The sequence below is a fragment of the Kitasatospora kazusensis genome (genome assembly GCF_039529945.1).
GTDB classification, from domain to species: domain Bacteria; phylum Actinomycetota; class Actinomycetes; order Streptomycetales; family Streptomycetaceae; genus Kitasatospora; species Kitasatospora kazusensis.
In genome coordinates this window covers 1-56,487 of record NZ_BAAANT010000034.1, presented here as the reverse complement: position 1 = coordinate 56,487, position 56,487 = coordinate 1, and the positions used below count along the sequence as shown (strand labels likewise).

General features: G+C 72.9%; 51 protein-coding genes and 1 riboswitch (1 of these 52 only partly in view). Of the genes, 28 read left to right on the top strand and 23 right to left on the bottom strand.

Going from position 1 to position 56,487, the window contains the following annotated elements; all coding sequences use genetic code 11:
- Positions 1-2 carry a 2-nt sliver of a cobalamin biosynthesis protein gene (locus tag ABD330_RS24265; protein ID WP_425555626.1) on the bottom strand. It extends 1,018 nt beyond the left edge of the window, so a 2-nt sliver of its 1,020-nt coding sequence is all that appears in the window; the start codon is cut by the window's left edge — 2 of its three bases fall inside, at positions 1-2; the stop codon falls past the left edge of the window.
- A 94-nt stretch (positions 3-96) separates the two neighbouring features.
- Positions 97-248: riboswitch (cobalamin riboswitch) on the bottom strand.
- 251 nt (positions 249-499) lie between these two features.
- On the opposite strand from ABD330_RS24265, the gene ABD330_RS24260 reads away from it, so the two are divergent.
- From ABD330_RS24260 to ABD330_RS24250, 3 genes are all read left to right on the top strand, one after another.
- The gene (locus tag ABD330_RS24260; protein ID WP_344468090.1) at positions 500-1,189 is read left to right on the top strand and encodes a helix-turn-helix domain-containing protein; all 690 of its coding nucleotides are present in this window, start codon (positions 500-502) and stop codon (positions 1,187-1,189) included.
- A 109-nt stretch (positions 1,190-1,298) separates the two neighbouring features.
- A complete protein-coding gene (locus ABD330_RS24255) occupies positions 1,299-2,414 on the top strand; it encodes an alpha/beta fold hydrolase (RefSeq protein ID WP_344468089.1) in 1,116 nt (371 codons plus the stop codon).
- Between the two features lie 167 nt (positions 2,415-2,581).
- A complete protein-coding gene (locus tag ABD330_RS24250; RefSeq protein ID WP_344468088.1) occupies positions 2,582-4,093 on the top strand; it encodes a hypothetical protein in 1,512 nt (503 codons plus the stop codon).
- A 188-nt stretch (positions 4,094-4,281) separates the two neighbouring features.
- Here the strand turns inward: ABD330_RS24250 and pssA are convergent, their stop codons facing one another.
- The 11 genes from pssA to ABD330_RS24195 all read right to left on the bottom strand — a co-directional run bounded on the left by pssA (position 4,282) and on the right by ABD330_RS24195 (position 18,539).
- Positions 4,282-5,160, bottom strand: coding sequence for a CDP-diacylglycerol--serine O-phosphatidyltransferase (pssA, locus tag ABD330_RS24245; protein WP_425555623.1), 879 nt, complete (start codon positions 5,158-5,160; stop codon positions 4,282-4,284).
- Entirely contained in the window at positions 5,147-5,839 is a 693-nt protein-coding gene (locus tag ABD330_RS24240) for a phosphatidylserine decarboxylase (RefSeq protein ID WP_344468087.1), read from the bottom strand. The genes pssA and ABD330_RS24240 overlap by 14 nt, the downstream gene beginning before the upstream one ends.
- A 502-nt stretch (positions 5,840-6,341) precedes the next feature.
- Positions 6,342-7,544 (bottom strand): acyl-CoA dehydrogenase family protein, encoded by a 1,203-nt coding sequence (locus ABD330_RS24235; protein WP_344468086.1) that lies wholly within the window; start codon positions 7,542-7,544, stop codon positions 6,342-6,344.
- 139 nt (positions 7,545-7,683) lie between these two features.
- Positions 7,684-8,187 carry a MaoC family dehydratase gene (locus ABD330_RS24230; protein WP_344468085.1) on the bottom strand — a complete coding sequence of 168 codons (504 nt, stop codon included), beginning with the start codon at positions 8,185-8,187 and terminating at the stop codon, positions 7,684-7,686.
- 18 nt (positions 8,188-8,205) lie between these two features.
- Positions 8,206-9,168 (bottom strand): HpcH/HpaI aldolase/citrate lyase family protein, encoded by a 963-nt coding sequence (locus ABD330_RS24225; RefSeq protein ID WP_344468084.1) that lies wholly within the window; start codon positions 9,166-9,168, stop codon positions 8,206-8,208.
- Between the two features lie 22 nt (positions 9,169-9,190).
- Positions 9,191-11,221: a protein meaA gene (locus tag ABD330_RS24220; RefSeq protein WP_344468083.1), complete on the bottom strand. Its 2,031-nt coding sequence runs from the start codon at positions 11,219-11,221 to the stop codon at positions 9,191-9,193.
- 10 nt (positions 11,222-11,231) lie between these two features.
- Positions 11,232-12,569 carry a crotonyl-CoA carboxylase/reductase gene (ccrA, locus tag ABD330_RS24215; protein WP_344468082.1) on the bottom strand — a complete coding sequence of 446 codons (1,338 nt, stop codon included), beginning with the start codon at positions 12,567-12,569 and terminating at the stop codon, positions 11,232-11,234.
- Between the two features lie 377 nt (positions 12,570-12,946).
- Positions 12,947-13,855: a TetR family transcriptional regulator gene (locus tag ABD330_RS24210; protein WP_344468081.1), complete on the bottom strand. Its 909-nt coding sequence runs from the start codon at positions 13,853-13,855 to the stop codon at positions 12,947-12,949.
- A gap of 203 nt (positions 13,856-14,058) precedes the next feature.
- Positions 14,059-15,834 carry a 3-hydroxyacyl-CoA dehydrogenase family protein gene (locus ABD330_RS24205; RefSeq protein WP_344468080.1) on the bottom strand — a complete coding sequence of 592 codons (1,776 nt, stop codon included), beginning with the start codon at positions 15,832-15,834 and terminating at the stop codon, positions 14,059-14,061.
- A 449-nt stretch (positions 15,835-16,283) separates the two neighbouring features.
- Positions 16,284-17,795, bottom strand: a complete 1,512-nt coding sequence (locus tag ABD330_RS24200; RefSeq protein WP_344468079.1) for an MFS transporter — start codon at positions 17,793-17,795, stop codon at positions 16,284-16,286.
- A 102-nt stretch (positions 17,796-17,897) separates the two neighbouring features.
- On the bottom strand, positions 17,898-18,539 hold the full coding sequence (locus ABD330_RS24195; protein WP_344468078.1) for a TetR/AcrR family transcriptional regulator: 642 nt from the start codon (positions 18,537-18,539) through the stop codon (positions 17,898-17,900).
- Positions 18,540-18,782: 243 nt separating this feature from the next.
- Here ABD330_RS24195 and ABD330_RS24190 point away from each other — a divergent pair, with 243 nt between their 5' ends.
- Positions 18,783-20,114 carry a type I glutamate--ammonia ligase gene (locus ABD330_RS24190; protein WP_425555625.1) on the top strand — a complete coding sequence of 444 codons (1,332 nt, stop codon included), beginning with the start codon at positions 18,783-18,785 and terminating at the stop codon, positions 20,112-20,114.
- Positions 20,115-20,126: 12 nt separating this feature from the next.
- On the opposite strand, the gene ABD330_RS24185 is transcribed toward ABD330_RS24190, so the two are convergent.
- Positions 20,127-21,020 (bottom strand): HipA family kinase, encoded by an 894-nt coding sequence (locus tag ABD330_RS24185; RefSeq protein ID WP_344468076.1) that lies wholly within the window; start codon positions 21,018-21,020, stop codon positions 20,127-20,129.
- Between the two features lie 97 nt (positions 21,021-21,117).
- Between ABD330_RS24185 and ABD330_RS24180 the strand changes: the two genes are divergently transcribed.
- The 9 genes from ABD330_RS24180 (at position 21,118) to ABD330_RS24140 (ending at position 32,238) form a co-directional block, all read left to right on the top strand.
- Entirely contained in the window at positions 21,118-21,558 is a 441-nt protein-coding gene (locus tag ABD330_RS24180; protein WP_344468075.1) for an SRPBCC family protein, read from the top strand.
- A gap of 272 nt (positions 21,559-21,830) precedes the next feature.
- Positions 21,831-23,111 carry a glycosyltransferase gene (locus ABD330_RS24175; RefSeq protein WP_425555624.1) on the top strand — a complete coding sequence of 427 codons (1,281 nt, stop codon included), beginning with the start codon at positions 21,831-21,833 and terminating at the stop codon, positions 23,109-23,111.
- A gap of 349 nt (positions 23,112-23,460) precedes the next feature.
- Positions 23,461-24,966, top strand: a complete 1,506-nt coding sequence (locus ABD330_RS24170; RefSeq protein WP_344468073.1) for an exopolysaccharide biosynthesis polyprenyl glycosylphosphotransferase — start codon at positions 23,461-23,463, stop codon at positions 24,964-24,966.
- A gap of 8 nt (positions 24,967-24,974) precedes the next feature.
- Complete coding sequence (locus ABD330_RS24165; protein WP_344468072.1) at positions 24,975-26,396, top strand: O-antigen ligase family protein; 1,422 nt, start codon at positions 24,975-24,977, stop codon at positions 26,394-26,396.
- A complete protein-coding gene (locus ABD330_RS24160; protein WP_344468071.1) occupies positions 26,393-28,195 on the top strand; it encodes a lipid II flippase MurJ in 1,803 nt (600 codons plus the stop codon). The genes ABD330_RS24165 and ABD330_RS24160 overlap by 4 nt, the downstream gene beginning before the upstream one ends.
- A complete protein-coding gene (locus ABD330_RS24155; protein ID WP_344468070.1) occupies positions 28,185-28,985 on the top strand; it encodes a polysaccharide deacetylase family protein in 801 nt (266 codons plus the stop codon). Before ABD330_RS24160 ends, ABD330_RS24155 begins: the two co-directional genes overlap by 11 nt.
- A gap of 99 nt (positions 28,986-29,084) precedes the next feature.
- Complete coding sequence (locus ABD330_RS24150) at positions 29,085-30,284, top strand: glycosyltransferase (protein WP_344468069.1); 1,200 nt, start codon at positions 29,085-29,087, stop codon at positions 30,282-30,284.
- Positions 30,285-30,319: 35 nt separating this feature from the next.
- Positions 30,320-31,075, top strand: coding sequence for a YveK family protein (locus tag ABD330_RS24145; protein WP_344468068.1), 756 nt, complete (start codon positions 30,320-30,322; stop codon positions 31,073-31,075).
- Positions 31,072-32,238, top strand: coding sequence for a GNAT family N-acetyltransferase (locus ABD330_RS24140; RefSeq protein ID WP_344468067.1), 1,167 nt, complete (start codon positions 31,072-31,074; stop codon positions 32,236-32,238). The genes ABD330_RS24145 and ABD330_RS24140 overlap by 4 nt, the downstream gene beginning before the upstream one ends.
- Here ABD330_RS24140 and ABD330_RS24135 read toward each other — a convergent pair.
- A complete protein-coding gene (locus ABD330_RS24135) occupies positions 32,215-33,318 on the bottom strand; it encodes a glycoside hydrolase family 26 protein (RefSeq protein ID WP_344468066.1) in 1,104 nt (367 codons plus the stop codon). The genes ABD330_RS24140 and ABD330_RS24135 overlap by 24 nt on opposite strands.
- Positions 33,319-33,640: 322 nt before the next feature.
- Between ABD330_RS24135 and ABD330_RS24130 the strand changes: the two genes are divergently transcribed.
- From ABD330_RS24130 to ABD330_RS24090, 9 genes are all read left to right on the top strand, one after another.
- Complete coding sequence (locus tag ABD330_RS24130; RefSeq protein ID WP_344468065.1) at positions 33,641-34,558, top strand: PQQ-binding-like beta-propeller repeat protein; 918 nt, start codon at positions 33,641-33,643, stop codon at positions 34,556-34,558.
- A 451-nt stretch (positions 34,559-35,009) separates the two neighbouring features.
- The gene (locus ABD330_RS24125; protein ID WP_344468064.1) at positions 35,010-36,608 is read left to right on the top strand and encodes an ABC-F family ATP-binding cassette domain-containing protein; all 1,599 of its coding nucleotides are present in this window, start codon (positions 35,010-35,012) and stop codon (positions 36,606-36,608) included.
- A 444-nt stretch (positions 36,609-37,052) separates the two neighbouring features.
- Positions 37,053-37,286 carry a helix-turn-helix domain-containing protein gene (locus tag ABD330_RS24120; RefSeq protein WP_344468063.1) on the top strand — a complete coding sequence of 78 codons (234 nt, stop codon included), beginning with the start codon at positions 37,053-37,055 and terminating at the stop codon, positions 37,284-37,286.
- A gap of 360 nt (positions 37,287-37,646) precedes the next feature.
- A complete protein-coding gene (locus ABD330_RS24115; RefSeq protein ID WP_344468062.1) occupies positions 37,647-38,447 on the top strand; it encodes an enoyl-CoA hydratase/isomerase family protein in 801 nt (266 codons plus the stop codon).
- Between the two features lie 193 nt (positions 38,448-38,640).
- Entirely contained in the window at positions 38,641-39,168 is a 528-nt protein-coding gene (locus ABD330_RS24110) for an Asp23/Gls24 family envelope stress response protein (RefSeq protein ID WP_344468109.1), read from the top strand.
- A gap of 82 nt (positions 39,169-39,250) precedes the next feature.
- On the top strand, positions 39,251-39,442 hold the full coding sequence (locus tag ABD330_RS24105) for a hypothetical protein (RefSeq protein WP_344468061.1): 192 nt from the start codon (positions 39,251-39,253) through the stop codon (positions 39,440-39,442).
- Positions 39,442-39,807 (top strand): hypothetical protein, encoded by a 366-nt coding sequence (locus tag ABD330_RS24100; protein WP_344468060.1) that lies wholly within the window; start codon positions 39,442-39,444, stop codon positions 39,805-39,807. Before ABD330_RS24105 ends, ABD330_RS24100 begins: the two co-directional genes overlap by 1 nt.
- On the top strand, positions 39,797-40,363 hold the full coding sequence (locus ABD330_RS24095; protein ID WP_344468059.1) for a DUF6286 domain-containing protein: 567 nt from the start codon (positions 39,797-39,799) through the stop codon (positions 40,361-40,363). The genes ABD330_RS24100 and ABD330_RS24095 overlap by 11 nt, the downstream gene beginning before the upstream one ends.
- Complete coding sequence (locus ABD330_RS24090) at positions 40,360-40,983, top strand: Asp23/Gls24 family envelope stress response protein (RefSeq protein ID WP_344468058.1); 624 nt, start codon at positions 40,360-40,362, stop codon at positions 40,981-40,983. Before ABD330_RS24095 ends, ABD330_RS24090 begins: the two co-directional genes overlap by 4 nt.
- Positions 40,984-41,156: 173 nt before the next feature.
- On the opposite strand, the gene ABD330_RS24085 is transcribed toward ABD330_RS24090, so the two are convergent.
- Genes ABD330_RS24085 through ABD330_RS24075 form a run of 3 tightly spaced genes read right to left on the bottom strand, consistent with a single transcriptional unit; the run spans position 41,157 to position 43,770 of the window.
- Positions 41,157-41,918, bottom strand: coding sequence for an SDR family oxidoreductase (locus ABD330_RS24085; protein ID WP_344468057.1), 762 nt, complete (start codon positions 41,916-41,918; stop codon positions 41,157-41,159).
- A 33-nt stretch (positions 41,919-41,951) separates the two neighbouring features.
- Positions 41,952-42,743, bottom strand: a complete 792-nt coding sequence (locus ABD330_RS24080; RefSeq protein ID WP_344468056.1) for an SURF1 family cytochrome oxidase biogenesis protein — start codon at positions 42,741-42,743, stop codon at positions 41,952-41,954.
- 31 nt (positions 42,744-42,774) lie between these two features.
- Entirely contained in the window at positions 42,775-43,770 is a 996-nt protein-coding gene (locus tag ABD330_RS24075; protein ID WP_344468055.1) for a DEDDh family exonuclease, read from the bottom strand.
- Between the two features lie 193 nt (positions 43,771-43,963).
- Between ABD330_RS24075 and ABD330_RS24070 the strand changes: the two genes are divergently transcribed.
- The 4 genes from ABD330_RS24070 (at position 43,964) to moaA (ending at position 48,332) form a co-directional block, all read left to right on the top strand.
- Entirely contained in the window at positions 43,964-45,007 is a 1,044-nt protein-coding gene (locus ABD330_RS24070) for a zinc-dependent alcohol dehydrogenase family protein (protein ID WP_344468054.1), read from the top strand.
- A gap of 223 nt (positions 45,008-45,230) precedes the next feature.
- The gene (locus tag ABD330_RS24065) at positions 45,231-45,593 is read left to right on the top strand and encodes a DUF485 domain-containing protein (protein ID WP_344468053.1); all 363 of its coding nucleotides are present in this window, start codon (positions 45,231-45,233) and stop codon (positions 45,591-45,593) included.
- The gene (locus tag ABD330_RS24060; RefSeq protein WP_344468052.1) at positions 45,590-47,212 is read left to right on the top strand and encodes a solute symporter family protein; all 1,623 of its coding nucleotides are present in this window, start codon (positions 45,590-45,592) and stop codon (positions 47,210-47,212) included. Before ABD330_RS24065 ends, ABD330_RS24060 begins: the two co-directional genes overlap by 4 nt.
- A gap of 130 nt (positions 47,213-47,342) precedes the next feature.
- Positions 47,343-48,332 (top strand): GTP 3',8-cyclase MoaA, encoded by a 990-nt coding sequence (gene moaA / locus ABD330_RS24055; RefSeq protein ID WP_344468051.1) that lies wholly within the window; start codon positions 47,343-47,345, stop codon positions 48,330-48,332.
- A 38-nt stretch (positions 48,333-48,370) separates the two neighbouring features.
- Here the strand turns inward: moaA and ABD330_RS24050 are convergent, their stop codons facing one another.
- The 6 genes from ABD330_RS24050 to ABD330_RS24025 all read right to left on the bottom strand — a co-directional run bounded on the left by ABD330_RS24050 (position 48,371) and on the right by ABD330_RS24025 (position 54,456).
- Entirely contained in the window at positions 48,371-48,604 is a 234-nt protein-coding gene (locus tag ABD330_RS24050; protein ID WP_344468050.1) for a hypothetical protein, read from the bottom strand.
- A gap of 280 nt (positions 48,605-48,884) precedes the next feature.
- The gene (locus tag ABD330_RS24045; RefSeq protein WP_344468049.1) at positions 48,885-49,226 is read right to left on the bottom strand and encodes a DUF3099 domain-containing protein; all 342 of its coding nucleotides are present in this window, start codon (positions 49,224-49,226) and stop codon (positions 48,885-48,887) included.
- 360 nt (positions 49,227-49,586) lie between these two features.
- Positions 49,587-50,117: an RNA 2'-phosphotransferase gene (locus ABD330_RS24040; RefSeq protein WP_344468048.1), complete on the bottom strand. Its 531-nt coding sequence runs from the start codon at positions 50,115-50,117 to the stop codon at positions 49,587-49,589.
- 16 nt (positions 50,118-50,133) lie between these two features.
- The gene (locus tag ABD330_RS24035) at positions 50,134-51,528 is read right to left on the bottom strand and encodes a metallopeptidase TldD-related protein (RefSeq protein ID WP_344468047.1); all 1,395 of its coding nucleotides are present in this window, start codon (positions 51,526-51,528) and stop codon (positions 50,134-50,136) included.
- On the bottom strand, positions 51,528-53,060 hold the full coding sequence (locus ABD330_RS24030) for a TldD/PmbA family protein (protein WP_344468046.1): 1,533 nt from the start codon (positions 53,058-53,060) through the stop codon (positions 51,528-51,530). Before ABD330_RS24030 ends, ABD330_RS24035 begins: the two co-directional genes overlap by 1 nt.
- Before the next feature lie 250 nt (positions 53,061-53,310).
- Positions 53,311-54,456, bottom strand: coding sequence for an MBL fold metallo-hydrolase (locus ABD330_RS24025; protein WP_344468045.1), 1,146 nt, complete (start codon positions 54,454-54,456; stop codon positions 53,311-53,313).
- A 372-nt stretch (positions 54,457-54,828) separates the two neighbouring features.
- Between ABD330_RS24025 and fabG the strand changes: the two genes are divergently transcribed.
- Positions 54,829-55,548 (top strand): 3-oxoacyl-[acyl-carrier-protein] reductase, encoded by a 720-nt coding sequence (gene fabG / locus ABD330_RS24020; protein ID WP_344468044.1) that lies wholly within the window; start codon positions 54,829-54,831, stop codon positions 55,546-55,548.
- Positions 55,549-55,550: 2 nt separating this feature from the next.
- Positions 55,551-56,318 carry an enoyl-ACP reductase FabI gene (gene fabI, locus ABD330_RS24015; RefSeq protein WP_344468043.1) on the top strand — a complete coding sequence of 256 codons (768 nt, stop codon included), beginning with the start codon at positions 55,551-55,553 and terminating at the stop codon, positions 56,316-56,318.
- Positions 56,319-56,487: the final 169 nt, after the last annotated feature.

Sequence of the window (56,487 nt, the reverse complement as noted above, 5' to 3'; positions counted from 1 at the left end):
AAGGCGCGCACGGCGCGACGAAGACAGGGGGGGTTCGGGGCCCGACCGGGGCAACCTGCATGGCGTGGGTGTCCTCACTCAGGGTCCGCGCCCTGGATCGACGTACCGGGGGGTGAGAGTCTCCTGGCTTCCGGGCCGGCACGCCTGGGGCGTGCTCCCGGTGACAGTGGCGGGACCGCGCCGGATTCCCACCGGCTTCCTCTGCATGCCTCCGTTTGGCTGAAGGATCCCATCACGGGGCTCGACCGGGAGTCAACAAGGTCTCCGGAGGGCTTGGTCACACGCCGTGTCCGCTGACGTGCCGACAGAACGGGAGGTGGGGTGGGTGCTACCCGCGTAGCCTGGCAGCCTGTCGATGATCCGTCACTACCTCCGAGTAGGGCCCGGATTCGGCGCCACCTCCTTGGAGGATCATCTAGTGCCCGTTGGGGGGCGCCACCCGGGCTTCGTGCAATCAGCGGGTATGGACGGGCCGGGGCCACCCGTACGGTCACTTGACATGCGACGCAGACAGCCCGGCAGCACACCCGTGCCCTTCTCCCCGGCGGCCGCCCGGGCGCACCGGGCGGGGCTCGGCCTGACGCCGGAACAGGTCGCCGAGGGGATGGCCGCCCACGGGGTCCGCCTGCTGCCCGGGCACGTCATCGGCTGGGAGAGCGGCGAGATCCGCCCGTCCGAGGAGGAGTTCATCGCCCTCTCCCGCGCGCTCTGGTGCCCGCCGGCCCAGCTGATGGGCGCCCGCCCCGCCACCCTGCGGGACTTCCGGGTCGCCCGGGAACTCGGCGTCGAACAGGCGGCCCGCAGGATCGGCATCTCCGTCCCGGCGTACGAGAAGGTCGAGACGACCGGCAAGTGGACCGGCGACGCCGAGCAGTCGTACGCGCTCGCGCACGCCCTCGGCCTCGGCCTGCGCGCGCTGCTGCACGTCACCAACCGTCAGGAGGAGCTCGACGCACGGCTGCGCCGCTGCGTCGACGGGCGCTGGCAGGCCCAGCTGAAGGTGATCGCCCGCCTGGTGCCGGTGCCGGACGAGGTGCTCTCGGCGACCCTGGCGGCCCTGCAGAACGAGTACCGGGTGCCGATGCACTGGGGCGCCTCCACGCCCGTCGCCGAGCAGCCGCCCGCCGAGCCGCTCGCCGAGCGCTTCTGGAAGCTGCTCTCCGGGCACCGCACCGACATCCCGGTCTGACGGCCCGGCCGGACGGGCTCCCCGGACGGACGCCCCCCGCTGGCACGGCGGCCCCGCAGCCGGTGCACTGGGACGGTAACCGTCCGCCACAGCACACCCGGGGAGCGCCATGCGTTGGGGAACCGCCGCGATCGTCGCGGCCGCCACCGTCGGGACCGGAGCGGCGGTCCTGCTGCTCGGTCGCAGGGTCTCCGAGCGGGTGGTCGGCCCGGACGGGCTCGAAGCGGCCGCCCCCGCGACCCTGCGGGTGCACGACCTGGCCGCCGGGCGGGTCACGCTCACCCGGACCCCGGAGGCGGCCCGGCCCGGGCGCTACGCGCTGGAGTGGGGCCGAGACGGGCACGCGGTGGTCGGCGAGGTCCTGCGGACCGACATCCGGACGGTCACCCGCCGGCTGGTACGCGCCGACGGCGGCACCCTCGACATCGGCACCGAGGTCCGGCTGACCCCCCGGGTCCTGCGCGGCGACCCGGAGTCCGCACTCGGCCTGGAGTACATCGAGACCGGCGCCGAGGGCGAGCTGGGCCTGCTGCCCGCCTGGTACACCGCAGGGGTGCGCGGCACCTGGGTGATCCTGGTGCACGGGCCGGGCGCCGACCGCTCGCAGGCGCTGCCGGTGCTGCCGCTGCTGAACTCGCTGCGGCTCCCCACCCTGACCGTCACCTACCGGGGCGACGAGGGCGCGCCGCCCTCACCGGACGGGCTCGGGCACTTCGGCGAGACCGAGTGGCGCGACATCGAGGCCGCCGTCCGGCTCGCGCTCGGCAGCGGCGCGGGGAAGGTGATCCTCTACGGCTGGTCGCTCGGCGCCACCATCGCGCTGCAGACGGCCGCCCGCTCGGACTGGCGCGACTCGGTCGCCGGGCTGGTGCTGGACTCCCCGGTGCTCGACTGGCCCGCCACCGCGCGGCAGGGGGCCGTCCGGTCCGGCGTCCCGGCGCCGCTCGCCGAACTCGGCGCGCTGGCCGCCCAGGGGCGCGCCGGGGTGGACCTGGCGGGCTTCGCCCGGCTCGCCGAGGGGACGGACCTCCAGGTGCCCACCCTGCTGCTGCACAGCCCCGCGGACGACCTCGCCCCCTGGGCGGCCGCCCAGCGCCTCGCGCAGCTGCGCCCGGACGTGGTGAGCCTGCACCCGGTCGCGAACGCGGAACACGCCGCCCTCTGGAACGCGGACCCGGCCGGCTACGCCGAGACCCTGCGCCGCTGGCTCACCCCGCTGCTCTGAGGGCGGGCCGGCCCGCCTTCCTGTGTTGTGGACATGCCATAAAGGGGCTGGTGGGAGCCCGGTTTGCGGCGGGTTGCCCGATCTCTACCCGCCTTGGGAGTCGGACTCCCGAAGATGCACTGAAGTCGATGTGACAGATGGCCTGTGCACGGGGAAGACTGCACGGCGTGACGTCTCGGAACCCGCGCGACCGTGATGCCCCGCCCCCGCCGACGATCGGTGCCGGTGCGACGGTGACCCGTCTGCCCGGTACGGCCCGCCGTGCCGACGGCGCCCGCCCGGCCGATCCCCTCGCCGCCCGCCGCCGCACCCCCGCTCCCAAGCCGGGGCGCGGGCGCGTACCCATGCCCGAGGGCTTCCCCGCCCCCGCCGAGCTCGCACCGCCCGCCCGGCGGATGCTCGCCGACGCCGTGCGGATCGCGCGCTGGGCGGGCGAGCTGGAGACGGTCGACAAGCGCGGCGAACTCCTCCCCGAGGACGCCCGCGCGGCCGGCCGCGCCCTCGCCATGACCGTCGGCGCCGCCGCCAAGGCCTGGGGCCAGGCCCTGCTGGTCGGCCTGGTCGAGGCCCGCGACGGCGGCGCCGCGCCCGGCTGGCGCCTGCACGCCTGGGAGCACGACGACGAGGCCGTCGTCCGGGGCTGGTCCGCGCTCTTCGACGCCTGGACGCTGCTCGCCCCCGTACCGCCCGCCGCACTGCGCGGCGTCTTCGCGGTGCTGGCCGGGCAGGCCGTCGACCAGGCACCCCAGCTGCTCTCCTTCCTGCACCTGGTGGACGGCCCGGTCCCCGACAGCGAGCTGCTCGAACTGCTCCGCCGGGGCCTGGACGAGCGCCGCCACGGCGCGGGCACCGGAGCCGGGGCGCTCTCCCCGATCCCGCACGCGGCCTCCGCCGTCTCCGCCGTGCGCGGCACCTGCCGCGAGCCGCAGATCGACACCCCGCACGCGATCTCCGACGTCGCCGCCGTCCTGGACTGGATGCTGGACGGGCTGGCCGCCGTCGGCGCCGTCATCCGCGAGGGCGAGGCCGCCGAACTCTCCTCCCTCGGCCACTGGGCCGTGCGCGCCAAGCTGGAGGAGATCTGCACGGTCGCCCAGACCGCCGCCGGGCACATCGAGCAGAGCGCCCTGGAACTCCTGGACGCCTGCGCCAACTACTCGCCCGGTCCGGCCCGCGCCGAGTACCGCGCCTGGGTCGCCGCCCGGCCGGTCGACCGGGCCGTCGCCGAGCTCCTCGACGCCGCCCAGGGCGAGGACGCCCTGCTGCGCGGCCTCGCCTTCGAGGCCCTCCGGGTCGCTGGGGGCACCGCCGAGCAGGCCGTCCGGGCCGCGGTGGACGAGCCGGTGCTGCGGCCGTACGCGCTGCTGTGGCTGGCCGAGCAGTCGGACGAGGGCGGCTGCGCGCCGGCCGACGTGCTGACGGCGGAGGACGCCGCCTGGCTCTGGGTGGACACCGCCGCCGCGGTCCTGGACCACGGCGAGACGGAGCTGCTGGTCGGTCACGTCGAAGGCGCCTCGGCGGGCGAGCCCGTCCGCCTCTTCAACCGCGCCCGGCAGTCCGGCCACCCCCGTGCGGCCTCCGTCCTCACGGCCGTCGCAGGGGTCCACCCCGACCCGGCGGTCGCCCGCGCGGCCCGCCGCAGCGCCTTCAGCGTGCACCGGGGCGGCAACGGCGCGTAGCGCGGGTTTTCCAGGGGCGCGGGGAACTGCGCGAACCGGGAGCGCAGATGGTGCCACGTTCGCACGGTGAGTCAGTTGCAGGTCGGAGTCTTCCGGTTTCGCGCAGTTCCCCGCGCCCCTGGGGAGCTACCCCGAACATGTAGAAGGGCCCGAATCCAGAGGATTCGGGCCCTTCTACGTGAGCAACGTCAGTTGCGGGACTCCGCGCGGCGGGCGCGGACGTCGCCGACCTTCTGGCCCACCTTGCGGCGGATGACCAGCAGGGGCGCCATCGCGGCCAGCGTGATCTGGGCGATCGCGCCGATGTGCATCAGGGTGTCGCCGCCGGGCAGGCCGGCCGCCCAGGCCGCCAGGCAGCCGATGCTGACCACGATCCAGCAGAGCGTGGCGGTGGCGAGCAGGCCCTGCGGCTTCGGGTACTCGATCCGGCTGACCATGAGGTAGGCCACGCCGAAGATCATCGCGAGCCCGAGCAGCTGCGGCGGGTCCAGCAGCACGATGGCGATCACCGTCATGGCGCCCATCGGGCACGGCATGCCCTGGAAGACCCCCGGCCGCATCTTCACGGCCGAGAACCGGGCCAGCCGCAGGACGACCGCCAGCAGGACCGTCAGCGCGATGAGCGCCGAGAGCTGCTGCTTGCTGTCCGGCGAGACGATGCCCCAGACCGCGACGAAGTAGGCCGGCGCGATGCCGAAGCTGATCAGGTCGGCCAGGTTGTCGAGCTCGGCGCCCAGCGCCGAGGAGCGGAGCTTGCGGGCCACCAGGCCGTCGAAGAGGTCGCACATCGCACCGATCAGCAGCAGCGTCACGGCGGTGGCCGCGCTGTGCCGGTTCGGCGAGTGGGACTCCCCGGTGATGTGCGGCATCAGGACCCCGGTGGTGATCGAGTAGATCGCCAGGAAGCCGCAGACGGCGTTCCCCAGGGTCAGGAAGTCGGCGGTGGAGAGCTGCTGCGGCGAGCGCGGAGCGCGGAGCTCGCGGTCACGCGCCCAGCGGCGGTGGCGCAGCTCCGTCTCGTCGTCGTCGCCGAGACCGACCAGCGTCTCAGGATCAGTCACGGTCAAGGCGCGTCACCCCGGCAGTGGTCTTCTGGCCGACCTCGACGCCGACCTCGACGCCGGCCGGCAGGTAGGTGTCGACGCGGGAACCGAAGCGGATCAGCCCGACCCGCTCGCCCTGCTCGACCTTGGTACCGGCGTTCATGTACGGCACGATGCGACGGGCCACGGCCCCCGCGATCTGCACCATCTCGATGTCGCCGAGCTCGGTGTCGAAGTGCCACACGACCCGCTCGTTGCGGTCGCTGTCCTTGTTGAACGCGGGGACGAAGCCGCCGGCGATGTGCTCGACGGACGTCACGGTGCCGGGCAGCGGCGCGCGGTTGACGTGCACGTTGAGCGGGCTCATGAAGATCGCCACGCGGGTCCGGCCGTCCGGCCAGGCGTCGATGCTCTGCACCACGCCGTCGGCGGGTGAGATCACCCTGCCCCGGCCGATCTCACGCTCGGGGTCGCGGAAGAACCACAGCATGCCCGCGCTCAGCGCACAGGCCGGTACGGCCGCCACGGCCCACTTGCCGCTCCGCCTGGTGAGGGCGGTGGTGAGCGCGGCGGTGGCCAGCGTGGGGACGAACCAGGGGGTTGCTCCGCGAGCGATGGTCACGCGCGGGCGCCGACCGGCCACCGGGGCGGCGAGGGCATCGCCATCCGGAACGGAGGTGTGAGGGGACGGGCTGATGGGCATCGAAGACCTTAGTCGCGGGGGATCATGGCCGCTGGACGGGGGCCACCGCGGGGATCGAGTGAGAAGAGACGGCTGCTGTCCCGGTGGATGCTATCGGGACCAGGCGGTAGGTGGGCAAGCCGCCTGCATGTTCAGGTGTCCTGCGCGGTGCCGATCTGTGCCTGCTATGTATACGACCGTAGCTCGGGTGCTGCGGTTCCCCAAGGGGTCCGGCCGACCGCGTGAGCCATGTCTCAAAACGAACACGGTCGGCCGCGGTGCACAGGCGGGTGCCGCCTGGCCAGGGTCGACCGAAACTTTGGCCGAAAAAGAGCGTACCGGGGTGGCCGTAGGGCGCACACTGGTTGATGCGCGCCCTACGGCTCTCCCCGAGCCCCCGGCACCACTCCCCGCGGCTGACCAGGCCGAGGATCACCGCGGTGACGGAGGCGGTCGGAGGCCGGCCCGCACGCCCGCCTCCAGGCTCGAAATCCGGCGGGCCGGTGACGGCCCGCGCGGGGGTCTACTCCGCGATGCGGTACTCCTCCAGCAGGCGGCGGCCCACGATCATCTTCTGGATCTCCGCAGTACCTTCACCGATCAGCAGCATCGGAGCCTCCCGGTAGAGGCGCTCGATCTCGTACTCCTTGGAGAAGCCGTAGCCGCCGTGGATGCGGAAGGAGTCCTCCACGACCTCCTTGCAGTACTCGGAGGCCAGGTACTTCGCCATCCCGGCCTCAAGGTCGTTGCGCTCGCCGCTGTCCTTCTTGCGGGCGGCCATCACCATCATCTGGTGCGCGGCCTCGACCTTGGTCGCCATCTCGGCCAGCTTGAACTGGATGGCCTGGTGCTCGGCGATCTTCTTGCCGAAGGTGGAGCGCTGCTGGGCGTAGGAGATGCCCAGCTCGAAGGCCCGGCGGGCGACACCGCAGCCACGGGCCGCGACGTTGACCCGGCCGACCTCGACGCCGTCCATCATCTGGTAGAAGCCCTTGCCGGTGACCCCGCCGAGCACACGATTCGCAGGGATGCGGACGTCCTGGAGCACCAGTTCGGTGGTGTCGACGCCCTTGTACCCCATCTTCTCGATCTTGCCGGGCACGGTGAGCCCGGGGACGGTCGGGTTCGGACCGAACCCGGGCGTCTTCTCGATCAGGAAGGTGGTCATGTTCTTGTACGGGGTGCTGCCGCCCTCGTCCGTCTTGCAGAGGACGGCGACCAGGGTGGAGGTGCCACCGTTGGTCAGCCACATCTTCTGGCCGTTGAGGACGTACTCATCGCCGTCCTTGACGCCCTTGGTGGAGATCGCCGCGACGTCGGACCCGAGGCCGGGCTCGGACATCGAGAAGGCGCCGCGGACCTCGCCGGTGGCCATCCGGGGCAGGAAGTACTCCTTCTGCTCCTGGGTGCCGTGCGCGTTGATCATGTGGGCGACGATGAAGTGCGTGTTGACGATGCCGGAGACCGACATCCAGCCGCGGGCGATCTCCTCGACCACCAGCGCGTACGTCAGCAGGGACTCGCCGAGCCCGCCGAACTCCTCGGGGATGGTGAGGCCGAAGAGGCCGAGCTGCTTCATCCCCTCCACGATGGCGGTCGGGTACTCGTCCTTGTGCTCCAGCTCGGTGGCGACCGGGATGATCTCCTTGTCGACGAAGTCCCGCACGGTGGCGAGGATGTCCCGCTGGATCTCGGTGAGGCCGTCGGTCTGTGCGAGGCGTCCCATCGTGCGGCTCCAGGTGTGGCAGAGAGGGTCGGGGAGGGGTTGTGGGGGCTCCACGGGCGTGACTCCGTGGAGCCCCCGTGCCGGGGTGGGGATCGGCCGATGACGGCGGCCTACCCGTCCGGGGTTCGGGGGGAGCGGGCTAGGACAGCGGCTCCGGGCGGCCGGGCTGCTCGCCGCCGCGCGCCTTGGTGTACGTCTCGGTCGGCACCATCACCTTGCGGCGGAAGATGCAGACGACCGTGCCGTCCTGCTTGTAGCCCTTGGTCTCGACGTAGACGATGCCGCGGTCGTCCTTGGACTTGGACGGCCACTTGTCGAGCACCAGCGTCTCGCCGTACAGCGTGTCGCCGTGGAAGGTCGGCGCGATGTGCCGCAGCGACTCGATCTCCAGGTTGGCGATCGCCTTGCCGGAGACGTCCGGGACGGACATCCCGAGCAGCAGCGAGTAGATGTAGTTGCCGACCACCACGTTCTTGCCGAAGTCGGTGGTCTTCTCCGCATAGTTGGTGTCCATGTGGAGCGGGTGGTGGTTCATGGTCAGCAGGCAGAAGAGGTGATCGTCGTACTCGGTGACGGTCTTCCCGGGCCAGTGCTTGTAGACCGCGCCGACCTCGAACTCTTCGTAGGTGCGTCCGAACTGCATGATTCAGATCCTTAGCGGTCAGGCCTGCGGGGGCTCGAACTTGGAGGTGCGCTCGAAGCCGGCGGCCCGGCCCTTGCCGGCGATGACCAGGGCCATCTTGCGGCTGGCCTCGTCGATCATCTCGTCGCCGAGCATCGCGGAGCCCTTGGCGCCGCCGGCCTCGGAGGTGCACCAGTCGTACGCGTCGAGGATCAGCTCGGAGTGGTCGTAGTCCTCCTGCGAGGGCGAGAAGATCTCGTTCGCGGCGGCGACCTGGTCCGGGTGGAGCACCCACTTGCCGTCGAAGCCCAGCGCGGCGGCGCGGCCGGCCACCTCGCGGTAGCCGTCGTTGTTGCGGATCTGCAGGTACGGGCCGTCGATGGCCTGCAGGTCGTGCATGCGGGCGGCCATCAGGATGCGCATCAGGATGTAGTGGTACGCGTCGGCCGGGTAGCCGGGGGGCTGCTGGCCGACCACCAGGGTCTTCATGTTGATCGAGGCCATGAAGTCGGCCGGGCCGAAGATGATCGTCTCCAGCCGGGGGGAGGCGGCGGCGATCTCGTCGACGTTCACCAGGCCCTTGGCGTTCTCGATCTGCGCCTCGATGCCGATCTTGCCGACCTCGAAGCCCATGGTCTTCTCGATCTGGGTGAGCAGCAGGTCGAGCGCCTTCACCTGGGTGGCGTCCTGGACCTTGGGCAGCATGATGCAGTCCAGGTTCGGGCCCGCGCCCTCGACGACCGTGATCACGTCCCGGTACGTCCAGTGGGTGGTCCAGTCGTTGACCCGGACGACCTTGGTCTTCTTGCCCCAGTCGCCGTTGTTCAGGGCGTCCACGATGTTGTGGCGGGCGCTCTCCTTGACCAGGGGGGCGCAGGCGTCCTCCAGGTCCAGGAAGACCTGGTCGGCGGGCAGGCCCTGGGCCTTCTCCAGGAAGCGCGGGTTGCTCCCGGGGACGGCGAGACAGGAGCGGCGGGGACGGAGCCGGTTGACGTTGGTCATGGGGTGGTTCGTTCCTTCCGGGTCAGCTGGTCGCGTGGGTGGGCGCGGCCCAAGGCTGGAGCCTGTTGGCGAGCCGGATCTCGTCGACGATCCGGCCGATGATGGTGGTGATGCCGAAGTCCTTCGGGGTGAAGACGGCGGCGACGCCGGCGGCCTTGAGGGTCTCCGCGTCCGCTGCCGGGATGATGCCACCCACGATCACCGGGACATCCTCCACCCCCGCCCGGCGCAGCCGGTGCAGCACGTCCGGTACCAGCTCCGGATGGGCGCCCGAGAGGATCGACAGGCCGACGCAGTGCACGTCCTCCGCGACGGCGGCCGAGACGATCTGTTCGGGCGTCAGGCGGATGCCCTGGTAGACCACCTCGAACCCGGCGTCGCGGGCCCGGACGGCGATCTGCTCGGCGCCGTTGGAGTGCCCGTCCAGGCCGGGCTTGCCGACCAGCAGGCGCAGCTTGCCGACGCCCAGCTCGCCGGCTGTGGCCGCGACCGCCTCGCGGACGGCGGCCAGCTCGCCGCCGGGCTCGGCCGCCACCGCGACCGGGGCGCCGCCGACGCCGGTGGGCGCGCGGTACTCGCCGAAGACGTCCCGCAGGGCGAAGGACCACTCGCCGGTGGTGACGCCCGCGCGGGCGCAGGCGAGGGTGGCCGGCATCAGGTTGTCCGAGGTGCGGGCGGTGGCCTTGAGCTGCTCCAGCGCGGTCTGCACGGCCGCCTCGTCGCGCTGCTCGCGCCAGGCCTTGAGCCCGTTCAGGACGGACTGCTCGGAGGCCGGGTCGACCACCATGATCGCGGTGTCGAGGTCGGCCGTGAGCGGGCTCTCCTCGGTGGTGTCGAAGCAGTTCACCCCGACGATCTTGTCCTCGCCCGACTCGATCCGGGCCCGCCGCTCGGCGTGCGCGGCGACCAGGTTGGACTTCAGGTAGCCGGACTCGACGGCCGGGATCACCCCGCCCATCTCCAGCACCTTGGCGATCTCCGCCTCGGCCCCGGCGAGCAGCTCGGCGGTCTTGGCCTCGATCACCGCCGAACCGTCGAAGATGTCGCCGTACTCCAGCAGGTCCGACTCGTAGGCCAGCACCTGCTGGATCCGCAGCGACCACTGCTGGTCCCACGGCCGGGGCAGGCCGAGCGCCTCGTTCCACGCGGGCAGCTGGACGGCGCGGGCGCGGGCGTCCTTGGAGAGCGTGACGGCGAGCATCTCCAGCACGATCCGCTGGACGTTGTTCTCCGGCTGGGCCTCGGTCAGGCCGAGCGAGTTGACCTGGACGCCGTACCGGAAACGGCGCTGCTTGGCGTCCTCGATCCCGTACCGCTCGCGGGTGACCTTCTCCCAGAGCCGGGCGAAGGCGCGCATCTTGCACATCTCCTCGACGAAGCGGACGCCCGCGTTCACGAAGAACGAGATCCGGGCGACCACCTCGCCCATCCGCTCGGCCGGCACCTGGCCGGAGTCGCGGACGGCGTCCAGCACCGAGATCGCGGTGCACATGGCGTACGCGATCTCCTGGACGGGGGTGGCCCCGGCCTCCTGCAGGTGGTAGCTGCAGATGTTGATCGGGTTCCACTTGGGGATGTTCGCGACGGTGTACGCGATCATGTCGGTGATCAGGCGCACCGAGGGGCCGGGCGGGAAGACGTGCGTCCCCCGCGACAGGTACTCCTTGACGATGTCGTTCTGGGTGGTGCCGGTGAGCCTGGTGACGTCGGCACCCTGCTCCTCGGCGACCACCTGGTACATCGCCAGCAGCCACATCGCGGTGGCGTTGATCGTCATCGAGGTGTTGGTCTGCTCCAGCGGGATGCCGTCGAACAGCGTCCGCATGTCGCCGACGTGGCCCACCGGCACGCCGACCCGGCCGACCTCGCCGCGGGCGAGGACGTGGTCCGAGTCGTACCCCGTCTGGGTCGGCAGGTCGAAGGCGACCGACAGGCCGGTCTGGCCCTTGGCGAGGTTCTTCCGGTAGAGCGCGTTGGAGTCGCTCGCGGTGGAGTGGCCCGCGTAGGTGCGCATCAGCCAGGGCCGGTCGCGGTCGCGCTTCTGATCAGTCATCGGATGGCCTCTAGATGTCGCGGAAGCGGTTGATGGCCGGCAGGTGCTTGGCGCGCAGCTCGGCGTCGCGGACGCCCAGGCCCTCCTCGGGGGCCAGGCAGAGCACGCCGACCTTGCCCTGGTGCTTGTTCTGGTGCACGTCCAGCGAGGCCTGGCCGGTCTCCTCCAGGGTGTAGACCTTGGAGAGCGTCGGGTGGATCTTGCCCTTGGCGACCAGGCGGTTGGCCTCCCACGCCTCGCGGTAGTTGGCGAAGTGCGAGCCGACGATCTTCTTCAGCGACATCCAGAGGTACCGGTTGTCGTACTGGTGCATGAAGCCGGAGGTGGAGGCGCAGGTGACGATGGTGCCGCCCTTGCGGGTGACGTAGACCGAGGCGCCGAAGGTCTCGCGGCCCGGGTGCTCGAAGACGATGTCCACGTCCTCGCCGCCCGTCAGCTCGCGGATCCGGCCGCCCAGGCGCTTCCACTCGCGCGGGTCCTGGGTGTTCTCGTCCTTCCAGAACTTGTAGCCCTCGGCGCTGCGGTCGATGATCGCCTCGGCGCCCATGGCCCGGCAGATGTCGGCCTTCTGGTCGTTGGAGACCACGCAGATCGGGGTGGCGCCGCCGGCCAGCGCGTACTGGGTGGCGTACGAGCCGAGGCCGCCGCTGGCGCCCCAGATCAGCACGTTGTCGCCCTGCTTCATCCCGGCGCCGTTGCGACTGACCAGCTGCCGGTAGGCGGTCGAGTTGACCAGGCCGGGGGAGGCGGCCTCCTCCCAGGTGAGGTGGGCCGGCTTGGGCATCAGCTGGTTGGTCTTGACCAGGGCGATCTGGGCCAGGCCGCCGAAGTTGGTCTCGAAGCCCCAGATGCGCTGCTCCGGGTCCATCATCGTGTCGTTGTGGCCGTCGGAGCTCTCCAGCTCGACCGACAGGCAGTGCGCGACGACCTCGTCGCCCGGCTTCCAGGCGTTGACGCCCGCGCCCGTCCGCAGCACCACGCCGGCCAGGTCCGAGCCGAGCACGTGGTACGGCAGGTCGTGGCGCTTGGTGAGCGGCGACAGGCGGCCGTACCGCTCCAGGAAGCCGAAAGTGGAGACCGGCTCGTAGATCGAGCTCCACACGGTGTTGTAGTTCACGGCGCTGGCCATGACGGCGACCAGGGCCTCGCCCGGGCCGAGCTCCGGCAGGGCGACCTCGTCGAGGTGAAGGGACTGGCGGGGGTCCTTGTCGCGGCTGTCGAGGCCGGCGAACATCTGCTCCTCGTCCTTGTGGAGCGTGATCGCCCGGTAGGAGTCCGGCAGCTTGAGGGCGGCGAAGTCCGCCGAGGTGCTGTCGGTGCTGAGGATTGCGTCGAGGATTTCCTGCATGGCGGCCTCCGTAGGCGTACCTGTGTGAGGGGGGCACAGGGCGTCTGGGGGAGCCGGGAGCGGACACCGGCTTCGTTGTCGGTCGAGTGGTGTGATCAGGCAGTGATCGGGATCGAGCTGTGATCAGGATCTGGCATGGCTGCGACGGGGGGTGGTGTCGCACCCGACACGGCGCGCCGAGGTGGGGAGCCGCGGCGCCGCGACTGGTGAGTAACAAGGTAGTGGCACCCTGTGCCACTCGTAAAGACACTGGGTGTCATCAATTCAGGTGAAGGGGGCTGCCGTTCGGCGGCCCGTTCGGCGGGCATGCGCAAGGCCCGCCCCGCACTGCCGGGACGGGCCTTGAAAACCGCTCTGACCTGCGAAGACGTAGAGGATCAGGGGCGCTGTGCACCGGCCAGTGCAGCCCGGATGCTGTCCACCACGAGGTCCAGCGGGGCGTCGGTGCGGGCCACTGTGATGAGTACCTCACCGCCCGGGCTGGCACTGAGTGCGCTGATGGCACTCGCCTCCATCGGCGTCACCGTGTCACCTGTGGCACCGGGTGCCACGGTGGTCCCACGCCTGCGGGCACCGGTCGGGGCCGTGGCCCAGAACGTCCCCCGGATGACGTCGAAGGAGTGCTCCAGCTGCGCCTCGACGTCCCCGAAGCCGCCCGCCCGCAGCCAGCGCCGCAGCACGTGGTTGTGGGCCGCGACCACCGCCGCCGCCGAGACCTCGGCCAGCATCGAGTCGTCGTCCCCGCCGCGCTGCCAGACCGGCGGGATCTCCTCGGCCGCGTCGAACCGGCCCAGCAGGTACCGGGTGAACAGCCGCTCGTACCGGGAGACCACCGCGATCTCACGCTCGCGCAGCGCGGGCACCTGACGGATCAGCTGGTAGCGCGCCACCGAGACCCCGGGCGTGGAGGCGTACATCCGGAGCACCTCCTTGATGCCCCGGCAGACCACGTCGAGCGGGTGCTCCTCGTAGTCCGAGCTGGCCAGCAGGTCGGCGACCCGGACGAGGGTGTCGTCGTGGTCCGGGAAGATCGCCTCCTCCTTGGACCGGAAGTACCGGAAGAAGGTCCGCCGGGCCACCCCGGCGGCGGCGGCGATCTGGTCGACCGTCGTCTCCTCGTACCCCTGCGCCGCGAACAGCTCCATCGCGGCCGTGGCCAGGTCCTGGCGCATCTGCTGCCGCTGGGCGGCCGCCCGGCGGTTGCCGGCCCCGGCCTCGGTGGCCGGTCGTACGGGGTCCTGCTGCTCCAGGGGAAGCGCTTCGGTGGATGACTGAGCCCGGTCCATGCCCGGAACGCTACACGCCCCCGGTCCCGCGGCCGCCGCCTGTGTTCGGCGTACCGGTGCCAGCACGCCCGGTGCGGCCGGCCGGGCCGCCACCGGCCGGGGCCAGCGGGGCGCCGCCGAGCCCGGGCTCCAGGCCGGCCGCAGCGGCAGGCCCGTCCGGGTCAGCGGATCGCGGCCGGCCGGGCCGCCCGTCGGCAGGCCGTTCACCGGCGTGCGTGGTCGCGGAAGCCACGCCCCGTCTTGCGCCCGAGGCAGCCGGCCGCGACCAGGTGCTCCAGCAGCGGCGCGGCCGCCAGGCCGGGCTCGCGGAACTCCTGGTGCAGCACCCGCTCGATGGTCAGCGAGACGTCCAGCCCGACCACGTCCAGCAGCTCGAACGGGCCCATCGGGTAGCCGCAGCCGAGCTTCATCGCGGTGTCGATGTCGTCCACCGTCGCGTAGTGCTCCTGCAGCATCCGCACCGCGTCGTTCAGGTACGGGAAGAGCAGTGCGTTCACGATGAACCCGGCCCGGTCGCCGCACTCCACCGCGTGCTTGCGGACCTTGCCGCACAGCTCCAGCACCGTCGAGGTGACATCGGCGCCGGTCAGGACGGTGGAGACCACCTCGACCAGCTTCATCGCGGGCGCCGGGTTGAAGAAGTGCATGCCGACCACGTCCTGCGGCCGCGAGGTCGCGGTCGCACAGCTGATCACCGGCAGCGAGGAGGTGGTGGTGGCGAGTACCGCGCCCGGCTTGCAGATCTTGTCCAGGGTCGCGAACAGCTCGCGCTTGACCGCCAGGTCCTCCGCGACCGCCTCGACCACCAGGTCGGCCTCGGCCAGATCGCCGTACCGGCCGGTCGGGGTGACCAGCGCCAGCGCCGCGTCCCGCTGCGCCTCGGTGAGCCGGCCCTTGGCCACCGAACGTTCCAGCGACTTCGTCAGCTGCGCCTTGGCCTTGTCCGCCTTCTCCTGGCTGCGGGCGGTCAGCAGCACCTGGTACCCGGCCTTGGCGAAGACCTCGGCGATCCCGGTCGCCATCGTCCCGGAGCCGCAGACGCCGATGCTGCGCACCTCGCGGCCGGGCACTCGCGGCGCCGCCGCCCCGGCGGCCTCGGCGACCACCTTGGACGAGCCCGGGCCCTCGTAGGTGTAGAAGCCGCGCCCGGACTTGCGGCCCAGCAGACCGGCCGAGACGAGCTGGCCGAGGATCGGCGCGGGCGCGTGCAGCCGGTCCTTGGACTGCTCGTACATCGCCTCCAGGACGGTGCGCGCGGTGTCCACGCCGATCAGGTCGAGCAGCGCCAGCGGGCCCATCGGCAGGCCGCAGCCCAGCCGCATCGCGGCGTCGATGTCCTCGCGGGTGGCGTACTTCGACTCGAACATCGCGGCGGCCTGGTTGAGGTACGCGAAGAGCAGGCCGTTCACCACGAAGCCGGCCCGGTCGCCCGCCGCGACGGGCTCCTTGCCCAGCTCGCGGGCGAAGGCGGCGGCCTCCTCGGCGACCTGCGGGGTCGTCAGGACGGTGCGGACCACCTCGACCAGCTTCATCGAGTGCACCGGGTTGAAGAAGTGCAGGCCCAGCACCCGCTCGGGGCGGGCGGTGGCGGCGGCGATCCGGGTCACCGAGAGGGCGGTGGTGCCGGTGGCGAGCACCGTGTCCGGGGGGCAGATCCGGTCCAGCTCGGCGAAGATCTCGCGCTTGAGCTCCAGCTGCTCGGGCACCTCCTCGATCACCAGGTCGGCGGTGGCCGCCGCGTCCAGCCGGTCGCCGACCGAGATCAGGTTCAGCAGGCCGGTGCGCTCCTCGGCGGTGAGCCGCTCGCGCTGCACGGCGTGCGAGGTGGCCTCCTCGATCCGGGCCAGGGCCCGGGAGGCGGCGCCGGAGTCGGCCTCGATGCCGATCACCCGGCGGCCGCTGCGCGCGATGGCGACGGCGATGCCGGCGCCCATGGTGCCGAGGCCGACCACGGCCACGGTGGGGAAGGGACGCTGCATGGTCCTGACTCCTTGTCATGGGACCCGTGCCTGGTTCCGGTGCGACCCGGCCTGTCCGGCCCTGCCCGGCCTGCTCGTCCCAGGGATCGGGCGGCGCTGTGAGGGCATGCGGGAAACGCGGGAACGCGGGAGGAACGTGCGACGGCACGGGAACGGGAGGGAATGACGGGTGCGGCCCCCGCGAGCCGGCCGGTCCGCTCCGGCCGTGCTGCGGGTGTGCCGTGGTGCTCAGGCGCGCTGAGTGAGGTGTGCAGAACGCTGTGATCGCGCCGTGAAACGTGCGATGGCACGTCGGACGGCGGCCCCGCTGGTGCGGCTCCCGAAGCCCAGCGGTGGTGCGTGCGGTCACTGTACCGAAGTTACCGGCAGGTAGGGAAGGGTGCGGGCACGACGAAGCCCCCGCTTCGAGGAAGCGGGGGCCGCGTTGTGGCAGGTGGGTACTGCCGGGGTCAGTGAGCCATCACCGGGATGGGGGCGTCCTCCTGGGCGCCGTCCGCACCGGTGGCGCCCTGGGCGCCCTGGTGGCCGGTGTTGATCAGCACCGCGGCGATCACGGAGGCCAGCACCAGGATGCCGAACGACCAGGTGATCGCGGTGGAGAAGCTGTGCACCATGGCCTGCAGCTTGAACAGCCCGATCTGCTCGGGCGCGCCGCCGGCCGGCTTGTGCGACTTGGCGTAGGCGGTCAGCGCGCTGGCCGCGATGGTGTTCAGCAGCGCGGTGCCGATGGCGCCGCCGACCTGCTGGGAGGTGTTGACCATCGCCGAGGCGACACCCGCGTCACGCGGCTGCACCTGGAAGGTGGCCAGGCTCATGGCGGGCATGAACGCGGTGCCCATGCCGAGGCCCATCAGGACCAGTCCGGGCAGGATCGCCAGGTAGGAGCTGTCCACCTTGATCTGGGTGAGGATCAGCATGCCCATCGAGGCGACCAGGAAGCCCGGCGCCATCAGATAGCGCGGGGCCACCCGGGTCATCAGGCGGGCACCGATCTGGGTCGAACCGGTGATCATGCCCGCGACCATCGGCAGGAAGGCCAGGCCGGTGGTGACCGGGGTGTACTTCAGCACGACCTGCATGTAGTAGGTCAGGAAGAGGAAGAGCCCGAACATGCCGATCACGGCGAGGCCCAGCGACAGGTAGACGCCGCCGCGGTTGCGGTTCCAGACCACCCGCAGGGGCAGCAGCGGAGCCTTGACCTTGCTCTCGACCAGCACGAACGAGGCCAGCAGCAGGGCCGCGGCGACGAACAGGCCGATGGTGACGCCGGACGACCAGCCGTCCGACTCGGCGCGGGTGAAGCCGTAGACCAGCGAGACCAGACCGGTGGTGACCAGCAGCACGCCGGGGATGTCGAGGCGGTTGCGGTTGCGGCCGCCCTCGGGCTCGCGGATCACCAGCACGGCGCCGGCGATGGCGGCGATGGCGAACGGGATGTTGACGAAGAAGGTCCAGCGCCAGTTCAGGTACTCGGTGAGCAGACCGCCGAGGATGAGACCGATCGCGCCACCGCCACCGGCGATCGCGCCGTAGATGCCGAACGCCTTGGCGCGCTCCTTGGCGTCGGTGAACATCACCGCGAGCAGCGAGAGCGCCGCCGGGGCGAGCAGCGCGCCGAACAGGCCCTGCAGGGCACGGGAGCCGAGCAGCATGGCGGTGTTGGCCGCGGCGCCGCCGAGTGCGGAGGCGAGTGCGAAGCCGGTCAGGCCGACGATGAAGGTCCGGCGGCGGCCCCACAGGTCGGCGATCCGTCCGCCGAAGAGCAGCAGGCCGCCGAAGGCCAGCGCGTAAGCGGTGATCACCCACTGCCGGTTGGCGTCGGAGATGTTCAGCGCGTGCTGGGCGGACGGGAGGGCGATGTTCACCACCGTCGCGTCCAGGACGACCATCAGCTGCGCGAGGCCGATGAATATGAGCGCCTTCCAGCGCCGGGGATCCGGCTGCAGGGCGGTTTCTGACATGGGAGTACCCACTTACGTGTGTGGTGCGGACGTGCGGAAGCGGAGGAGCGAAGTCTTTGGGTCCGGAAGTCTCGGGCTCGGAGGCGGCGCCGGGTGAGCGGCTCAGGAGCGCCGCAGGTCCTCCAGGGTCGCTGCCCGGCCGGGCAGCGGCGATCGGGCCGGCGCCTGCAGGCCGTCCAGGAACAGCTGCAGGTGGCGGTGGGCGTACTGGTCGTGGTCCAGGCAGGCGGTGCCGGGGAGCGGGCGGGTCAGCTGGCTGAGGGCGAAGACGAAGTCGCCCGCGCCGATGTCGGTGCGGATCCGGCCGCCGAGCTGGCCCCGCCTGACGAGCTCGGTGACCCCTTCGACCAGCTCGGCCCGGGCCCGGTCCAGCTCGGGATCGGCGAGGTCGACATGGTCGGAGATCATCGGGCAGAGGGCACCGATCCGCTCGTCGGCGGCCGCGTGCGCGAACCGGCAGAGCGCCTGGAAGCCGTCGGCCTCCTCCGCCATGGCGGCGGTGGCGTGGCCGAGAACGCGGGACAGCACCGAGATGGTCACCTGGTGCACCAGCTCCCGGCGGTCCGCGAAGTTACGGTACATGGTCGCATTTCCGACCCCCGCACGTCGTGCGATTTCGTCGAACGGCACGTCCGCGCCGTGCTCGACGAACGCCTCGCGTGCGGCGGTGAGGATCCGAGCCCGGTTGCGGGAGGCGTCGGCCCTGAGTCGTGGTGCGGCCGGTCCGGCTGCGACAGTGGTCATGGTCTGGCTCCCCTCGGGCTTCGGCTGCGGTGCGTCCCCTCGGACGCGTACCGGGGAAATGCTCCCCGGTTCTTCCGAACATACGGGTAAACGGGGGAGAAGTCCCCGGATATTTCTCGGCGCCGAGTGACCTGCGTCACAAAGCCGGGCCGGTGGGGTTGAACCGTCCCCGGACGGGTGAAGCGTCCGCCCGGCTGCCGCCGGACGGCGGCCCGGTCCCGCCAGCATGGGCGCATGAGCACCATGCAACCCCGCGCCGAACGCGCGGCACAGGCCCGGCTGGCCGCCGTCCGACTCGCCGCCGACGGCGTCGACGGGGTGGTGTTCGGCTGGGTCGACAACGCCGGCCTCACCCGGGTCAAGGCCGTCCCCGTCGCGCAGTTGGAGCACGCCGCCGAGTGGGGCGTCGGGGCCGCGCCCTGCTTCGACGTGTTCCTGGTCGACGACTCGCTCACCAGCAGCCCGTTCAGCGACGGCCCGGTCGGCGACCTGCGGCTCGTCCCGGACCTCGCGCGGCTCTCCCCGCTGGCCGCCCAGCCCGGCTGGGCCTGGGCGCCCGCCGACCGCTACACCCAGGACGGCGTGCCGCACCCGGGCTGCCAGCGGCGCTTCGCCCGCCGGATGGCCGAGGCGGTCGAGCGGCGCGGCCTCGCGGTACGCGCCGGGATCGAGGTCGAGTGGGTGGTCACCGACGCCCAGGGCGGCCCGGCCGGTACGGGCCCCGCGTACGGGATGAACCGCTTCATCGACCTCTCCGACTACCTGCGGGACGTGCTCCGGGCGCTCACCGCACAGAACCTGACGGTTCTTCAGATCCATCCGGAGTACTCGCCGGGGCAGTTCGAGGTGTCGGTCGCGGCCGAGGGCCCGGTCGAGGCGGCCGACACGGTGATGCTGGTCCGGCACACCGTGCGCGGCGTCTCGGCCCGGCACGGTCTGCGCACCTCCTTCGCGCCCGTCGTCACCGAGGGAGCCGTCGGCAACGGCGGCCACCTGCACCTCAGCCTCTGGCGGGACGGGCAGAACCTCGGGCACGGCGGCCCGGGCCCGTACGGGCTCCAGCCGGAGGCCGAGGCCTTCCTGGCGGGCGTGCTCGCCCAGCTCCCGGCCCTGCTCGCGCTCGGTGCGCCGAGCGTGGCCAGCTACCTGCGGCTGGTGCCCTCGCGGTGGGCCGGGGCGTACCGGTGCTGGGGGCTGGAGAACCGGGAGGCCGCGCTGCGCCTGATCACCGGCTCGACCGGCGCCCAGGCCAACGCCGAGATCAAGTGCTTCGACGCCGCTGCGAACCCCTACCTCATGGTCGGCGCGGTGCTCGCCGCCGGGCTCGCCGGCCTCGACACCGGCGACCCGCTGCCCCCCGAAGTGGCCGGCGACCCGTCGGCGCCGGGAGCGGCGGAGCGGCTGCCGGCCGACCTGGCGGAGGCGCTCGACGTGTACGAGAAGTCCGTCCTGCTGCGGGAGGCCCTCGGGGCGCAGCTCTTCGCGGCGGTCCTCGCCGTCCGGCGGGCCGAGGTCGAGCTGTTCGCCGGGCGCACCCCGGAGGAGGTCGTCGCGGCCACCCGCCGGCGCTACTGAACCCGGGCGCACTCAGCCCAGGTGGCTGCTCCAGTCCGACTCCACGGCCGGCTTCCCGTGCAGGTCCGGAACCTGCTGGAGCCAGGCCGGGCGGCCCGCGCGGGTCGCCGCCGCCCGCTTGGCGGCGGCCTCCCGCAGCTGCTCGGGCGAGGCGAAGCCGTCCGGCAGCCAGGCGGCGGACCCCGCCGCGCGCGCGGACAGGTGCCGGACGTACGCCTCGCGCAGTTCGCCGACGCCGGCGAAGCCCGGCTCGTCGGCCAGCCACTCGTCGGGCACCAGGGCCAGCACCTCGCGCAGCAGCTCCGCCGTCACCAGCGGGGCGAGCGCGGCGTCGGCGGCCCGGACGTCGGGGCGGTAGACGCCGAGCGCGTGGTCGCTCAGGTCGTACGGCTTGAGCAGCGAGGCGGCGGCGCCGGACCAGCGGTGGTGGAAGACCAGCCCGGCGCCGTTGTCGATCAGCCAGAGCGTGCCGTGCCAGACCATCAGGTTCGGGTTGCGGCAGCTGCGGTCGACGTTCCCGGTCAGCGCGTCCAGCCAGACCACCCGGCCGGCCTCGACCGGGTCGACCTCCAGCATCCCGCGTTCGAAGTCGCGCGCGCCCGGCAGGTAGTCCATCCCGAGGTTGACCCCCGGACTGGCCTTGAGGATGTCCTGGATCTCGGGGTCGGGCTCGTCGGCGGCGACCGCCGGATCGAAGTCGACCAGCACCAGCTCGGGCACCCGCAGCCCGAGCCGCCGCGCCAGCTCCCCGACCACCACCTCGGCGACCAGCGCCTTGTGGCCCTGCGCGGCACCGGTGAACTTGACCACGTACGTGCCCAGGTCGTCGGTCTCCACGATGCCGGGCACGGAGCCGCCGGCCCGCAGCGGGTCCAGATAACGGAGCGCAGTCACCTCGGTAAGCACACCGGCCACCCTAACCCGGGCCCCGGTTTGGAACCGGGGTACGGCGGTGGTTGGCTTGGCGCGCAGCCGTACCGTCGCAGTTCGAGGAGAGTCAGTCATGGGACAGGTCAACGCCACCACCGAGCGGGTCTACCAGGCATCCCCGGAGCGGGTCTACGAGGCGCTGGCCGACTACGCGGTGACCCGGCCCAAGCTGCTGCCCGCCCAGTACAGCGGGTACGAGGTCAAGGCCGGCGGCACCGGCGCGGGCACCCAGGTGCACTGGAAGCTCCAGGCCACCGAGAAGCGCGTGCGGGACTGCCTCTTCACCGTCACCGAGCCGGGCCCGCGCAAGCTGGTCGAGACGGACGCCAACTCCAGCATGGTGATCACCTGGACGGTGAGCGAGGCCGGCGCCGGCCAGGCCAAGGTGGTCATCGAGACGACCTGGCAGGGCGCGACCGGTATCGGCGGCTTCTTCGAGCGGACCTTCGCGCCGAAGGGGCTGAACCGGATCCACGATGCGGTTCTCGCCCGCCTTGCGGACGAGGTGGCGTAGCGCCTTCCGCGGGTGGGGGTGTGCAGCTCAGGGCAACCGGAGCAGGGGGCGGGGGGTGTTCGCGCAACCGTGCACCTTCGGGGGTGCCTGGTCGCGCAGTTCCCCGCGCCCCTGAGGGCCGCCGCCCGTACTGCGGCCCCCGGGGGGAACGGGTGAGTGGCGGGTGGGAACGGGTGTGCGGGGGAACGGGCCGTACGGGTGGACCTGGTCGGCGGGACGGGTGACAGGGCCGGGGTGTCGGGGTGGGCCGACCTAGGCTCGCGTCCGTGCACTTGACGATCCTTCATATCTCCCAGCCCGTCGACGGTGGTGTCGCCCGCGTCGTGGTGGACCTCGTCCGGGGTCAGCGTGAGGCGGGCTGCCGGGTGCTGGTCGCCTGCCCGCAGGGCGGCCGGCTGGCCGCCGAGGCCGCTGCCGCGGGGGCGCTGGTGCTGGACTGGCCGGCCGCGCGCTCGCCCGGCCCCTCGACGGCGGCCGAGGCGTGGCGGCTGCGGCGGATCATCCGCGCGGCCGCGCCCGACGTGCTGCACCTGCACAGCGCGAAGGCCGGCCTGGCGGGCCGCCTCGCGGCCAGGGGCTCGGTGCCGACCGTCTTCCAGCCGCACGCCTGGTCCTTCGCCGCCGTCGAGGGCCCGCTCGCCGCGGCCACCCTGCGGTGGGAGCGGTACGCGACCCGGTGGGCCCGGTCGGTGCTCTGCGTCAGCGAGCAGGAGCGGCTGGACGGTGTCGCGGCCGGGCTCGCGGCCGACTGGCGGGTGATCCCCAACGGTGTGGACGTCCGGCACCACGCCCCCGCCGACTCGGCCGCCCGCCGGGCCGCCCGGATGTCGCTGGGGCTGGAGCTGGACGTCCCGCTCGCCGTCTGCGTCGGGCGGCTCTGCCGGCAGAAGGGCCAGGACGTGCTGCTCACGGCCTGGCCCGAGGTGGCCGAACGGCTGCCCGCCGCGCGCCTGGCGCTGGTCGGCGACGGTCCGGACGCCACCCGGCTCGCCGATCAGGTGCGGGATCTGCCGGAGCCCGCCCGGGTGCGGCTGGCGGGCGACGTCGCGGATCCTCGGCCCTGGCTGGCGGCGGCCGACCTGGTGGTGCTGCCGTCCCGCTGGGAGGGCATGGCGCTGGCGCCGCTGGAGGCGATGGCGACGGCTCGGCCGGTGCTGCTCTCGGACGTGCCGGGGGCCCGCGAATGCCTGCCGCCGGGGCAGGCGCGGGCGTGTCTGGTGGAGCGCGAGAATCCGTCCGAACTCGCCCGCAGGCTGATCGAGGTGCTGTCGGATCCGATCGAGTGCGAACGTCGTGGTGCGCTCGCCCGCGCGCACGTCGTCGAGCGGCACGACGTGCGCGGTGCGGTCGCACAGGTGGACGCGCTCTATCGAACTGTTCTGCGAACGAACTTTCTTGCGAATCCCCGAATGAATCCCGATGCCGATCGGCCCGTGGATCGGCCCGCGGGTCCTCCCGCCGATCCGCCGGGTGATTCCCCCGCAGGTCCCGTCCCCGGGGCCCCGGCCCCGCGATCGGCGCGCCGCGCCGCCCGTGTCCCCCGGCGGCCCTGATCGTTTCTCAGACCGTGAATGCTCGCCGCGAAGGTGCTGCTGTATTCGCACCTGGACCGGACGACCGAGGACCTCAAGTCCAAAAGTCTGATTAATGGGCGGGTGGAATGAAATGGCAAGTCAACTTCCTGAAATCAAGCCAGCGTTCGGTATTGTCTGATTTTGCCTGCTTCGTCGCTATTTCTGGCTGTCGGCCCCGTGTGGGGGCATCCGGGAAGGGCCCGAACGCCATCCACGGCAGCAGGTGCTACCTGGACCGCATCCGCCGGGCCGGGATGGCCGCACCGGTCCCAGCCCGGCTCCGGACGTTCCGTCATCGCGGGTACACAGCAGGGGAGTTCGCGCGCTGATGACCATCGACCACGAGAGTGTGCCACGGCCGGGCCGCCCCCTGCCGTCCACCCGGCGGATCGCCACCGAGCTCCTCGACCGCCCGGCCACGGCGGGCCAGGCGCGCTCGGCCCCGCCGATCGGAAGGCACCGCAGGGCGTTCCGATCACGGGCCGTCCTGCCGACCGGTCTGGTCACGGTCGACTCCCTCGCGGTCCTCGGCGCCACCACCCTGACCTCGCTCGCCGCCGGGGGCCATCCGCACTCCGTGCTCGCGGTCGGCGCCGTACTCCCGCTGCTGCTGCCGCTCAACCTCGCGGGCGGCCTCTACCGCAGCCGGCTCACCCTCTCCGCCCTGGACGAGATCCCCGCCCTCGCCGCCAGGGCCGCCGTCGCGACCGCCTTCGCGATCACCCTGGCCGGCTGTCTGCCGGGGTGGCCGGACTTCGGCCCCGCCACCCCGCTCCAACTCGCCGCCCGGCTGGCCCTCTTCCTGCTGCTGGCCTCCTGCGGCCGGGCCCTGATCTACCACCGCCTGCGGCAGGCCCGCCGACGCCGCCCGAGCCCCGTCCTGGTCCTCGGCGCGGGCCAGCTCGGCCAGCGGGTGGCGGCCGTCCTCACGGAGCGCCGGGAGTACGGGATGCGCCCGGTCGGCTACGTCGACCCGGATCCCGTCCTGCTCGCCGCCGACGCCAAGCTGCCCGTGCTCGGCGGCCCGGAGGTGCTCGAACGCGAGATCCGGCGCCACCGGGTGCACCACGTCGTCGCCACCGAGGGCGCCGCCGACGAGACCGAGACGGCCGCCGCGCTGCGTGAGGCCACCCGGCTCGGCTGCCAGGTCTGGCTCGTCCCGGCCCTGCGCGAGTACGGCTCGGTCGGCGGCCCGGCCCGCGACCACCTCTGGGGCTTCCCCTGCGTCCCGCTCGGCCGCCCGGCCACCCGCCGCTACGGCTGGGCCGCCAAGCGCGCGCTGGACATCGCGGCGGCCGGGACGGGCCTGCTCGCGCTCGCCCCCGTCCTCGCCCTCTGCGCGCTCGCCGTCCGCTTCGACACCGGCCCCGGCGTGCTCTTCCGGCAGCAGCGCACCGGCCTGGACGGCAAGGTTTTCACCGTCCTCAAGTTCCGCACCCTGCGCCCCAGCAACGAGCACGAGTCCGCCACCCGCTGGAACATCTCCCAGGACCACCGGATGGGCGCGGTCGGCCGCCTGCTGCGCCGCAGCTCGCTGGACGAGCTGCCGCAGCTCTGGAACGTCCTGTGCGGCGACATGAGCCTGGTCGGCCCGCGCCCCGAGCGCCCGTACTTCGTGATGCGGTTCGGCCAGGCCTACCCCGAGTACGCCGACCGCCACCGCGTCCCGGTCGGCCTCACCGGTCTGGCCCAGGTCAACGGCCTGCGCGGGGACACCTCGATCGAGGACCGGGCCCGCTTCGACAACCGGTACATCGAGAGCTGGAGCCTCTGGCAGGACGTCAAACTGCTGCTCCGCACCGCCGTGCTGATGCTCCACCCGGACGGGAGCTGAGCCCCCCCATGGCCCTCGCCCTGCCCGCCTCGCCCCCCTCCCCGGAACCGGCAACGGCACCGGTCCGGCCGTACCCGGCCCGCCCCGGCCCGGCGGCCGCACCCGCCGCCGCCGGCGGGTCCGCCGCCCGGGCGGCCATACGCCGTGCCGCCGCCGTCCTGCTGAAGCGCCCCAGCCTGCTGGCGGCCGCGACCGTGCTGCTGGTCTGCGTGCCGACCGGCGAGAAGGACGTCGCGGCCGCCGTCCACGTCACCGCCGCCGACCTGGCCTCGCTCGCCCTGGTCGCGGTCACCCTGCTCGACCTGCTGCGCGGCCGGACCCCGCTGCTGAGCCGGACGGCCTGCCTGCTGTTCGGCGGGGTGGTGCTGGCCGCGGCCGCCGCCACCGTCGGCTCGATCGACCCGGCCACCAGCCTCACCGGCTTCGTCCGGCTCAGCCAGGTCTTCGTCCTGGTCCCCGCCGCGGTGCTCTGCTCGCTGCGCGACCGCCTCGACCAGCGGCTGGTGCTCGGCTCCTTCGTCGCCGCCGCGCTGATCCAGGGCGTGCTCGGCGCCGACCAGTACCTGACCCGGACGGGCGCCTCCTACACCGGCCAGCCGATCCGCGCGGTCGGCACCTTCGGCGCGCTGGACATCATGGGGATGTCCACGGTGGTCAGCTTCGGGCTGCTCGCCGCCCTGGCCCTCGCTCTCGGCGAGCGCGGCCCGGGCGGCAGCCGACGGCTGCGGGTGGCGATGTACGCGGTGGCGGCCTTCCTGGCCTTCCCGCTCGCCGTCTCGTTCAGCCGGGGCAGCTGGATCGCCTGCGGTGCCGCCGTCACCGTGCTCGGGCTGCGGGCCGACGCCCGGCTCGCCGTCCGCAGCGCCGCCCTCGCGACCGCCGCCGCCGTGGTCCTGCTCGGCGGGTTCGGTCTGGGCGCCTCCGGCGTCACCGACCGGCTCAGCAGCATCGGCTCGGTCGAGGCGGCGCCCGACCACTCGGTCAGCGACCGGTACGACCTGTGGGCCACCGCCCAGCGGATCTGGCAGGACCACCCGGTCACCGGCGCCGGGCCGAAGGCCTTCCAGCAGCTGCGCGACAGCCACGCCCCGCTCCGGCTGTCCTCCGGCAGCGACGCGGCCGACTCCAGCATCGGCTTCGAACGCGAGCCGCTGCTCTCGCCGCACAACATGTACTTCCTGGTGCTCAGCGAGCAGGGCCTGACCGGCGCGGTCGCCTACCTCGCGCTGTTCCTCACCCTGCTGACCGGCTGCCTGAGGCGGGCGAAGGGCCCGGGCCTGGCCGCGCTCGCGCTGCTCACCTGGGTGCTGGTCGACTTCCTGTACGGCGACATCGGCGGGACGACCACGGTGCTGACCTCCGTGGTGCTCGGCCTGGCCGCCCGGTCGGCGCTGCCCGGCCCGAACCCCGTGGGAGTACCAGCGGCATGACGACCGAACAGCCGAGCGCGGTGGCCCCGCCGCTGCCGCCGGGGGTCCGCCCGGTGCTCCCGGTACAGCCGTCCGAGCCCACGGCGCCCGCCGGCCCCGCCGATCCGTCCGGGCCGGAGGAGCCCGGGCGCCGGAGTTTCCTGGCCAAGGCGTTCGGGGTCACCGCCCTGCTCAGCGCGGCGGGTTCGGCGCTCGGGCTGCTCCGCGACCTGCTGCTGGCCCGGTACTTCGGCGCCAGCCAGGGCACCGACGCCTTCCTGGTCGCCTGGACGGTGCCCGAGACGGCCGCGCCGCTGCTGATCGAGGACGCGATGGCCTTCCTGATGGTCCCGGCCTTCAGCCTGGCCCTGGTCCTGCGCGAGGAGCGCCCCCAAGGGCCTGATCCGGTGAGGCAGTTGGTCCGGGCGACACTGCCCTGGCTGCTGCTCGCGCTGTGCGCCCTGGCGGCGGCCACCGCCCTCGGCGCCCCCCAGCTGGTCGAGCTGCTCGCCCCCGGGCTCGCCGACCCCGGGCTGGCCGTCACCTGCACCCGGGTCACCGCGCTCACCGTCCTCCCGTTCGGCGTCGCCGGGTACCTGGGCTCCGCGCTCCGCGCCCACCACCGCTTCACCGCCCCGGCCGGCATCTACGTGGCGTACAACCTCGGGATCCTGGCCGTGCTGCTGACCGGCCACGGCCTCCTCGGCGTCACCTCCGCCGCCGTCGGCGTCGCGCTCGGCAGCCTGCTGATGGCCGGGGTGCTGATCGGCCCGTTCGTCCGCAGCCTCCGCCCGGGGCGCCGCCGCCGCCGGGCCCGGCGCGGCGCGGCCGGGCAGGGCCTGGTGCTGATCCCGCTGGCGATACTGCCGGTGGCGGCCTTCACCCTCACCCGGCAGGCGCAGGTCTTCATCGAGCGCTACCTGGGCTCCGGCCTGCCGCCCGGCACCATCTCGCACCTCAACTACGCCGCCAAGGTCTCCCAGCTGGCCATGACGGCCGCCATCCTGATCTGCACGGTGACCTTCCCGCTGGTGGCCCGCGCGCTCGCCGCGGGCGATCTCGCGGCGGCCCGGGACCGGGTGGAGAAGGACCTCGGCCAGGCCGCCGCGCTGGTGCTGGTCGGCACCGCCTTCCTGATGGCCTGCGCGCCGTCGATGGTCTCGCTGCTCTTCGAGCGCGGCGCGTTCGGCCCGGCGGACACCGCCGCGACGGCCGCGGTGATCCGGGTCTACAGCTTCGGGCTGCCCGCCCAGGCGCTGATCGGCGTGATGGTCCGCCCGTTCTTCTCCGTCCGCCCGGTCGTCCGGCGGGCGGCGGAGGTGCTTCCCGGGGGCGGCGGGCCGGCCGGCCCGCCGCGCCCGGCGGCGGGCGGCCGGGGCGCGCTGCTGGACTGGTACCCCGTCGCCGCGATGGCGGCCGGCCTGGTGGTCACCGTGGCGGTGAGCCTGGCCGCCACGCCCAGGTTCGGCGCGCTCGGCCTCGCGGCCGGCAACGCCGCCGGGATCACCGCCGCCGCCGCGCTGCTGCTGCGCGGCCTGCTGCTGCGCGGCATCGCGCTGCGGCTGCCGAAGGTCCTCGGCGGCCAGGCCCGGCTGCTGGCCGCCGCCGTCGGCGCCGCCCTGCTGGGCGCGCCGGCCGGCCGGCTGACCGCCAACCCACTGCTCTCCACGGTGACCGGGGGCGCGTGCGTGCTGCTCGTCTTCGCCGCCCTCGGCACCGTGTTCGGAGCGGGCGAGGTGCGCGGGCCCGTCCTCGCACTCGTCCGAGCCGTCTATCCGTCTCCCCCGGCCGCTGAAGGGAAGCTGCCCGATGGACGTTGAACCAGCCCAGGATCTGCACCTCCCGGCCCAGGCGACAGCGGGCAGGGCCGCGCCCTGGATCCTGATGTACCACTCGGTGGCCGACGAGGAAGAGGATCCGTACCTGCTCACCGTCAGTCCGGACCGCTTCGCCGCCCAGATGCACTGGCTGTACCGCACCGGCCGGCGCGGCGTCAGCACCCGCGAGCTGCTGCGGGCCCGCGCCGAGGGCCGGGCCGGCCGGATGGTCGGCCTGACCTTCGACGACGGGTACGCCGACTTCGCCCGGCACGCCGTCCCGGTGCTGCGCCGGTACGGCTTCACGGCCACCGCCTACGTCGTGCCCGACCTGCTCGGCAGCGACAACGGCTGGGACGTCAAGGGCCCGCGCAAGCAGCTCCTGACCGTCGACCAGGTGCCCGAACTCGCCGACGCGGGATGGGAGATCGGCTCGCACGGTCTCGGCCACCAGGCACTGCCCGGCCTGTCCGCCCAGGCGCTCGCCGTCCAGACCAGGGAGAGCCGCCGGGCCCTGGAGGAGCTGGTCGGCGGCCCGGTGACGGGCTTCTGCTACCCGTACGGTGCGGTCGACCTGCCCGCCGCCCTGGCCGTCCGCGACGCCGGGTACGAGTACGCCTGCGCGATCGGCCACAGCGAGCTGACCGGCCGCTTCGCGCTGCCCCGCTGCTACGTCGGCGACCGCGACGGCGCCCTGCGGCTGCGCGCCAAGCGCGGGCGGCACCGGATCCGCGACCTGGTCACCGGCCTGCGGCGGATCGGCGTGGTCCGGCCGCCGAGGAGTCCGCGATGAGCGGGGCGCCCGCCGGGCCGGGGCGAGCCACGGGCCGGGGTACGGACGACGAGCCGGAGCCGGCGACGGGCCGGGGTACGGAATGAGGCGGGGTACGCGATGAGGATCCTGCACGTCATCACCGGGCTCGCCGCCGGCGGCGCCGAGCGGCAGCTCCAGCTGATGCTGCGGTACCTGCCGGAGCGGCACCACTGCGAGGTGGCGACGCTCACCAACCCGGGGGCGGTCGCGACCGCGCTCCGGGCCGACGGCGTCGCCGTGCACGACCTGCGGATGCGCGGCAACCGCGACCTCGGCGTGCTGCCCCGGCTGACCCGGCTGGTCCGCGCCGGCGGTTACGACCTGGTCCACACCCACCTCTACCGGGCCGGTCTGTACGGCCGCCTGGCGGCCCGGCTCGGCGGCGTCCGCACGGTGGTGTCGACCGAGCACTCGCTGCACCCGGGTGTGATCGAGGGCCGGGCCGTCACCCCGGGCGTCAAGGCGCTCTACCTGGCCGCCGAGCGGCTCGGCCGCACCACCGTCGCGGTCTCCGGCCAGGTGGCGGGCACGCTCGCCGACTGGGGCGTGCCGCCGGGCCGGGTGCACCTGCTCCCGAACGGCATCGAGGCCGCCCGCTACAGCCTGCCGACCGCCTCCCGGGCGGCGCTGCGGCAGACCGTCCGGGCCGAGCTGGGCCTGCCCCAGCAGGCCTGGGTGGTCGGGGCGGTCGGGCGGCTCGTCCCGGGGAAGCGGTTCGAGGTGCTGGTCGACGCGCTCGCGGAGCTGACCGCACCGGCCGCCGGACACCCCGCGCTGCGCGAGCCCTGGCTGCTGCTGGTCGGGGCGGGCCCGGAGCTGGACGCGCTGGTCCGCCGGGCCGAGCGGCTCGGCGTCCGGGCCCGGCTGCGGTGCGTGGGGGAGCGCGACGACGTGCCCGAACTCCTCACCGCGATGGACGTGCTGGCGGCCCCCTCGACCGAGGAGACCTTCGGCCTGACCGTCCTGGAGGGCCTCGCCGCCGGGCTGCCCGTCCGGTACAGCGCCTGCCCGGCGCTGGCCGAGCTCGCGCCCGAGGCCGCCCCCGGGGCGCTCCGGGTGCCGTCCGACCCCGCCTCCTACACCGCGGCGCTCAGCGATCTGCGGAGCCGCCGCAGCGTCCCCCACCCGGCCTTCGGCCGGGGCGACCCGCTTCCCCAGCCGCCCGCCGTCGCGCACTACGACATCGCCCGGATCGCCGCCGAGCTGGGCCTGCTCTACGACCGGCTCGGCCCGCCCTCCGCAGCCGCCGGCCGGCTGCCCGCCACCGCGCGGTCCTGACCCACCACACCCCTGACACCCCTACGGAGCTCCCGATGCCCGAACTGCGCCGGAGTGCGCGCGCCCTGACCCGTCTCTGGTGGCCGGTGGCGCTCGCCGTCCCGCTGGGGGCGGTGGCGGGGGCCGGCTACGCCGTCGTCTCCCACCCCAGCTACGCCGCCAACTCCTATGTGGTGGTCGTCCCGCAGAACCCCGGGGAGGGCTCCACCGCCGTCAACTTCGCCCAGGCGTACGGGCGGCTGGCCGGCCAGCCGCAGGTGCTGACCGCCGCCGCGGCCGAGACCGGCCGGTCGGTCGCCGCGATGGCCGGGCTGGTCAGCGGCACCACCTCGCCGGACGCGCCGGTGATCGACCTGACCGGCACCGGCCGGACCCCGGAGTCCGCCGTGCAGGCCGCCGACGCGGTCGCCAAGTCGCTGATCGCGTTCGCCAACACCAGCAGCAAGGAGACCGGCGTCAAGCTCGTCCCGCTGGCCGCCGCCGCCGAGCCGGACGCCCCGACCTCGCCGTCCGCGAAGCTGGACACGGCGGTCGGCGGCGCGGCCGGGGTGCTGATCGGCGCACTGGTGATGATGACCCGCCGCCGTCCCGGCGCGCCCGCGTCCGGCCCCGCGTCCGAGCCCGCCGTCGCCCCGGAGACCGGGCCCGCCGCCGAGCCGGACGCCCCGGCACCGCCGCGTCCCCGCGCCGAGGAGCCCGCCGGGGAGCCCGTCAAGGAGCCGGCCGGGCCCGCCGCCGCGAAGGACCCCGCAGCCGCCGGGCAACCGCAGGAAGCCGGGAAGCGACGATGACCACCGAAGAACGGACCGACTCCGTCGTCGGGCTCCCGTCCCAGGCGGCAGCCTCCGGGTGGACCACCGAGGTCCACCGCGCGGACGACGCGCTGGACACCCTCGCGGCCGAGTGGGACGACCTCGCGGCCCGCTGCGCCACCGCGACCTCCTTCCAGGCCGCCGCCTGGCTCCGCTCCTGGTGGCGGCACTACGGCCGCCCGGGCGCGCTGGTGCTGGTACTGGTCCGCCGGGACGGCCGGCTGGTCGGCGGCGCCGCCCTCCAGCGGCGCGGCCGGTTCGGCGGCCTGACCAACCTCGGCGCCGGCCTGGTCGACTTCACCGACGTCCTGCTCGACGACGCCTGCGCCGACCGCGCCGCCGCCGAACTCGCCGCAGCCCTCCCGCTGCGCCGCCCCTGGCACAGCCTGGACCTGCGCGAGGTGCATCCGGAGGCGGCGGCCCAGCGGCTCTTCCAGCACTGGCGCGGCCGCCGGTACCGGTTCACCGACTCGCTCTGCCAGTACCTCCCCGCCGTGCCGATGGACGAGCTGCTCAAGCGCCTGCCGGGCAAGACCGCCCAGCGCAGCCGGGTCAAGCAGCGCAAGATCGCCGAGGCCGGGGTCGAGGTCCGTACCGCCACCCCGGCGGAGGTGCCGGCGGCGGTCGAGGAACTGCTCCGGCTGCACTTCCTGCAGTGGCAGGTACGCGGTGCGACCGCCGAGCACCGCACCGAGCGCTTCGCCGCCCACCTCACCGAGTCCACCACCGGCCTGGTGGCCACCGGCCGGGCCGCCGTGCACCGCTACTGGCTGGACGGCGAGCCGGTGGCCGTCAACCTGCTGCTGCTCTGCCCGTCCTTCGGCGGCCTGTACATGTACGGCGCGCACCCCGCGCTGCGCGAGCGCCTCGACATCGCGGGCCTGCTGTTCGGCGTCGCGCTGGACGAGGTGCGGGAGGCCGGCATCCCGGTGCTGAGCCTGCTGCGCGGCCAGGAGCCGTACAAGCAGCGCTGGCGCCCGGACCAGCTCCCCAACCAGCGCCTGGTGCTGGGCCCGGGCCGGGCCGCCCCCGCCGCCGTCGTCCGGGCCTGCCGGGTCCGGGCCAGGCAGGCGGTGGTGCACGTACTGCGCACCCGCCTGCCCCGCCTCAAGGAGGCGCTAGTGGCCCGGAGCCGGAGCTGACCCCCACGGCGGGCTCCACGGCACGCTCCATGGGCTCGGCTCACCTTTGGAGCCGGACATCAGCTGCTTGAAGACGGCGCTGGAGCGCGGGTTCCGGTCGCACTCCCAGAAGCCGTGCGGGCAGTAGTCGGTGACGGTCTGGTAGGCGGTGTCGTGGGTCCGCATCCAGTCCACCATCCGCCGCACGAACTCGGGGTTGTCGCCGTTGTCGAACAGGCCCCACTCCGGGTAGGAGACCTGCTTCCCGCGCTTGGCGGCGAACTCGACCTGGTCCTGCAGCCCGTACGGCTCGGAGACGTACTCGTCGAAGGTGCCGCCGGCCGGCTGGTCGTAGCTGTCCATCCCGATGATGTCCACCACGTCGTCGCCGGGGTAGCAGCGCGTCCACGGGATGGCGTCCAGGCCCCGGGTGGGGTCGAAGTCGAAGCGGAAGTGCTGGCCGGGGACGGACCGCATCACCGTCACGATCCGCCGCCAGTACGCCTTCCAGGCCGCCGGGTCGGGCCGGCACCGGCTGCTGTACGTGATGCCGTTCATCTCCCAGCCGAGGGTGAGGACGGTGTCGCCGCCGCCGAACGCGACCAGCTTCCGGGCCAGCTTGAGGAAGTGCAGGTCGAACTCGCCCCGGTTGCCCCGGGCCAGCAGCTTGGCCACCTCGCCGTCCGGCAGGTTGCCCTCGTTGGGCACCAGCATCGGTACGCCGAGCACGAGCTTGCGGGACGGGTCGGCCAGCCTCCACTGCGACCAGAGCCCGAGCACCACCGGGTCGCCCTCGACGTCCGCCCAGCCGTTCCCGGCCAGGTAGGTGTGTCCGACCTGCATGTTCGCGCCGTTCAGCCACTGCGCCATCCGCCGGATGTTCGGGATGTAGTTGTCCCAGGACCCGACGAACGCCCCGAAGGGCGTCTCGTGCCGGGTCCGCTGGACGGCGGGCCGGGGCGCGGCGCCACGGGGCTGGACGGTGTCCGAGGAGAGCGCCGCATGCCGCTCGGCCTGGTCCGACGGGGTGCCGGACGGGACGGTCACCGTGGTCACCAGCAGCAGCGCGGCGGCGGCCAGCGTGAGGCGGGCCAATCGCATGGGGTCTCTCCTCGGGCCTCGCACCGGTGAGGGCCCGGAAAAGCCCACAAGCAGGACGGTAAGCCAACGGACCGTCAGAAAAGCCTTATGTCACTCAAAAGTGGCAGGTCGTACCAGCGAACGGCATCTCCGGCTTGCGCACGGCCCCGAACCGGTCTCCCGTACCACCTCTGTAACAGTCCGCCCGGCCGCCGCGAGGGCCGCGGACCGGCCAGAACCGCAGGTGGGGCCGGGGTCCGGCGTCCAGGCGGCGCGGCGACCCGGACGGCCGTCCGACCGTGTCCGGAAGACGGAGCGCTCGAACGGAAGGTACGCTCCGCCAGTGTCCTGGAAGCCGCTGCGTGCCCTCACCCGCCGATCCGTGCTCCCTGCCCTGGCCGCGGTGCTGGTGCTCGGAGCCGGTGCCGCCGCGCATGCCAACCGCCCCGTCCCGTTCGGTGACCGGATGGCGGAGCCCGGCGGCGCCGACGCCAGCCCGGTCAGCGCCCAGTCGCTGAACACCGGCCAGCTGGAGCTCAAGGTCGGCCCCGGCCTGGAGGCCTACGACCGGACCTCCGGCAGCCCGCTCTGGTCCTACCGTCGCGAGGGCGCGACCGCGTTGTACCTGGCGATGGCCGGCGACAGCGCCGTGGTCGTCTGGGACGACGGCATGGTCACCTCCGTCCGCACCAGCGACCACGAGGTCCGCTGGCACCGGGCCGTACCCGGCCTCAGCGAGTGGCTGAGCGGCGAGGGCGACCCCGGCGCGGCCACCCGCACGGACGTGGAACGCCGCCAGATCGCCGTGCAGCGGGCCACCGCCGCACTCCAGCCGGTGATCGAGAACGAGCCAGGAGTCGCCGTGGTCACCCCGGCGCTGCTGATGGTCTTCCGCGACCGCGACGGCGACCTGCGGTTCAACTCCCGCCCGCTCGGCGGCTGCTCGTACGACCCGCTGCGGGCCGTCCACACCGACGACGCGGTCATGGTGCCGCGCATCTGCGGCGGCACCAACGGCAGCGGCCACCCGCTGCCCGGCGGCATCACCGGCATCCGGCTGGACGGCCAGGGCTGGCAGCTCAACGCCGGCCCGCAGGTCCTGCTCCAGCGCCTGGACGGCCACCGGGTCTCCATCGACGACGGCCCGATCGTCGGCCACCGGATCTTCGACACCCGCAAGGGCGCCCCGGAACCCGCCTGCGGCGGCCCGACCGTCCCCTTCGCCGCCCTCAAGCCGGGCACGGACTGCCCCGCGACCTGACCTCCGGTCGGGGCGAAACCGGGAGCAGCGCTCCCGCACCCGTGCACCTGCTCAGGTAGGGCCCACCCAGGGGCGCGGGGAACTGCGCGAAACGGGAGTGACGCTCCCGCGCCTGTGCACCTGCTCAGGCTGGGCCCACCCAGGGGCGCGGGGAACTGCGCGAAACGGGAGTGACGGCGCCGTACCTTCCGCCTCGCGCAGTTCCCCGCGCCCCTGGGTTCGTTCCCGGCGGGCGAGCTGCACAGCTGATCCGCTGCACAGCTGTTCCGCTGCGCAGCTAATCCAGGGGTCCCGGTAGACTGGCCCGTATGGCTGATTACTCCGGGCATTAGCGGCACGCGGCGAGGCCCTTCGTAGCCCGCCGGCCCCGAGCGTTGCCCCCCTCCCATGCTGCCCGGGCCCTGTGCCATGTCCAGGCGTCCCGCCTACTTCCCAGGAGTTCTCCCCAGCCATGATTTCCGTCAATGCCCTGGAGCTGCGCGCCGGCGCTCGCATCCTGATCGAGAACGCCAGCTTCCGGATCACCCCGGGTGACCGGATCGGTCTGGTCGGCCGCAACGGCGCCGGCAAGACCACCCTGACCAAGGTCCTCGCGGGGGAGGGCCTGCCCGCGGGTGGCACGGTCACCAACTCGGGCGAGGTCGGCTACCTCCCGCAGGACCCCCGTACCGGCGACCTCGACGTGCTGGCCCGCGACCGCATCCTGTCCGCGCGTGGCCTGGACACCGTCCTGCGCAAGATGCGCGAGAACGAGGCCCGGATGGCCAACGGCACGGGTGCGACCCGTGACAAGGCGATGAAGAAGTACTCCACCCTGGAGACCGAGTTCCTCACCAAGGGCGGGTACGCCGCCGAGGCCGAGGCCGCCACCATCGCCGCCGCCCTCGGGCTGCCGGACCGCATTCTCGGCCAGGAGCTGCACACCCTCTCCGGTGGTCAGCGCCGCCGGGTCGAGCTGGCCCGGATCCTCTTCTCGGATGCCGACATCCTGCTGCTCGACGAGCCGACCAACCACCTCGACGCCGACTCGATCGCCTGGCTGCGGGACTTCCTGAAGACGTACAAGGGCGGCTTCATCGTGATCTCCCACGATGTCGAGCTGGTCGAGACCGTCGTCAACAAGGTGTTCTACCTGGACGCCAACCGCTCGGCCATCGACATCTACAACATGGGCTGGAAGCAGTACAAGCAGCAGCGCGAGGACGACGAGAAGCGCCGCAAGCGCGAGCGCGCCAACGCGGAGAAGAAGGCCGCGACCCTCAACTCGCAGGCCGACAAGATGCGCGCCAAGGCGACCAAGACCGTCGCCGCCCAGAACATGGCCCGCCGCGCCGAGAAGCTGCTGGCGGGCCTGGACCAGGTCCGGGTCTCCGACAAGGTCGCCAAGCTGCGCTTCCCGGACCCGGCGCCGTGCGGCAAGACGCCGCTGATGGCCGAGGGCCTGTCGAAGTCGTACGGTTCGCTGGAGATCTTCACCGACGTGGGCCTGGCGATCGACCGTGGCTCGCGGGTGGTCATCCTCGGGCTCAACGGTGCGGGCAAGACCACTCTGCTGCGGATGCTCGCGGGTGTGGAGCAGCCGGACACCGGCGAGATCATCCCCGGCCACGGCCTGAAGATCGGCTACTACGCCCAGGAGCACGAGACGCTCGACCCCGAGCGCAGCGTGCTGGAGAACATGCGCTCCGCCGCGCCCGACACGGACCTGGTGCAGATCCGGAAGATCCTCGGGTCCTTCCTGTTCTCCGGCGACGACGTCGACAAGCCGGCCGGGGTGCTCTCCGGTGGTGAGAAGACCCGTCTCGCGCTGGCCTCGCTGGTGGTCTCCAGCGCCAACGTGCTGCTGCTCGACGAGCCGACCAACAACCTCGACCCGGCCAGCCGCGAGGAGATCCTCGGCGCGCTGCACTCCTTCAGCGGCGCCGTCGTCCTGGTCACCCACGACGAGGGCGCGGTCGAGGCCCTCCAGCCGGAGCGGATCATCCTGCTGCCCGACGGTGTCGAGGACCTCTGGAGCCCGGCCTACCGGGATCTGGTCTCGCTCGCCTGAGTCCTTCCGCCACCGTGCCCGAGTGGCCGGCGGAACCTTCACCGGCCCCGTCCCGAGTGCGGTCCGGAGCCTCACCGTCAGCTTGACCTTGAGCCCGTGCCTGATCTTGGGCACTGCTCCGAGGTAGACACGGAATCAGCTGTCCGACGTAGAAAATCTCATCCTCGGCACAGATCGGGAATGGGAGAGTCAGAGATTCCGTTTAAGTCGGTCCACTGCCGCCCCGTCCCGCTTTTGCGGGCGGGGCGGCCGTGCTGATCAGCCCTTTCGTCCCGACGGGCCCGCTGGACCGGGGGCGCGTGGCTCAGAGTGAGCGCTCTTGTGCGCTGCGAACACCACCGGCAGACTGCGCTTTCCCGGTATCGACCTTGTCGAATGGGTGGCCAGGACGCTGGCTATGGGTGATCATGGGAATCTGACCGAGCAAGCTATGAGGAGGCACGGGTGGCCGAGACTCTGAAAAAGGGCAGCCGGGTGACCGGTGCCGCGCGTGAGAAGCTCGCGGCCGATCTGAAGAAGAAATACGACTCCGGGGCGAGCATTCGCGCTCTCGCGGAGGAGACCGGCCGCTCCTATGGCTTCGTGCACCGCATGCTCAGCGAGTCCGGAGTGAACCTCCGAGGTCGCGGCGGTGCCACGCGGGGCAAGAACAAGGCTACTGCGGGAGCAGGTTCCTGACAGGCCGTCATACCGGCGGGCGGTCCGACCCACGAGTAGACCCTCCCTGGTCGTGGTCGCCCCGTACCGGTCCCTGCTCGTGACGCGCGGCGTGCTCCACCCTCACGGCGCGTCGGGCAACGACGCGCGAGAGTGCGCGGCGGCAGGGCAGTCAGCAGCTTGGATCAAAGGCTTCTAGCACCATCAGCTCCAGACGGATCGGCGGCCGGGATTTCCCGACCGCCGATCGTCGTTTTCCCGGGTCGGCCGGTCGTGGCCGGTGCCCGCCGCGCGGCGCCCGGCACCGGCCGGGCCTGTCGGCTCCGGCGCGGTTTTGTTACTCTCCAGTAGCTCTACTGCCCCTCTGCTGGAGGTACCGAAATGACCGCCCTGGAAACCGACGCCCAGTCCTGGGAGCAGGCCGGTGTCCGCCTTGAGATCGACGGCGGGACCGCCACGGTGACGCTCTGCCGTCCGAAGCAGCGCAACGCCCAGTCCCCGGCGATGTGGCGCGCGCTCGCCGCCGTCGGGCGTGAACTGCCCGGGACGGTACGGGTCGTGGTGCTCCGGGCCGAGGGGGTCTCGTTCTCGGCCGGTCTGGACCGGGCCATGTTCAGCCCGGAGGGCATCCCCGGCGAGCCGAACTTCCTGCGGCTCGCCGCCGCCGAGGACAAGGAGCTGGACGACACCATCGCCGGCTACCAGGAGGCGTTCAGCTGGTGGCGCCGCCCCGACCTGATCACCATCGCGGCCGTCCAGGGCCACGCGGTGGGCGCGGGCTTCCAGCTCGCCCTCGGCTGTGACCTCCGGGTGGTCGCGGAGGATGTGCAGTTCTCCATGAAGGAGACCTCGCTCGGTCTGGTCCCCGACCTGGCCGGCACCAAGCCGCTCACCGAACTGGTCGGCTATGCCAGGGCGTTGGAGATTTGCGTGACCGGCCGCTGGGTGGGCGCCGAGGAGGCCGTGGCCACCGGGCTGGCCAACCTCGCGGTGCCGGCCGACGAGCTGGAGGCGGCCGTGCGCGACCTCGCCGGGGCACTGCTCGCGGCACCCCGCAACGCGGTGGTCGAGACCAAGGCGCTGTTGCAGGGCGCCGGGGGGCGCTCGTACGACGAGCAGCGCTCGGCCGAACGGGCGGCGCAGGCGCGCCGGCTGCGCGACCTCGCCGGAATCGGCGACTGACCGCCGCCGCTGCCGGACAGCGGGCGGAAAGCGGGCGGAAAGCGGAAGGAAAGCGTAGGTGCGGGCCCGGTCCAGGCGGACCGGGCCCGCTCGCGTCCGCCAGGTCATCCGGCTCAGCGCGGCGCGCGGACTCCGTGGCGGAATGTCAGAGTTGGGCTGGTTTGCGATATAGCTGGACCGGACACCCCAGGAGATCACCGTGCCTGACACCCCGACGCCCGCCGACCTGCACAAGAACGATCCCCACCGGAGCGACCAGCACCACGACGACCAGCGCCGGGCGTCCCGCGCCGACGACCCCGCACCCACCGCCGAACGCGGCCGCACGGCCCTCGCGGTCGGCGTGGTCGAGAAGATCGCCGGGATGGCCGCCCGCGAGGTCTCGGGCATCCACGCGCTGGGCTCCGGTCTCTCCCGCACGTTCGGGGCGATGCGCGACCGGGTGCCGGGTGGCAAGTCCAGTGTCGGCCGGGGGATCAAGGCCGAGGTGGGGGAGAAGCAGACCGCGATCGACATCGCCCTGGTGGTCGAGTACGGCGTGGTCATCCCGAAGCTCGCCGCCCAGGTACGGGAGAACATCATCACCGCCGTCGAGCGGATGACCGGCCTGGAGGTGGTGGAGGTCAACATCGCCGTCAACGACGTCCACCTGCCCGACGACCCGGACATCGACGAGGACGAGGAAGCGGACTCGCGGGGCCAGCGCCCACGGGTCCAGTAGCAACGCCCGTACCGACCCCCCCGAGACCGACATCCCCGAGACCGGCGCCCCCGAGACCGGCCCACCCGAAGAGGAGTAGCGGATGAATCTCGCCCTGACGGGCCTGCTGGTGGGCATGGCCCTGGGCTTCGCCGGCTACTTCGGCGGATTCGCCGCCTTCCTGCTGGTCGGGGTGCTGGGCGTGGTCGGATTCGTGGTCGGCCGGCTGCTCGAAGGCGACATCGAGCTCAGCGAGCTGGGCGATCTGCTGCGCAACCGCGACCGGCGCCGCTGATGTCCGCCGTCGCGGCCGTCGGGCGGCCCCCGGCGGCCGCCGCCGAGCGCGGCAGGCTGCGGATCGCGGACCGGGTGCTCGCCCGGATCGCCGCCCGGGCCGCCCGGGAGGCGCTGGCCGGCGCCTGGGCCGGGTGGCCCGGGACGGGCGGTGTGCCCCGGGTCTCGGTCTCCGCGCCGCACCACGGCGGGACCAGGCTCACCCTCGGACTGGAGCTGCCCTTCCCGGCGGACCTGGCCGCGCTGGCCCGGCTGGCCCAGGCCGCGGTCGCCGAGCAGCTGACCGCGCTGACCGGCACCGAGATCGCCGAGGTGACCGTGGTGGTCGAGCGGCTGGTACCGAAGGAGACCCCGGGTGACCGTTGACCAGGCCCGGCCGTCGGTGGAGGAGGAGCCGGCGGTCAAGGCCCACCGCCTCCGCTCGCCCCGGACGGTCGGCGCGGTGCTGCTCTCCACCGCCGTCCTGCTGGTGGCCGGCGGGCTGCTCGCCGACGTGGTCGCCGTCCGGACCGGGCAGCGGGCCAAGCCCTGGCGGGCCGACCTCGCCCACCAGCTGGCCACCCGGCACCTGGACGACCCGTGGATCCGGCTCGGCGCGGGCGTCGCGGTGCTGCTCGGGCTCTGGCTCTGCCTGCTCGCCTTCACCCCGGGTCTGCGGCACTGGCTGCCGCTCGGCCGCCCGGGCGCGGCGATCGACCGGTCCGGGGTGGCCGCCCTGCTCGCCCGCCGGGCCGACGAGTACCCGGGCGTGGTGTCCGTCAAGGTCCGGGTCCGGCACAACCGGACCAGGGTCACCATCCGGGGCAGCGCCGACCCGGCGAGCCTCCAGCGCGGCCTGCGGGCCGAGCTCGACCTGATCCCGCTCGCCCTCCCGAACCGGCTCGACGTCCGGGTCCGCAGAACGCCGGAGGCGCACCGATGAGCCGATCCACCGTCAACCGGTCCATGCTCGCCGTCGGCGGTGTGCTGCTGCTCGGCGCCGGCCTGCTGGTCCTGGCGGGCGGCTTCGGCCTGTACGGCAGGCTGCACCTGCACCCGGCCGGCTGGTGGCCGCTCACCTCGCCGCACCAGCCCGTGGTCAGCACCGCCTCCCGCACCCGCTGGACGGAGCGCGGCTGGTGGTGGCCGACCGTGATCACGGTGCTCTCGCTCGCCGTGGTCGGCGCGCTCTGGTGGCTGGTCGCCCAGCTGCGTCGCAGCGGGCCCGGCACGGTCACCCTGCCCACCCCGCCGGGGCGGGGGCCGGCGCTGCGGTTGCGCGGCCGCGCGCTGGAGGACGCGCTCGAAACCGAGACCGTGGACCTCCCCGAAGTCACCCGGGTCCGGGTTCGCCTCACGGGCAACCGCAGGCGCCTGCTGCTCCGGGCCGCCGTCCGGCTGGGGCAGGGCGGCACCCCCGCCGCCCTGCTGGACGAGTTCCACACCGGCCCGCTGGCCCACGCCCGGACCAGCCTCGCCCTCCCGGACCTCCCCTGCGAACTCCGGCTCCAGGTGGCCGGCCACGCGGCGGCTCGCGCCCCGAAGCGGCCGCGCGTCAGCTGACCGGGGTTGCGGGGGTAACCCTTCAGGACGGGGTTCCTCCAGGGGCGCGGGGAACTGCGCGACCAGGGCACGACGTACGTGGACGGTTGCGCGCGCAGTTCTCCCCCAGCCTTCGGCCGGGAGGTGCCCCCACGCGCCCCTGTTGTGGTTGACCAGGTGCAGAACGGGTTCCCTCAGAGGCCTCGGAGGGCTCCGCCGTCGACCGGGACCATGACGCCCGTCAGGTAGGACGCGGCGGGCGACAGCAGGAAGGCCGCGACCTTGCCGAACTCCTCGGGGGTGCCGTAACGGCCGAGCGGGATCTTCGCGTTGGCCCGGGCGCGGGCGGCGGCCGCGTCACCGCCCAGGGCGTCCAGCTCGCGGACCCGGTCGGTGTCGATCCGGGCGGGCAGCAGGCCGACCACCCGGATGCCGCGCGGGCCGAGCTCGTCGGCCAGGGACTTGGCGGCCATCGCGAGGCCCGGCCGCAGGCCGTTGGAGATGCCGAGCCCGCCGATCGGCTCGCGGACCGACCCGGACAGCACGAACCCGATCACACCGCCCTCGCCGAGTGCGGCCGCGGAGACCCGGGCGATCCGCAGCGCCCCGAGGAAGACCGACTCGAAGGCGCCGCGCCAGGCGTCCTCCTCGGCGCCGAGCACCGGGCCGGCGGCCGGGCCGCCGACGCTGATCAGCACGCCGTCGAAGCGTCCGAACCGCTCCAGGGCCGCCGCGACCAGCTGTTCGGCGGTGGCAGGGTCCGCGTTGTCCGCGACCACGCCGTGCACCAGCCCGGGGCCGCCCAGCTCGGCGACGGCGGCGGCCACCGACTCCGCGCTGCGTCCGCTGAGCACCACCCGGGCACCGTCCGCGACCAACTCCCGTGCGGAGGCCAGCCCGAGTCCACGGGTGGCGCCGGTTACCACGTACACCTTCTGCTGCAGTCCGAGATCCATGGGGCCCATCCTGCCCGGTCCGGCGGCCCGGGCCTACGCGGGTACGAGTTCCGGTGCGGGCTGCTTCTTCGCGGCGGCCAGGTCCCGGGCCTCGCGGCGGGCGAAGACCACCAGGCCGATCGGGACGAGGGCGGTGAACAGCCACCACTGGACGGCGTACGCCATGTGCGGGCCGATGTCGGAGTGCTCGGGGTCGGGGAGCGCCTCGGGGAAGGCGCCGGCGGCCTGGCCCGGGAGGGCGAGCTCCAGGTAGCCGCCGAGGAAGGTGGCGCCGGTCCGCTGGGCCGCCTGCTCGCTGTTGATCAGCTTGTACTGCCGGTCCGGCAGTCCGCCGCGGTCCCGGATACCGCTGTTGGCGTACGTCTCGTCGCCGCGCAGCCGGCCCGTCACGGTGACCTGGCCGCCCGGCGGGGCCGGGACGGGCGGGTAGCTGGCGGTGTCGGTGGGGGAGTCGACCCAGCCCCGGTTCACCAGCACGTCGCCCTTGCCGTCCGCCAGCCTGAGCGGCGTGATGACGTAGTACCCGATGCTGCTGCCGCCCGGCTCCGTCCGGCTGCGGATCACGAACTCGTGCGCCGCGTCGTACTGCCCGGTGGCCGTGACGGCCTTCCAGGTCAGGTCGCCGGGCACGGCGCGCCCGGACGCGGTGAGCGAGTCGAAGGCGACGGGCGTCGAGGTCAGGTTCTGCGCGATGAGCTGATTGCGGGCGACCCTGGCCTCGTGGCGGTGGTACTGCCAGAAGCCCAGCCGGATCATCGTCGGAATCAGCAGCAGGCCGATCAGGGTGATGATCGCCCAGCGCCAGGAGAGCAGAAATCGGTACACAACGGCACGCTACGCCTACGGCCGGGGCCGATCAGACACCGGGGTGCGCGGCGACCTCGCGCAGCAGCTGGAGGAAGGCGTCCTCGCCGACCACCGGCGTGCCGTACTCGCGGGCCTTGCGCGCCTTGCCGCTCCAGCTGTCCGGTTCGTTGGTGACCAGCAGGCTGGTGAGCCGGCTCACCGAGGAGGCGATGTGCAGGCCGGCCTCGGCCGCGCGGTCCTCCAGCAGCTCCCGGTCGGTCGCGGTGTCGCCGGTGATCGCCACCCGCATGCCCTGGGTCAGCGGGGTGCCGTCCCGCCAGCGGCCGGGGTTCGGGTACGGGCAGGCCGGGCGCTTGCGGGCGGGCCGGTAGGAGGAGCTCCAGGAGCCGCGGGCCGGCGCCTGGGCGGAGCCGTCCTCGCCGAGGTCGGTGACGGCCACGCAGGTGGTCAGCGGCAGCGGGATGCCGCCCTGCCGGGCCAGGTGCAGGCTGGGGCGGAAGGCCTCGGCGAGCACGCGGGCGTCGTCCAGCGCGTTGTGCGCCTGGCGCTGCTGGACGCCGAAGTACTCGGCGAGGCTGGCCAGCTTGCCGTTGGGCAGCGGCAGCCCGAGGTCCCGGGAGAGCACCATGGTGCAGAGCCGCTGCTCGACGGGGGCGCGCAGCCCGGCGCGGGAGTACTCGCGGGAGATCATGTTCCAGTCGAAGAGCGCGTTGTGCGCGACCATCACCCGCCCGCGCAGCCGCTCGCCCAGCTCGTCGGCGATCTCGGGGAAGGTCGGCGCGCCGGCCAGGGCGGCGCTGGTCAGCCCGTGGATCCAGGTCGGGCCCGGGTCCCGCTGCGGGTTCACCAGGGTGTACCAGTGGTCGGTGACCTCGCCGTGCCCGTCCAGCTGGTAGACGCCGGCGGAGATGACCCGGTCGGTACGGCCGAGCCCGGTGGTCTCGACGTCGACCACGGCGAAGCCCTCGCCGTGCTCGGGGCTGCGCTGCGCCGGGAGGGGCGCCGTCCGGGCGGAGTCGTCCCACGGTGACTGGATCGCGTGCATGGTGAACCACTTTAAGGGCGGGCGCCCACAACGACGGCCGCCGGAGCCCCCCGCAGTGGCGTACGCGACATTTCGACAGGGAGTTCGTCAACTGCCGGAATAGAGTGAGGAGCGGAATGGTCGTACTACCGGTCCCACCATCTCCCCAGGTCACCGGTACCCCTCCGGTGCAGCTCCGCGAAGGAAACCCCTCATGCGCGCCACTGTGATCCACGGCCCGAACGACATCCGGATCGAGGAGGTGCCCGATCCGCAGATTCAGCGGCCGACCGACGCGGTGGTCCGGGTGGTCAACGCCTGCATCTGCGGCAGCGACCTCTGGGCGTACCGGGGTGTGGCCGCCCGGGAGGCCGGGCAGCGGATCGGGCACGAGTTCCTCGGCATCGTCGAGCAGGTCGGCTCCGAGGTGTCGGGCTTCAGGCCCGGTGACTTCGTGGTCGCGCCGTTCGTCTGGTCCGATGGCGTCTGCGACTTCTGCCGCGAGGGCCTGCAGACCTCCTGCCCGCACGGCGGGTTCTGGGGCGAGGTCGGCTCGGACGGCGGACAGGGCGAGGCCGTCCGGGTCCCGTTCGCCGACGGCACCCTCGTCCAGCTGCCCAAGGAGGCCGCCACCGACGAGAAGCTGCTGCCGAGCCTGCTGGCGCTCTCCGACGTGATGGCCACCGGGCACCACGCGGCGGTCTCCGCGAAGGTCCGCCCCGGCTCGACCGTCGCGGTGGTCGGCGACGGCGCGGTGGGCCTGTGCGGGGTGCTCGCCGCGCACCGGCTCGGTGCCGGCCGCATCATCGCGCTCGGCCGCCACCAGGTCCGCACCGACATCGCCCGCAAGTTCGGCGCCACCGACGTGGTCGCCGCGCGCGGCGAGGAGGCGATCGAGGCGGTCAAGGAGCTGACCGGCGGCCAGGGCGCGCACTCGGTGCTGGAGGCCGTCGGCACCGAGGAGTCGATGCGCACCGCGATCTCGATCACCCGCGACGGCGGCGCCGTCGGCTACGTCGGCGTGCCGCACGGCGGCAGCGCGGGCGTCGACATCGGCCAGATGTTCGGCCGCAACGTCGCGCTCGGCGGCGGCGTCGCCCCGGCCCGCGCGTACATCCCGGAGCTGCTCGCCGACGTGCTGGCCGGCACCATCGACCCCGGCCTGGTGTTCGACCGGACCGTCACCCTGGACGGTGTGCCGGACGGTTACCGGGCGATGGACGACCGTACGGCGCTGAAGGTCCGGATCTCGTTCTGACGGTTCATCAGATGTGACGTTCATTCAAGTGGAGCGGCGCCCGGCCCGGGTGTCGCTCCACTGGCATGTCCTGATCGGTTTTCGGCCAGATCGTGCGACTACGCCGGTCGGGTACTTTCTGTAACCCTTCGGTCGCTTTAACATGCAGCGGCACGCCCTGACTGTGACGCCGCTCACGTCCGGTATTTCCACCTGCGCATCCGAAGACGTCAGGAGACACCGAGTGGACACCCCGCCGACCGCCGAGGCAGTACCGCCAGAAGTCCGACGCACCGACGAAACGGAGGAGTTCCGCTCGCTGCGCGGCGCCTTCCGGGGCTTCGCCTTCCCCGTGACCGCAGGTTTCATCCTCTGGTACCTGCTGTACGTGCTGCTCTCCAGCTACGCGCCCGCGTTCATGGCCACCAAGGTCTTCGGGCACGTCAACATCGCCCTGGTACTCGGGCTGCTCCAGTTCGCCAGCACCTTCGCCATCGCCGCCTGGTACGCCCGCTACGCGGACCGCAGGCTCGACCCCGCCGCCGCCGCGATCCGCGAGCAGGTCGCCCCGGCCACCCTGGTCGCACCCCGGGGGGCGGGCGAATGAGCCACGGCACCGTCCTGCTGGCCGGCTCCGCCAGTGAGCACCGGACCCTCACCCTCACCCTGTTCGGCGTCTTCGTGCTCGCCACCCTGGGCATCACGCTCTGGGCCGGGCGGCAGACCAAGGACGCCGCCGACTTCTACGCCGGCGGCCGGGGCTTCACCGGCCTCCAGAACGGCCTGGCGATCTCCGGCGACTACATGTCGGCGGCGTCCTTCCTCGGCATCGCGGGCGCCATCGCGCTCTTCGGCTACGACGGCTTCCTCTACTCGATCGGCTTCCTGGTCGCCTGGCTGGTGGCCCTGCTGCTGGTGGCCGAGCCGCTGCGCAACTCCGGCCGCTACACCATGGCCGACGTGCTGGCCTTCCGGATGCGGCAGCGCCCGGTCCGGACGGCCGCCGGCATCTCCACCATCGTGGTGTCGATCTTCTACCTGCTGGCCCAGATGGTCGGCGCCGGCTCGCTGGTCTCCCTGCTGCTCGGCGTCAGCGGAGAGGGCGCCAAGCGCTGGACGGTCGTCGCGGTGGGCGCCCTGATGGTCGTCTACGTCGTCGTCGGCGGGATGAAGGGCACCACCTGGGTGCAGATCGTCAAGGCGGTCCTGCTGATCGCCGGCGCCGCGGTGATGACCTTCATGGTGCTCGCCAAGTACCACTTCAACCTGTCCAGCCTGCTCGGCGCCGCCGCCCACGCCAGCGGCAAGGGCTCGGCCTTCCTGGAACCCGGCCTCAAGTACGGCACCACCGGCACCACCAAGCTGGACTTCATCAGCCTGGCGCTGGCCCTGCTGCTCGGCACCGCCGGGCTCCCGCACATCCTGGTGCGCTTCTACACCGTCCCCACCGCCAAGGCGGCCCGGAAGTCGGTGCTCTGGGCGATCGGCATCATCGGCGTCTTCTACCTGATGACCCTTGCGCTCGGCTTCGGCGCCGCCGCGCTGGTCGGCCCCGCGGCCATCAAGAAGTCCAATGCGGCGGGCAACACCGCCGCGCCGCTGCTCGCCGAGCACCTGGGCGGCGGAGCGGGCTCGGCGGGCGGGGCCGCGATGCTCGCGATCATCTCCGCCGTCGCCTTCGCGACCATCCTGGCGGTGGTGGCCGGGCTCACCCTCGCCTCGTCCGCGTCCTTCGCCCACGACATCTACGCCAACGTGATCCGGCGCGGGAAGGCGGGCGAGCGGGAGGAGATCAAGTCGGCCAAGCTGGCGGCCGTCGTGATCGGCGCGGTGGCCATCGCCCTGAGCATCTACGCGGACAAGCTCAACACCGCGGCCCTGGTCGCGCTGGCCTTCGCCGTGGCGGCCTCGGCCAACCTGCCGACGCTGCTCTACTCGCTGTTCTGGAAGCGCTTCAACACCACCGGCGCGGTCAGCTCGGTCTACGCCGGCCTGGTCAGCTCCGTCACCCTGGTGGTCTTCTCCCCGGTGGTCTCCGGTACCAAGACCGCGCTCTTCCCGCACAGCGACTTCCACTGGTTCCCGCTGGAGAACCCCGGCCTGGTCTCCATCCCGGTCGGGTTCTTGGCGGGCTGGATCGGCACCCTGCTCTCCCGCCGGCCCGCCGACCCGACGAAGTACGCTGAACTGGAGGTCAGGTCGCTCACCGGCCTGGGCGCGCACTGAGTTCTTACGGTTCTGTCATCGGACGAGGCCCGGGGGCTGTCCGATCATCCGGATAAGCTGGCCCGGCCCGCCCCAGTGGCGGCCGGGCCGGTTCGCGTCCCCGACGAAACACAGCTGGGAGGAGGCCGCAGTGCTACTCGACACCTTCGGTCGGCAGGCAGTGGACCTGCGGGTCTCACTGACCGACCGCTGCAACCTGCGGTGCACCTACTGCATGCCCGAGGAGGGCCTGCAGTGGCTCGGCAAGCCCGACCTGCTGACCGACGAGGAGATCGTCCGTCTGGTGTCGCTGGCCGTGCGCGACCTCGGCGTGCGCGAGGTCCGCTTCACCGGCGGCGAGCCGATGCTGCGCCCCGGCCTGGTCTCCATCGTCAGCGCCTGCGCCGAGCTGGAGCCGCGGCCCGAGCTCTCGCTCACCACCAACGGCATCGGGCTGGCCCGCACCGCCACCGCCCTGCACCGGGCCGGTCTGGACCGGGTCAACGTCTCGCTCGACACCCTCGACGCCGACACCTTCTTCACCCTGACCCGCCGTCACCGCCACCAGGACGTGCTGGACGGCCTGGCCGCCGCCGAGGCCGCCGGGCTGGCCCCGGTGAAGCTCAACGCCGTCCTGATGCGCGGCGTCAACGACCACGAGGCCGCCGACCTGCTCGCCTGGTGCCTGGAGCGCGGGTACGAGCTGCGGTTCATCGAGCAGATGCCGCTGGACGCCCAGCACGGGTGGGACCGCTCGCAGATGGTCACCGCCGAGGAGATCCTCGACCGGCTGCACGCCCGCTTCGCCCTCACCCCCGAGGGCGCAGGTACCCGCGGCGCGGCGCCCGCCGAGCGCTGGCTGGTGGACGGCGGCCCGGCGAGCGTCGGGGTGATCGCCTCGGTGACGCGCCCGTTCTGCCGCGCCTGCGACCGCACCCGGCTCACCGCCGACGGGCAGGTCCGCAACTGCCTCTTCGCGACCGGCGAGACCGACCTGCGGAGCGCCCTGCGGGCGGGCGCGACGGACGCCGAGATCGGCGCGCTGTGGCGCGCGGCGATGTGGGGCAAGAAGGCGGGCGCCGGGATAGACAACCCGGAGTTCCTCCAGCCGGACCGGCCGATGTCGGCGATCGGCGGCTAGCCTCCGGCGGACGGGTGCCCCGAGGCGCCCCTGAGGAGCTACTCGGTCCAGTCGGTGAGGGCGACCGTTTCCTTGAGGAAGCCGCGGACGCTCAGGAACTGGGAGAGGTGCTCGCGGTGCTCGTCGCAGGCGAGCCAGGTCTTCCGGCGGTCCGGGGTGTGCAGCTTGGGGTTGTTCCAGACCAGGACCCAGACGGCGGGCAGGCGGCAGCCCTTGCCGGAGCAGACCGGGGGACCCTCGGGGCCGTCGGCGGAGCCGAAGAGGCTGTTCATCTGTGAGCCGTCCTGAGGAGTGGGGCGGGAGTGTGCACCGCCAGTCTCGCACTCACGATCGAGGCCGGTAAGAGGACATGACGACGCCGGGCAGCCACGGGGGGAGCCGCCCGGCGTCGGTCTGTCGCTCCGACGGGGGATGCGGAGCGCGTACGCAGTATGTCACGCCAGGCCCCCCGGATGGCTAGCTCTTCCATGATTTATCTGAGGTTGTTCTGAGCTTTCTAACAGTCAAACGCCAGCAGAACCGGACAGACCGGGCGGTCGGCTTGAGTGTTCCTCAGCCCTTGGGGGCGTCCTTGGCGGCCGCGCCGCCCCCACCGGTGCCCCCGGGGCCGAGCATCAGCGGCGTCTGCTCGGGCACCGCGAAGGTGCTCGGCAGCCCCGGCGCGCGCTCCCGTCCGGCGTTGGCGATCAGTACGGCGAAGTACGGCAGCAGCACCGCGCCGCCCAGGGCCGCGAACGCCACGTACCGCTGCACGTCCCAGAGCACCACGGAGAGCAGCACACACGCGGTGCGGACCAGCATCGAGATCACGTAGCGCCGCTGACGCCCCCGGACGTCCTCGGAGAGGCTGCTCCGCGCCCCGGTGATCCGGAAGACCGGCCCGCTCTTGCCCATGGCTCTACCGTCCTCGTCAGCACCCGCACCCCGGTCCGGGCGCGGCCTTCCCACCGTACGCTCTGTCTCCCGACGGGTGGGGGGCTGCCCCTGGGGGCGCGGGGAACTGTGTGAGTCGGGAGTGACGGTGCGGGGCCTTCCGCGTTCGCGCAGTTCCTCGCGCCCCTGGGTAGTGCAACGGGCGGTGAGCTGGAGAGTTCAGGTCCGGTGCCTTCCGTCTTCGCGCAGTTCCTCGCGCCCCTGGGTGGTGCAAAGTGCGGTGGGATGGACAGTTCGGGTGCGGCGCCTTCCGCTTTCGCGCAGTTCTCCCCCAGCCTTCGGCCGGGAGGTGCCCCCACGCGCCCCTGGGTAGTGGACGGCTCAGCCGCGGTGGAGGTACTCCGGGGGGACCGTGTCCGTCAGCCAGACGCCGTTGGCGCTGACCCGGAAGAGGTGGCCGGCCGCGGCCATCGCTGCCGCGTCGACCGTCAGGACGGCCGGGCGGCCGTGCCGGGAGCCGACCCGGACGGCCGTCTCGGTGTCGGTCGAGAGGTGGACGTCCTGCCGGGACATCGGCCGGATGCCCTCCCGGAAGATCGCGGAGACCGTCTGCTCCGCGGTGCCGTGGAAGAGCACCGGCGGCGGCTCGGTGGCGGCCAGACCGAGGTCGACCGCCACCGTGTGGCCCTGGCTGGCGCGGATCCGCAGACCGTCGTCGGAGTAGGCGAAGCGGCGCTTGTTGTTGGTCGCCACCACGTGGTCCAGCTCCGCCCGGCTCAGGCGGAGGGCGGCGAGCAGCGCGTCCACCGCCACCCAGCCGGCCCCGTCCAGGGTGAGACCGACCCGGCCCGGGTCGTGCCGCAGCACCCTGGACAGGCTCTTCGATATCTTGACGGTCCGTTTCTCGTCCATGCGTGGGGTCGTCCTTCTACGAGGCTTGGCTCACCGAGCTCATGTTGAAGTCGGCGACCCGGACCGGCGGCATCGCGGCCCGGGTGAAGTAGTCGCCCCACTCGCGCGGCAGGCAGGGCTCGGTGCGGCCGACCTCGGTGATCCGGGACAGCAGGTCGACGGGGGACTCGTTGAAGCGGAAGTTGTTGACCGCGCCGACCACCTCGCCGTTCTCGACCAGGTAGACGCCGTCCCGGGTCAGTCCGGTGAGCAGCAGCGTGGCCGGGTCCACCTCGCGGATGTACCAGAGGCAGGTCAGCAGCAGCCCGCGTTCGGTGCGGGCGATCATCTCGTCCAGGGTCGGGGCGTCGCCGCCGGCCGTCTCCAGCACCAGGTTGTCGATCGGCGGGGCGACCGGGAGGCCGGTCAGGGCGGCCGCGTGCCGGGTGGTGAACAGGCTGACGAGTTCGCCGTCCCGGATCCAGTCCGTGGCGGCGAGCGGCAGGCCGTTGTCGAAGACCGAGGCGGTCTCGCCGGAGGAGTGCGTGAGCAGGAACGGCGCGGCCTCCAGCCCGGGTGCGGCCGGGTCGGAGCGCAGGGTCAGCGGCAGCGGGCTGAGCCGCTCGCCGACCCGGGTGCCGCCGCCGGCCTTGCTGAACACCGTCTGCCCCTCGGCCGCGTCCCGGCCGCCCGCGGACCAGGACAGGTAGACCATCAGGTCGGCCACCGCGGAGGGCGGCAGCAGCGTCTCGTACCGCCCGGCGGGCAGGTCGATCCGCTTCTGCCCCCAGCCGAGCCGCCGGGTGACCTCGGAGTGCAGTGCCGCGACGTCGACGTCGCGGAAGTCCGTGGTCGCGGCGCCCACCCAGGCGGAGCCGGTCAGGTCGGCGGTCTTGCCGTTGATCTCGACGCAGCCGGTCGGCTGGTCGTGCCGCAGCCGCAGGCCGGTGGAGGTGCCCAGGTAGCTGCTGGTCAGCTCGTGCCGGGCGAAGCCGTAGAGCAGCTGGCCGGCCGCACGGGCCCGGGCGAAGGCCTCGCCGAGCGCCGGGGCGAACTCGGCGAACACCTCGACCGAGGTCTCGGCCGGCGGCGCGGTGAAGTCCGCGGAGGCCGGGTGCCCGGCGATCAGCGGTTGGGCGTCCTCGGCGGGCCCGGCGTCGCGGGCGGCGTCCTCGGCGGCCCGGACCAGGCTCTCCACCTCGTCCGGCGTGACGGCCTCGCGGGAGACCACGCCCGAGGCGGTGCCCTGCCCGCCGTCCACGGTGGCGATCACGGTGAGGCGGCGGCCCCGGGTGACGCCGTTGGTGGTGAGCCCGTTGGCGGCCCAGCGCAGGTTCGCCGTCGACTCCTCGTCGGCGATCACCACGCAGCCGTCGGCGCGGGAGAGCCCGAGGGCCAGTTCGACCAGTTCGTGGGGCTGAACGGTGGCCATCAGTGACCCGCCTCCTGCTGCGTGTTGAGCACGTTGACACCCTGGAACAGCGCGGACGGGCAGCCGTGGCTGACCGCCGCGGTCTGGCCCGGCTGGGCCTTGCCGCAGTTGAAGGCACCGCCGAGCACGTACGTCTGCGGGCCGCCGACGGCGCTCATCGAGCCCCAGAAGTCGGTGGTGGTGGCCTGGTAGGCGAAGTCCTTGACCTGGCCCGCGAGCCGGCCGTTGCGGATCGCGTACGCGCGCTGGCCGGTGAACTGGAAGTTGTACCGCTGCATGTCGATCGACCAGGACCGGTCGCCGACGATGTACAGGCCCTTCTCGACGCCCTCGAACAGGCCCTCGGTGTCCGGGCCGCCCGCCGCCGGCCGGAGCGAGACGTTGGCCATCCGCTGCACCGGCACGTGGCCGGGGGAGTCGGCGAAGGCGCAGCCGTTGGAGCGGCCCAGGCCCTTCAGGCGGGCCATCGCGCGGTCCAGCTGGTAGCCGACCAGGGTGCCGTCCTTGACCAGGTCCCAGGACTGGGCGGCCACGCCCTCGTCGTCGTACCCGATGGTGGAGAGCCCGTGCTCGGCCGTCCGGTCACCGGTGACGTGCATCAGCTCGGAGCCGTACTTCAGCGAGCCGAGCTGGTCGAAGGTGGCGAACGAGGTGCCCGCGTAGGCGGCCTCGTAGCCGAGCGCGCGGTCCAGCTCGGTGGCGTGGCCGACCGACTCGTGGATCGTCAGCCAGAGGTTGGACGGGTCGATCACCAGGTCGTACCGGCCCGGCTCGACGCCGGGGGCCTTCATCTTCTCGGCCAGCAGCCCGGGGAGTTCGGCGAGTTCCGCGTTCCAGTCCCAGCCTGTGCCGAGCAGGTACTCCCAGCCGCGCCCGACCGGCGGCGCGATCGTCCGCATCGAGTCGAAGGCGCCCGTCCGCTCGTCGACCGAGGTGGCCTCCAGCTCCGGGTGCAGCCGGATCCGCTGCTGGGTGGTGACGGTGCCGGCGGTGTCGGCGTAGAACTTGTTCTCCTGCACCGTCAGCAGGTTGGCCTGGACGTGTGACACGCCGTCGGCGGCCAGCAGGCGGCTGCTCCACTCCGCGAGCAGCGCGGTCTTCTCGGCGTCCGGCACCTCGAAGGGGTTGACGTCGTACGCGGAGATCCAGGTGACGTCCGCGTGCACCGGCTCCTCGGCCAGCTCGACCGCGTCGGTCGAGCCGGCGGCCCGGCTGATCCGCCCGGAGAGCCGGGCCACCGCGACCGCCTGCTCGGCGACCAGCACCGCCGCCTCCGGTGTCAGGTCCACCCCGGCGGCGAAGCCCCAGGCGCCGTCCAGCAGCACCCGGACGGCGAAGCCGAGCTGCACGCTGTCCGAGGTACCGGCCGGGCGGGCGTCCCGCAGCCGCCAGGACGCGCTGCGGACACGCTCCAGCCGGAAGTCCGCATGCGAGGCGCCGAGCCGGGTGGCCCGGCCGAGGGCGGCGTCCGCGAGAGTGCGGAGCGGGTACGCGAGGAACTGCGGATCGACGGCGCGGGATGTCGGCGACATCGGGCTCCCTGGGATCGAGGGCGGCACGGACAGGGGCGTCCAGCTCGCATCATCGCCTGTCGGCAGCCCTCGATCCAGCAAATAACGCCCCATTCAGCCGCCGAACCGGACGCACACGGGTAACCATCAGGGGCGCGGGGAACTGCGCGACCAGCCGTGCACCGACGTCGTGCCCTGGTCGCGCAGTTCCCCGCGCCCCTTGGGGTGTCCGTTTGCGTACGTGAACCCCGCGCCTGAAGGAACGTCCGCCCTACGTGAGGGCCTCCCACCAGCCGTCGAGCTCCGGGGGGTTGTCGACGTCGACGCGCTCACCCGGGCGGGGGACGGCGAGCGGGACGGCCTGGGACTTGGCCTCGGCGAGCAGGCGTTCCACCGGCTCGGACCACGGGTGCAGGCCCAGGTTGAAGGTGCACCAGTGGACCGGGACGAGCAGTTCGGCCTTCAGGTCCAGGTGGGCGCGGACGGCGTCCTCGGGCGTCATGTGGATGTCGGCCCAGGCCACGTCGTACGCGCCGATCTGCACCAGCGCGGCGTCGAACGGGCCGTGCTGCTCGCCGATCGCCGCGTAGCCCTCGAAGTAGCCGGAGTCGCCGGTGTAGTAGACCTTGCGGGTCGGGCCCGCGATCACCCAGGAGCCCCAGAGCGTGGTGTTGCGGGTGGTGGAGCGCCCGGAGAAGTGGTGGGCGGAGGTGAGGGTGAGCGTCAGGTCGCCCAGGGTGCAGGTCTCGTCCCAGTCCAGCTCGATGATCCGGTGCTCGGGGACGCCCCAGCGGCGCAGGTGGCTGCCGATGCCCAGCGGCACCGCGAAGGGTGCGGACTGGGAGGCCACCAGCCGCTTCACGGTCGCCATGTCCAGGTGGTCGTAGTGGTCGTGCGAGATGAGTACCGCGTCGACCTGCGGCAGCTCCTCCAGCTCGACCGGCACCGGGTGCAGCCGCTTGGGGCCGACGTGGGTGGCGGGGGAGCAGCGGTCGCTCCAGATCGGGTCGAGCAGCACCCGGGTGCCCTCGATCTCGACCAGCGCGGAGGCGTGCCCGTACCAGACGATCTCCACGCCGGCGGCGGCCGGCCGCTGCGGGCCGCCCTCGGGCCGGACGGTGGGCACCGGCTTGACCGGGCGGCGGTCCTCCCGGTCGAACAGCATCCGCTGGACGGTGTTGCGGTTGATGTCCGGGGTCTCGCGGGCCGACCGGACCAGTGCGGAGGGGGCGTTGTGGAAGACGCCGTCGCGGTACTGCGGCGAGTTGCGGATCCGGGCGGACCGGCCGTCCGGACGCCGCCCGAGAGCCGCCGGGAGGTCCCGCAGGGCCCAGGCGGCGGCGCCCGCCGTCACGGCCAGGGCCGCCAGGACCAGGCGCGTGGTCCTGCCACCCGGGCTGGGTTGTGCCTCGCTCATCCGCGTCATCGCTTTCGTCGTCACCGGGGGTGGGGCGTGATCGCCCTGATGGGACCGTCCCGGGGGGATTGTCCCGCGGGGACCGCGCGCAGCGGCATCCGGATTCTCTCCGGCGCCCTGGGATCAACGGGTCCGACCCGTCCGGTTGTTCCCGGGGCGGGCCACCAGGGCTCGGAGCGGCCGCGAACAGGGCGGTTGTCGGGATACGACAGTTCGCGCCGGACGGACCTGTGGGAGCTGGACCCGCCGCAGCCTGGACCGGACCGATAGCGTCACACTGCGTACGCGCACGCCGCGTACCGTTGCGGTCCGGTCGGCATCAGACGTGCTCACCCCGCATGGCCGCTGTCAACCAAGGAGAGAGGTGGATCGTTGAGCCGCTCGGTTCTCGTCACCGGAGGTAACCGGGGCATCGGCCTCGCGATCGCCCTGGCCTTCGCGGAGGCGGGCGACAAGGTCGCCATCACCAGCCGCTCGGGGGAGGTCCCGGCCGAACTGGCCAAGTTCCAGGTCATCGCCGTCCGCGCGGACATCAACGACGCCGCACAGGTCGACGCGGCCTTCACCGAGGTCGAGGCCGCGCACGGCCCGGTCGAGGTGCTGGTCGCCAACGCCGGCATCACCAAGGACACCCTGCTGCTCCGGATGACCGAGGAGGACTTCACCTCGGTCGTCGACACCAACCTCACCGGCGCGTTCCGGGTGGTCAAGCGGGCGTCCAACAAGATGCTGCGGGCGCGCAAGGGCCGGGTCGTCCTGATCTCCTCGGTGGTCGGGCTCTCCGGCTCGGCCGGCCAGGCCAACTACTCGGCGTCCAAGGCGGGCCTGGTCGGCTTCGCCCGTTCGCTGTCGCGCGAGCTCGGCTCGCGCAACATCACGGTCAACGTGGTCGCTCCCGGCTTCGTCGACACCGACATGACGGCGGTGCTCACCGACGAGCGCCGCAAGGAGATCGTCGCGAACGTGCCGCTCGGCCGTTACGCCGCGCCCGCCGAGATTGCGTCCGTCGTGCGCTTCCTCTCGTCGGACGAGGCCGCATACATCACTGGAGCCGTCATTCCCGTAGACGGCGGATTGGGCATGGGTCACTGACCATGAGTGGAATTCTCGAGGGCAAGCGCATCCTCATCACGGGTGTGCTGATGGAGTCCTCCATCGCCTTCCACACCGCGAAGCTGGCCCAGGAGCAGGGCGCCGAGATCATCCTGACCGCCTTCCCGCGGCCCAGCCTGACCGAGCGCATCGCCAAGAAGCTGCCGAAGCCGGTGAAGGTGCTGGAGCTGGACGTCACCAACACCGAGCACCTGGCCGGCCTGGCCGACCTGGTCCGGACCGAGCTGGGCTCGCTGGACGGCGTCGTGCACTCCATCGGCTTCGCGCCGCAGGACGCACTGGGCGGCAACTTCCTGAACACCCCGTGGGAGTCCGTCGCCACCGCGATGCACGTCTCGGCGTACTCGCTGAAGGCACTGACCATGGCCTGCCTGCCGCTGATGGAGAACGGCGGCTCCGTCGTCGGCCTGACCTTCGACGCCACGGTGGCCTGGCCGCAGTACGACTGGATGGGCCCGGCCAAGGCCGCGCTGGAGGCTACCTCCCGCTACCTGGCCCGCGACCTCGGCAAGCAGAACGTGCGCTGCAACCTGGTCTCGGCCGGTCCGCTCAAGTCGATGGCCGCCAAGTCCATCCCGGGCTTCGAGCAGCTGGCCGACACCTGGAACGGCCGCTCCCCGCTGCCCTGGGACGTCACCGACATGGAGCCGGCCGGCCGCGGAGTGGTGGCCCTGCTCTCCGACTGGTTCCCCAAGACCACCGGCGAGATCGTCCACGTCGACGGCGGCCTCCACGCGATCGGCGCGTAGTACGCGCGGCTTCTCAAGGGGCGCGGGGAACTGCGCGAAGACGGAAGGCTCCGGCCTGTTGCCTTCCGTCTTCGCGCAGGGCGGTTTCTAGCGGTCGTTGCAACACGTGGTTGGTTGTCTAGGCCGTGAGGAGTTTAGCCAGACGCTCGGCTGGGGTTTCCCAGCCGAG

Coding starts and splice junctions, on each gene's coding strand:
- ABD330_RS24075 (WP_344468055.1), bottom strand. CDS start 43,770: ATGCACGCGATCCAGTCACCGTGGGACGACTCCGCCCGGACGGCGCCC.
- ABD330_RS24155 (WP_344468070.1), top strand. CDS start 28,185: ATGGACGTTGAACCAGCCCAGGATCTGCACCTCCCGGCCCAGGCGACA.
- ABD330_RS24165 (WP_344468072.1), top strand. CDS start 24,975: ATGGCCCTCGCCCTGCCCGCCTCGCCCCCCTCCCCGGAACCGGCAACG.
- ABD330_RS24190 (WP_425555625.1), top strand. CDS start 18,783: ATGCAACCCCGCGCCGAACGCGCGGCACAGGCCCGGCTGGCCGCCGTC.
- ABD330_RS24160 (WP_344468071.1), top strand. CDS start 26,393: ATGACGACCGAACAGCCGAGCGCGGTGGCCCCGCCGCTGCCGCCGGGG.
- ABD330_RS24220 (WP_344468083.1), bottom strand. CDS start 11,221: ATGACTGATCAGAAGCGCGACCGCGACCGGCCCTGGCTGATGCGCACC.
- ccrA (WP_344468082.1), bottom strand. CDS start 12,569: ATGCAGGAAATCCTCGACGCAATCCTCAGCACCGACAGCACCTCGGCG.
- ABD330_RS24255 (WP_344468089.1), top strand. CDS start 1,299: ATGCGTTGGGGAACCGCCGCGATCGTCGCGGCCGCCACCGTCGGGACC.
- ABD330_RS24040 (WP_344468048.1), bottom strand. CDS start 50,117: ATGGACGAGAAACGGACCGTCAAGATATCGAAGAGCCTGTCCAGGGTG.
- ABD330_RS24240 (WP_344468087.1), bottom strand. CDS start 5,839: ATGCCCATCAGCCCGTCCCCTCACACCTCCGTTCCGGATGGCGATGCC.
- ABD330_RS24125 (WP_344468064.1), top strand. CDS start 35,010: ATGATTTCCGTCAATGCCCTGGAGCTGCGCGCCGGCGCTCGCATCCTG.
- ABD330_RS24170 (WP_344468073.1), top strand. CDS start 23,461: ATGACCATCGACCACGAGAGTGTGCCACGGCCGGGCCGCCCCCTGCCG.
- ABD330_RS24195 (WP_344468078.1), bottom strand. CDS start 18,539: ATGACCACTGTCGCAGCCGGACCGGCCGCACCACGACTCAGGGCCGAC.
- ABD330_RS24200 (WP_344468079.1), bottom strand. CDS start 17,795: ATGTCAGAAACCGCCCTGCAGCCGGATCCCCGGCGCTGGAAGGCGCTC.
- ABD330_RS24140 (WP_344468067.1), top strand. CDS start 31,072: ATGACCACCGAAGAACGGACCGACTCCGTCGTCGGGCTCCCGTCCCAG.
- ABD330_RS24060 (WP_344468052.1), top strand. CDS start 45,590: ATGAGCCACGGCACCGTCCTGCTGGCCGGCTCCGCCAGTGAGCACCGG.
- ABD330_RS24210 (WP_344468081.1), bottom strand. CDS start 13,855: ATGGACCGGGCTCAGTCATCCACCGAAGCGCTTCCCCTGGAGCAGCAG.
- ABD330_RS24100 (WP_344468060.1), top strand. CDS start 39,442: ATGTCCGCCGTCGCGGCCGTCGGGCGGCCCCCGGCGGCCGCCGCCGAG.
- ABD330_RS24085 (WP_344468057.1), bottom strand. CDS start 41,918: ATGGATCTCGGACTGCAGCAGAAGGTGTACGTGGTAACCGGCGCCACC.
- ABD330_RS24225 (WP_344468084.1), bottom strand. CDS start 9,168: ATGACCAACGTCAACCGGCTCCGTCCCCGCCGCTCCTGTCTCGCCGTC.
- ABD330_RS24050 (WP_344468050.1), bottom strand. CDS start 48,604: ATGAACAGCCTCTTCGGCTCCGCCGACGGCCCCGAGGGTCCCCCGGTC.
- ABD330_RS24070 (WP_344468054.1), top strand. CDS start 43,964: ATGCGCGCCACTGTGATCCACGGCCCGAACGACATCCGGATCGAGGAG.
- ABD330_RS24260 (WP_344468090.1), top strand. CDS start 500: ATGCGACGCAGACAGCCCGGCAGCACACCCGTGCCCTTCTCCCCGGCG.
- ABD330_RS24045 (WP_344468049.1), bottom strand. CDS start 49,226: ATGGGCAAGAGCGGGCCGGTCTTCCGGATCACCGGGGCGCGGAGCAGC.
- ABD330_RS24230 (WP_344468085.1), bottom strand. CDS start 8,187: ATGCAGTTCGGACGCACCTACGAAGAGTTCGAGGTCGGCGCGGTCTAC.
- ABD330_RS24030 (WP_344468046.1), bottom strand. CDS start 53,060: ATGTCGCCGACATCCCGCGCCGTCGATCCGCAGTTCCTCGCGTACCCG.
- ABD330_RS24145 (WP_344468068.1), top strand. CDS start 30,320: ATGCCCGAACTGCGCCGGAGTGCGCGCGCCCTGACCCGTCTCTGGTGG.
- ABD330_RS24150 (WP_344468069.1), top strand. CDS start 29,085: ATGAGGATCCTGCACGTCATCACCGGGCTCGCCGCCGGCGGCGCCGAG.
- ABD330_RS24135 (WP_344468066.1), bottom strand. CDS start 33,318: ATGCGATTGGCCCGCCTCACGCTGGCCGCCGCCGCGCTGCTGCTGGTG.
- ABD330_RS24205 (WP_344468080.1), bottom strand. CDS start 15,834: ATGCAGCGTCCCTTCCCCACCGTGGCCGTGGTCGGCCTCGGCACCATG.
- ABD330_RS24105 (WP_344468061.1), top strand. CDS start 39,251: ATGAATCTCGCCCTGACGGGCCTGCTGGTGGGCATGGCCCTGGGCTTC.
- ABD330_RS24235 (WP_344468086.1), bottom strand. CDS start 7,544: ATGGGACGCCTCGCACAGACCGACGGCCTCACCGAGATCCAGCGGGAC.
- ABD330_RS24090 (WP_344468058.1), top strand. CDS start 40,360: ATGAGCCGATCCACCGTCAACCGGTCCATGCTCGCCGTCGGCGGTGTG.
- ABD330_RS24115 (WP_344468062.1), top strand. CDS start 37,647: ATGACCGCCCTGGAAACCGACGCCCAGTCCTGGGAGCAGGCCGGTGTC.
- ABD330_RS24025 (WP_344468045.1), bottom strand. CDS start 54,456: ATGAGCGAGGCACAACCCAGCCCGGGTGGCAGGACCACGCGCCTGGTC.
- fabI (WP_344468043.1), top strand. CDS start 55,551: ATGAGTGGAATTCTCGAGGGCAAGCGCATCCTCATCACGGGTGTGCTG.
- ABD330_RS24035 (WP_344468047.1), bottom strand. CDS start 51,528: ATGGCCACCGTTCAGCCCCACGAACTGGTCGAACTGGCCCTCGGGCTC.
- ABD330_RS24180 (WP_344468075.1), top strand. CDS start 21,118: ATGGGACAGGTCAACGCCACCACCGAGCGGGTCTACCAGGCATCCCCG.